This is a genomic window from Corynebacterium sp. KPL4035 (genome assembly GCF_037908325.1).
Lineage (GTDB): Bacteria > Actinomycetota > Actinomycetes > Mycobacteriales > Mycobacteriaceae > Corynebacterium > Corynebacterium kefirresidentii.
This window is the reverse complement of the sequence record NZ_JBBMGF010000003.1, coordinates 112,695-169,322: the sequence shown is the minus strand read 5'-3', so window position 1 is coordinate 169,322 and position 56,628 is coordinate 112,695. Positions and strand designations below refer to the sequence as shown.

General features: G+C 59.6%; 54 protein-coding genes (2 of these 54 running past the window's edge). 30 read left to right on the top strand and 24 right to left on the bottom strand.

Annotated elements, in window-relative coordinates:
- From WMP96_RS04405 to WMP96_RS04395, 3 genes are all read left to right on the top strand, one after another.
- Window positions 1-1,045: the 3' portion of a 5-oxoprolinase subunit B/C family protein gene (locus tag WMP96_RS04405; RefSeq protein WP_301716077.1), read on the top strand. Its footprint begins 530 nt before the window's first position; only the last 1,045 of its 1,575 coding nucleotides appear in the window; the start codon falls outside the window, past its left edge; the stop codon is at window positions 1,043-1,045.
- Window positions 1,035-2,816, top strand: a complete 1,782-nt coding sequence (locus tag WMP96_RS04400; RefSeq protein ID WP_023020731.1) for an acetyl/propionyl/methylcrotonyl-CoA carboxylase subunit alpha — start codon at window positions 1,035-1,037, stop codon at window positions 2,814-2,816. The genes WMP96_RS04405 and WMP96_RS04400 overlap by 11 nt, the downstream gene beginning before the upstream one ends.
- 68 nt (window positions 2,817-2,884) lie before the next feature.
- Complete coding sequence (locus WMP96_RS04395; RefSeq protein ID WP_301716078.1) at window positions 2,885-3,505, top strand: GntR family transcriptional regulator; 621 nt, start codon at window positions 2,885-2,887, stop codon at window positions 3,503-3,505.
- Here the strand turns inward: WMP96_RS04395 and WMP96_RS04390 are convergent.
- From WMP96_RS04390 to WMP96_RS04380, 3 genes are all read right to left on the bottom strand, one after another.
- Window positions 3,502-4,281, bottom strand: coding sequence for a putative hydro-lyase (locus WMP96_RS04390; RefSeq protein WP_198010446.1), 780 nt, complete (start codon window positions 4,279-4,281; stop codon window positions 3,502-3,504). The genes WMP96_RS04395 and WMP96_RS04390 overlap by 4 nt on opposite strands.
- A complete protein-coding gene (locus WMP96_RS04385; protein ID WP_340432249.1) occupies window positions 4,272-5,435 on the bottom strand; it encodes an NRAMP family divalent metal transporter in 1,164 nt (387 codons plus the stop codon). The genes WMP96_RS04390 and WMP96_RS04385 overlap by 10 nt, the downstream gene beginning before the upstream one ends.
- Before the next feature lie 188 nt (window positions 5,436-5,623).
- A complete protein-coding gene (locus WMP96_RS04380) occupies window positions 5,624-6,526 on the bottom strand; it encodes an endonuclease domain-containing protein (RefSeq protein WP_023020727.1) in 903 nt (300 codons plus the stop codon).
- A 252-nt stretch (window positions 6,527-6,778) separates the two neighbouring features.
- Here WMP96_RS04380 and WMP96_RS04375 point away from each other — a divergent pair, with 252 nt between their 5' ends.
- Window positions 6,779-7,822 (top strand): RNase H family protein, encoded by a 1,044-nt coding sequence (locus tag WMP96_RS04375; RefSeq protein ID WP_301716080.1) that lies wholly within the window; start codon window positions 6,779-6,781, stop codon window positions 7,820-7,822.
- A gap of 160 nt (window positions 7,823-7,982) precedes the next feature.
- Here WMP96_RS04375 and galK read toward each other — a convergent pair whose 3' ends face one another.
- From galK to WMP96_RS04345, 6 genes are all read right to left on the bottom strand, one after another.
- Window positions 7,983-9,182, bottom strand: a complete 1,200-nt coding sequence (gene galK / locus WMP96_RS04370) for a galactokinase (protein WP_301716081.1) — start codon at window positions 9,180-9,182, stop codon at window positions 7,983-7,985.
- Complete coding sequence (gene galT, locus WMP96_RS04365) at window positions 9,175-10,269, bottom strand: galactose-1-phosphate uridylyltransferase (protein ID WP_301716082.1); 1,095 nt, start codon at window positions 10,267-10,269, stop codon at window positions 9,175-9,177. The genes galK and galT overlap by 8 nt, the downstream gene beginning before the upstream one ends.
- Complete coding sequence (locus WMP96_RS04360) at window positions 10,269-10,511, bottom strand: hypothetical protein (RefSeq protein WP_023020723.1); 243 nt, start codon at window positions 10,509-10,511, stop codon at window positions 10,269-10,271. The genes galT and WMP96_RS04360 overlap by 1 nt, the downstream gene beginning before the upstream one ends.
- A gap of 10 nt (window positions 10,512-10,521) precedes the next feature.
- Entirely contained in the window at window positions 10,522-12,171 is a 1,650-nt protein-coding gene (locus WMP96_RS04355) for a sodium:solute symporter family protein (protein ID WP_200288142.1), read from the bottom strand.
- Between the two features lie 11 nt (window positions 12,172-12,182).
- Window positions 12,183-13,082 (bottom strand): aldose 1-epimerase family protein, encoded by a 900-nt coding sequence (locus WMP96_RS04350; RefSeq protein WP_301716083.1) that lies wholly within the window; start codon window positions 13,080-13,082, stop codon window positions 12,183-12,185.
- Window positions 13,083-13,278: 196 nt separating this feature from the next.
- Window positions 13,279-13,722 carry a YdcF family protein gene (locus WMP96_RS04345; RefSeq protein ID WP_340432204.1) on the bottom strand — a complete coding sequence of 148 codons (444 nt, stop codon included), beginning with the start codon at window positions 13,720-13,722 and terminating at the stop codon, window positions 13,279-13,281.
- A gap of 133 nt (window positions 13,723-13,855) precedes the next feature.
- On the opposite strand from WMP96_RS04345, the gene WMP96_RS04340 reads away from it, so the two are divergent.
- Genes WMP96_RS04340 through rbsD form a run of 6 tightly spaced genes read left to right on the top strand, consistent with a single transcriptional unit; the run spans window position 13,856 to window position 19,523 of the window.
- Window positions 13,856-14,845, top strand: a complete 990-nt coding sequence (locus WMP96_RS04340; RefSeq protein ID WP_023020719.1) for a LacI family DNA-binding transcriptional regulator — start codon at window positions 13,856-13,858, stop codon at window positions 14,843-14,845.
- A complete protein-coding gene (locus WMP96_RS04335; protein ID WP_301716086.1) occupies window positions 14,842-16,386 on the top strand; it encodes a sugar ABC transporter ATP-binding protein in 1,545 nt (514 codons plus the stop codon). The genes WMP96_RS04340 and WMP96_RS04335 overlap by 4 nt, the downstream gene beginning before the upstream one ends.
- Window positions 16,383-17,324: an ABC transporter permease gene (locus tag WMP96_RS04330; protein ID WP_023027820.1), complete on the top strand. Its 942-nt coding sequence runs from the start codon at window positions 16,383-16,385 to the stop codon at window positions 17,322-17,324. Before WMP96_RS04335 ends, WMP96_RS04330 begins: the two co-directional genes overlap by 4 nt.
- Window positions 17,325-17,336: 12 nt before the next feature.
- Window positions 17,337-18,251 carry a substrate-binding domain-containing protein gene (locus WMP96_RS04325; protein WP_301716087.1) on the top strand — a complete coding sequence of 305 codons (915 nt, stop codon included), beginning with the start codon at window positions 17,337-17,339 and terminating at the stop codon, window positions 18,249-18,251.
- Window positions 18,248-19,156 (top strand): ribokinase, encoded by a 909-nt coding sequence (locus WMP96_RS04320; protein WP_301716088.1) that lies wholly within the window; start codon window positions 18,248-18,250, stop codon window positions 19,154-19,156. The genes WMP96_RS04325 and WMP96_RS04320 overlap by 4 nt, the downstream gene beginning before the upstream one ends.
- Window positions 19,149-19,523, top strand: coding sequence for a D-ribose pyranase (gene rbsD / locus WMP96_RS04315; RefSeq protein WP_301716089.1), 375 nt, complete (start codon window positions 19,149-19,151; stop codon window positions 19,521-19,523). The genes WMP96_RS04320 and rbsD overlap by 8 nt, the downstream gene beginning before the upstream one ends.
- Window positions 19,524-19,622: 99 nt before the next feature.
- Here the strand turns inward: rbsD and purE are convergent, their stop codons facing one another.
- Together purE and WMP96_RS04305 are read right to left on the bottom strand one after the other, a co-directional pair.
- Complete coding sequence (gene purE, locus WMP96_RS04310) at window positions 19,623-20,123, bottom strand: 5-(carboxyamino)imidazole ribonucleotide mutase (protein ID WP_301716090.1); 501 nt, start codon at window positions 20,121-20,123, stop codon at window positions 19,623-19,625.
- Window positions 20,124-20,147: 24 nt separating this feature from the next.
- Entirely contained in the window at window positions 20,148-21,263 is a 1,116-nt protein-coding gene (locus WMP96_RS04305; protein ID WP_340432247.1) for a 5-(carboxyamino)imidazole ribonucleotide synthase, read from the bottom strand.
- A gap of 79 nt (window positions 21,264-21,342) precedes the next feature.
- Here WMP96_RS04305 and budA point away from each other — a divergent pair, with 79 nt between their 5' ends.
- The gene (gene budA / locus WMP96_RS04300; protein ID WP_023020711.1) at window positions 21,343-22,074 is read left to right on the top strand and encodes an acetolactate decarboxylase; all 732 of its coding nucleotides are present in this window, start codon (window positions 21,343-21,345) and stop codon (window positions 22,072-22,074) included.
- Here budA and WMP96_RS04295 read toward each other — a convergent pair.
- Window positions 22,052-22,492, bottom strand: coding sequence for a hypothetical protein (locus WMP96_RS04295; RefSeq protein ID WP_023020710.1), 441 nt, complete (start codon window positions 22,490-22,492; stop codon window positions 22,052-22,054). The two genes, budA and WMP96_RS04295, sit on opposite strands and share 23 nt — an antisense overlap.
- Window positions 22,493-22,528: 36 nt before the next feature.
- On the bottom strand, window positions 22,529-23,413 hold the full coding sequence (locus tag WMP96_RS04290) for a biotin--[acetyl-CoA-carboxylase] ligase (RefSeq protein WP_301716091.1): 885 nt from the start codon (window positions 23,411-23,413) through the stop codon (window positions 22,529-22,531).
- Between the two features lie 44 nt (window positions 23,414-23,457).
- On the opposite strand from WMP96_RS04290, the gene WMP96_RS04285 reads away from it, so the two are divergent.
- From WMP96_RS04285 to WMP96_RS04265, 5 genes are all read left to right on the top strand, one after another.
- Window positions 23,458-24,450 (top strand): ABC transporter ATP-binding protein, encoded by a 993-nt coding sequence (locus tag WMP96_RS04285; RefSeq protein WP_200288156.1) that lies wholly within the window; start codon window positions 23,458-23,460, stop codon window positions 24,448-24,450.
- Between the two features lie 162 nt (window positions 24,451-24,612).
- Window positions 24,613-25,863: an ABC transporter substrate-binding protein gene (locus WMP96_RS04280; protein WP_301716092.1), complete on the top strand. Its 1,251-nt coding sequence runs from the start codon at window positions 24,613-24,615 to the stop codon at window positions 25,861-25,863.
- Window positions 25,864-25,985: 122 nt separating this feature from the next.
- On the top strand, window positions 25,986-26,990 hold the full coding sequence (locus WMP96_RS04275; RefSeq protein WP_023020706.1) for a carbohydrate ABC transporter permease: 1,005 nt from the start codon (window positions 25,986-25,988) through the stop codon (window positions 26,988-26,990).
- On the top strand, window positions 26,990-27,811 hold the full coding sequence (locus tag WMP96_RS04270) for a carbohydrate ABC transporter permease (RefSeq protein ID WP_023020705.1): 822 nt from the start codon (window positions 26,990-26,992) through the stop codon (window positions 27,809-27,811). Before WMP96_RS04275 ends, WMP96_RS04270 begins: the two co-directional genes overlap by 1 nt.
- Window positions 27,812-27,992: 181 nt before the next feature.
- The gene (locus WMP96_RS04265; protein WP_340432203.1) at window positions 27,993-29,483 is read left to right on the top strand and encodes an alpha-amylase family protein; all 1,491 of its coding nucleotides are present in this window, start codon (window positions 27,993-27,995) and stop codon (window positions 29,481-29,483) included.
- Window positions 29,484-29,583: 100 nt separating this feature from the next.
- On the opposite strand, the gene WMP96_RS04260 is transcribed toward WMP96_RS04265, so the two are convergent.
- The 3 genes from WMP96_RS04260 to WMP96_RS04250 are packed head-to-tail and all read right to left on the bottom strand — an operon-like array spanning window position 29,584 to window position 32,038.
- A complete protein-coding gene (locus WMP96_RS04260) occupies window positions 29,584-30,162 on the bottom strand; it encodes a hypothetical protein (RefSeq protein WP_340432202.1) in 579 nt (192 codons plus the stop codon).
- 2 nt (window positions 30,163-30,164) lie between these two features.
- Complete coding sequence (locus WMP96_RS04255; RefSeq protein ID WP_301716094.1) at window positions 30,165-30,737, bottom strand: hypothetical protein; 573 nt, start codon at window positions 30,735-30,737, stop codon at window positions 30,165-30,167.
- Between the two features lie 32 nt (window positions 30,738-30,769).
- Window positions 30,770-32,038: a hypothetical protein gene (locus WMP96_RS04250; protein WP_023020700.1), complete on the bottom strand. Its 1,269-nt coding sequence runs from the start codon at window positions 32,036-32,038 to the stop codon at window positions 30,770-30,772.
- Between the two features lie 350 nt (window positions 32,039-32,388).
- Between WMP96_RS04250 and WMP96_RS04245 the strand changes: the two genes are divergently transcribed.
- Genes WMP96_RS04245 through WMP96_RS04225 form a run of 5 tightly spaced genes read left to right on the top strand, consistent with a single transcriptional unit; the run spans window position 32,389 to window position 35,858 of the window.
- The gene (locus WMP96_RS04245; protein WP_301716095.1) at window positions 32,389-33,849 is read left to right on the top strand and encodes an acyl-CoA carboxylase subunit beta; all 1,461 of its coding nucleotides are present in this window, start codon (window positions 32,389-32,391) and stop codon (window positions 33,847-33,849) included.
- Window positions 33,850-33,857: 8 nt separating this feature from the next.
- Window positions 33,858-34,067 carry an acyl-CoA carboxylase subunit epsilon gene (locus WMP96_RS04240; RefSeq protein ID WP_301716096.1) on the top strand — a complete coding sequence of 70 codons (210 nt, stop codon included), beginning with the start codon at window positions 33,858-33,860 and terminating at the stop codon, window positions 34,065-34,067.
- Window positions 34,067-34,654: a Maf family protein gene (locus WMP96_RS04235; protein WP_023020697.1), complete on the top strand. Its 588-nt coding sequence runs from the start codon at window positions 34,067-34,069 to the stop codon at window positions 34,652-34,654. Before WMP96_RS04240 ends, WMP96_RS04235 begins: the two co-directional genes overlap by 1 nt.
- A 31-nt stretch (window positions 34,655-34,685) precedes the next feature.
- A complete protein-coding gene (locus WMP96_RS04230) occupies window positions 34,686-35,102 on the top strand; it encodes a DUF3151 domain-containing protein (protein WP_340432201.1) in 417 nt (138 codons plus the stop codon).
- A 15-nt stretch (window positions 35,103-35,117) separates the two neighbouring features.
- Window positions 35,118-35,858 (top strand): hypothetical protein, encoded by a 741-nt coding sequence (locus WMP96_RS04225; protein ID WP_301716098.1) that lies wholly within the window; start codon window positions 35,118-35,120, stop codon window positions 35,856-35,858.
- 123 nt (window positions 35,859-35,981) lie between these two features.
- Here the strand turns inward: WMP96_RS04225 and WMP96_RS04220 are convergent, their stop codons facing one another.
- Window positions 35,982-36,905, bottom strand: a complete 924-nt coding sequence (locus WMP96_RS04220) for a DUF4282 domain-containing protein (RefSeq protein ID WP_301716099.1) — start codon at window positions 36,903-36,905, stop codon at window positions 35,982-35,984.
- Window positions 36,906-36,989: 84 nt separating this feature from the next.
- Entirely contained in the window at window positions 36,990-38,051 is a 1,062-nt protein-coding gene (locus WMP96_RS04215; RefSeq protein ID WP_023020693.1) for a Cj0069 family protein, read from the bottom strand.
- Between the two features lie 247 nt (window positions 38,052-38,298).
- On the opposite strand from WMP96_RS04215, the gene WMP96_RS04210 reads away from it, so the two are divergent.
- The 5 genes from WMP96_RS04210 (at window position 38,299) to WMP96_RS04190 (ending at window position 43,189) form a co-directional block, all read left to right on the top strand.
- Window positions 38,299-39,162 carry a sulfurtransferase gene (locus WMP96_RS04210; protein WP_301716100.1) on the top strand — a complete coding sequence of 288 codons (864 nt, stop codon included), beginning with the start codon at window positions 38,299-38,301 and terminating at the stop codon, window positions 39,160-39,162.
- A 154-nt stretch (window positions 39,163-39,316) separates the two neighbouring features.
- Window positions 39,317-41,080 carry an acetyl/propionyl/methylcrotonyl-CoA carboxylase subunit alpha gene (locus WMP96_RS04205; RefSeq protein WP_049383646.1) on the top strand — a complete coding sequence of 588 codons (1,764 nt, stop codon included), beginning with the start codon at window positions 39,317-39,319 and terminating at the stop codon, window positions 41,078-41,080.
- Window positions 41,081-41,103: 23 nt separating this feature from the next.
- Window positions 41,104-41,547, top strand: a complete 444-nt coding sequence (locus tag WMP96_RS04200; protein WP_340432200.1) for a hypothetical protein — start codon at window positions 41,104-41,106, stop codon at window positions 41,545-41,547.
- A 41-nt stretch (window positions 41,548-41,588) separates the two neighbouring features.
- A complete protein-coding gene (locus tag WMP96_RS04195; RefSeq protein WP_301716102.1) occupies window positions 41,589-42,170 on the top strand; it encodes an ABC transporter ATP-binding protein in 582 nt (193 codons plus the stop codon).
- Window positions 42,167-43,189 (top strand): ABC transporter permease, encoded by a 1,023-nt coding sequence (locus WMP96_RS04190; RefSeq protein ID WP_301716103.1) that lies wholly within the window; start codon window positions 42,167-42,169, stop codon window positions 43,187-43,189. Before WMP96_RS04195 ends, WMP96_RS04190 begins: the two co-directional genes overlap by 4 nt.
- A 251-nt stretch (window positions 43,190-43,440) precedes the next feature.
- Here WMP96_RS04190 and WMP96_RS04185 read toward each other — a convergent pair whose 3' ends face one another.
- Window positions 43,441-46,872 (bottom strand): pyruvate carboxylase, encoded by a 3,432-nt coding sequence (locus tag WMP96_RS04185; RefSeq protein WP_340432199.1) that lies wholly within the window; start codon window positions 46,870-46,872, stop codon window positions 43,441-43,443.
- A gap of 377 nt (window positions 46,873-47,249) precedes the next feature.
- Between WMP96_RS04185 and WMP96_RS04180 the strand changes: the two genes are divergently transcribed.
- From WMP96_RS04180 to WMP96_RS04170, 3 genes are read left to right on the top strand one after another with little or no spacing between them, the layout of a single operon-like run.
- Window positions 47,250-47,618, top strand: a complete 369-nt coding sequence (locus WMP96_RS04180) for a GntR family transcriptional regulator (protein ID WP_301716105.1) — start codon at window positions 47,250-47,252, stop codon at window positions 47,616-47,618.
- Complete coding sequence (locus WMP96_RS04175; protein WP_340432198.1) at window positions 47,605-48,459, top strand: ATP-binding cassette domain-containing protein; 855 nt, start codon at window positions 47,605-47,607, stop codon at window positions 48,457-48,459. The genes WMP96_RS04180 and WMP96_RS04175 overlap by 14 nt, the downstream gene beginning before the upstream one ends.
- A 2-nt stretch (window positions 48,460-48,461) precedes the next feature.
- Entirely contained in the window at window positions 48,462-49,142 is a 681-nt protein-coding gene (locus tag WMP96_RS04170; RefSeq protein ID WP_301716107.1) for a transglycosylase, read from the top strand.
- A gap of 85 nt (window positions 49,143-49,227) precedes the next feature.
- Here WMP96_RS04170 and WMP96_RS04165 read toward each other — a convergent pair whose 3' ends face one another.
- Genes WMP96_RS04165 through prpD form a run of 3 tightly spaced genes read right to left on the bottom strand, consistent with a single transcriptional unit; the run spans window position 49,228 to window position 52,843 of the window.
- The gene (locus WMP96_RS04165; RefSeq protein ID WP_301716108.1) at window positions 49,228-50,385 is read right to left on the bottom strand and encodes a bifunctional 2-methylcitrate synthase/citrate synthase; all 1,158 of its coding nucleotides are present in this window, start codon (window positions 50,383-50,385) and stop codon (window positions 49,228-49,230) included.
- 14 nt (window positions 50,386-50,399) lie between these two features.
- Window positions 50,400-51,332, bottom strand: coding sequence for a methylisocitrate lyase (prpB, locus tag WMP96_RS04160; protein ID WP_301716109.1), 933 nt, complete (start codon window positions 51,330-51,332; stop codon window positions 50,400-50,402).
- Window positions 51,332-52,843 carry a 2-methylcitrate dehydratase PrpD gene (gene prpD / locus WMP96_RS04155; RefSeq protein WP_284835928.1) on the bottom strand — a complete coding sequence of 504 codons (1,512 nt, stop codon included), beginning with the start codon at window positions 52,841-52,843 and terminating at the stop codon, window positions 51,332-51,334. Before prpD ends, prpB begins: the two co-directional genes overlap by 1 nt.
- 167 nt (window positions 52,844-53,010) lie before the next feature.
- Here prpD and WMP96_RS04150 point away from each other — a divergent pair, with 167 nt between their 5' ends.
- On the top strand, window positions 53,011-54,324 hold the full coding sequence (locus WMP96_RS04150; RefSeq protein ID WP_284835927.1) for a short-chain fatty acyl-CoA regulator family protein: 1,314 nt from the start codon (window positions 53,011-53,013) through the stop codon (window positions 54,322-54,324).
- Between the two features lie 72 nt (window positions 54,325-54,396).
- Here the strand turns inward: WMP96_RS04150 and WMP96_RS04145 are convergent, their stop codons facing one another.
- Both WMP96_RS04145 and WMP96_RS04140 read right to left on the bottom strand, forming a co-directional pair.
- Window positions 54,397-55,809 (bottom strand): NAD(P)H-quinone dehydrogenase, encoded by a 1,413-nt coding sequence (locus WMP96_RS04145; protein WP_340432197.1) that lies wholly within the window; start codon window positions 55,807-55,809, stop codon window positions 54,397-54,399.
- Between the two features lie 70 nt (window positions 55,810-55,879).
- Window positions 55,880-56,628, bottom strand: the 3' portion of a protein-coding gene (locus WMP96_RS04140) for a M20 family metallopeptidase (protein WP_049378010.1). The gene runs 442 nt beyond the window's last position; the window shows 749 of its 1,191 coding nt (coding positions 443-1,191); the start codon falls outside the window, past its right edge; it ends in the stop codon at window positions 55,880-55,882.

Genomic DNA, 56,628 nt, shown 5'->3' with positions numbered 1-56,628 from the left:
CAATACGCCGATGTGGGATTCCAATGCCAACCCGCCAGCCTTGGTGCAGCCGGGCGACCGCGTGCGCTACCGCAGCGTGGATAAGCTACCGGAGCTCGTCGATCACTCTGCGCGCTCTAAACGCGCTCCTGCCCGCCTGCCGCGCATGGAGGTAATCGATGCCGGCCTACTCACTCTCTACCAAGACTTGGGGCGCCCAGGCGTGGGCGACCTCGGCGTGACCCCATCGGGTGCTGCGGACCGCGCCGCCGCCGCGACCGCCAATGTGGCCGTGGGCAACCCGCGCGGAGCAACCGTGCTGGAAAATATTGGCGGCATTAAGCTCCACGCGCTCACCGATACCGTCATTTGCGTCACCGGTGCGACCGCCCGTGTCCGCCTTGGTGAGATGCCGGTTCACCTCGCCCGTCCTGTCCTGGTCACGGCCGGGCAAACCGTCACGGTGGATCCCGCAACGGTAGGCATGCGCAACTACGTCGCTATTCGCGGCGGCATCATCGCCGAATCCGAGCTTGGCTCCGCAGCCACCGACGTCCTGTCGGGCCTCGGCCCAGACCCCGTCACCACCGGCGATGTCATCGGTGTGCTGCCTCGCTCTACCGGCATGACCGATGCCCAGCTTTCTAACCCACTACGAGTACGCGAAAGCTCCGATGGCAAGACCCGCGCTACCTTGCGCTGCGTGCTCGGTCCCCGCGATGACTGGTTTGGCGATAATGTCTCCGCCTTCCTGGATGCTGAATGGACCGTCACCTCAGATTCCAACCGCGTGGGCCTACGCCTCGATGGCGATGAGCCGATTGAGCGCGTTAAAGACGGCGAACTTCCGTCCGAGGGCATGGTCGCCGGATCCATCCAAATCCCGCCCAATGGCAAACCCGTAGTCTTCCTGCGCGATCACGCTGTGACCGGTGGCTACCCCGTCATCGCCACCGTTTTGGAAGAAGATATTGATATTGCCGCGCAGCTGCCGCCCGGCGCACGCGTGAATTTTGAACTCGTAGCACCTCAAGCCTTGAACACTGGAGATAAAAATGCAGATTAAAACCGTCCTCATTGCTAACCGCGGCGAAATTGCCGTGCGTATCGCCCGCGTCGCCCGCGACCTAGGCATTAAGTCCATCGCCATTTACTCCGAAGCAGATGCGGGTGCTTTGCATACCCAGGTAGCAGATGAAGCTTATGCGCTGCCGGGCAATACGGCTGCCGATACCTACATGAACGTACCCGCGCTGCTTGATATCGCGGTGCGTGCCGGTGCAGATGCTATTCACCCAGGCTATGGCTTTTTGTCCGAAAACGCCGACTTTGCCCGCACGGTGACTGAAGCCGGAATGATTTGGATTGGCCCTTCGCCCGAGCATATTGAGTTACTCGGTGACAAGATTGCTGCCCGCCGCGTGGCCGAAGAGGTCGGCGCACCACTGGCACCTGGTACTTCTGATCCCATCGATGATTGGCAAGAAGCCCGCACCTTTGCCGAAGAGCACGGTCTGCCCATTGCCATCAAGGCCGCTTATGGCGGCGGCGGACGCGGCTTGAAGGTCGTAGACAATATGGAAGAAATCGAGGGCGCGTTCAACTCCGCTGGCCGCGAGGCCATGGAGGCTTTCGGCCGCGCGGAGTGCTACGTAGAAAAGTTCCTCACCCACCCGCGCCACGTCGAGGCCCAGGTGCTGGCCGATACGCACGGCAATGTGCGCGTGCTCGGCACCCGCGATTGCTCTACCCAGCGCCGCTTCCAAAAACTCATTGAGGAAGCCCCAGCACCCGCGCTTTCCGACGCCCAACGCAACGGCATCATCGAAGGCGCCCGCTCCATTTGCGCCAAGGTGGGCTATGTCGGTGCCGGCACTGTCGAGTACATCGTCTCCGAAGACGGCACCATATCCTTCCTCGAGGTCAATACCCGTGTGCAGGTCGAGCACCCCGTTACCGAGGCGGTCACCGGTACCGATATCATCGCTGAGCAATTCCGCATCGCGGCCGGCGAGCCGCTGTCCTTCGATGAGGATCCACAATCCCACGGCCATGCTTTTGAGTTCCGCATCAACGCCGAAGACATCCTCAATGGCTTCGCTCCGTGCCCTGGCACCATTGTCTCCTTCGAGCCGCCGACCGGCCCGGGCATCCGCGTTGATTCCGCGGTACGCTCTGGCTCCATCATCCCGCCCTACTATGATTCGCTGATTGCCAAGCTGGTGGTATGGGGCCCGACCCGCGAGATCGCCTTGGCCCGCGCCCGCTTTGCCCTGCGCGAATTCACCGTCACCGGCGTGCGCACCGTGCTGCCGTTCCACCGCGACATGATGGATGAGCCCGCGCTCATCGGTACCGCTGCTCCGGCAGAGGATGCCGCTGCCGCGGGGGCTTCCGAGATTGGTGTCTTTACTGACTGGGTTGACCACAACTACCGCCCATCTGCCGCCAACCAGGTGGAAAAGGTCGAAGCCATCTACACCCAGCGTCGCAATGTTGCCGTGGAGATCGATGGCAAGCTGGTCAACGTTGGCGTTCCAGTAGATTTCCTTGCCGCACCGGGCGCCGCCTCGGCCGGCGGCTCTGCATCCACGGCACCATCTTCGGCTGGTGCGCAGTCCACCGATGACAACGCAGTCACCTCCCCATTCGAGGCCAACCTTGTGGCGTGGAACGTCGCGGACGGCGATACCGTAGCCGAAGGCGATGCCATCGCCACCGTAGAGGCCATGAAGATGGAATCTGCTATTAAGGCGCCGCGCGGCGGCACCATCAAGCTCTTGGCTGCTGAGGGAGACCGTCTGGATTCCTCGAAGGTTATTGCGACCATCGATTAATGCTCGTGTAGGGGTTGTACACCTCATATTCAATGTGAGGTGCACAACTTTTTAGTACAGTTGTGAGCATGCTTTCCCAGTCTGTCGCCTCCGCGTTGCGCGAAGCCATTTCCGCAGGCGAATTCCAGCCCGGCGAGCGCCTCAGCGAGGTCAAGGCAGCCGAACGCTTCAACTGCTCGCGCAATACCCTGCGTGAGTCCTTCACGAGGCTCGCCGCGGAGCGCATTGTCGAGCGCATCCCTAACCGGGGTGTCTTCCTCGCAATGCCAGATGCAGACTATATCCGTGATCTCTTCGCCGCCCGCGCAGCCATTGAACCGGCCGCGGTACGTTGGGGCGCTTTTCCCGACGCCCCCTCACTCGTCACCCTCACTTCCTCCGCCTTCGACTACGCGGCGCGCGGCGAGCACCAGGAAGTCTCCGCCATCAATCAGCGTTTCCACCGCACGCTGGTGGCCGCGCTTGGCTCCCCCACCCTGAATGAGCAGATGGATAATCTACTCGCCCGCATGCGGCTTACCTTCCTCTTGGCCATCCCGCGCTACCCGCAACTACATGCGGACCATATTCAAGGAAATATCACCTTGGCCACGCTCATCGCAGATGGAAAACGGGATGAGGCTGCCACGCTTACGCATGACAGCCTCATGAATACGTGCGGCAAGATCCTCGCCGTGCTCGAGGATTAAGGAATGAGAAAATCTTGATCGCGGGCATTTGTCACTAACATTTGCCCCGGCGCGTGCGTGATAGCCAGGCGCGGCTTGGATTCCATCACGATGGCTTGTGGGGTGACACCACAGGCCCAAAAGACCGGTAGGCAGCCGTCTGGTACTTCTACCGGCTCGCCAAAGTCTGGACACGAGAGATCCGCAATGCCGATGGCCGCTGGGTCACCTACGTGCACTGGGGCGCCATGAACCGAGGGGTAGCGGGAGGTAATGCGCACGGCATCGGAGACTTGTGCGGCCGGAATCGGCCGCATGGACACCACCATGGGACCGGAAAAGACCCCGGCCGGGGTGGTAGGAATCGAGGTCTTGAACATCGGCACATTGCGCTGCTGGGCAATGTGCGCGACCTCTATGCCGTTATCCTGCAGGGCAGTTTCAAAGGTAAAGGAGCAGCCGATAAGGAAGCTGACCATGTCTGGGGTGTAGTACGAGGTGGCGTCGCCAAGCGTGGCACTGTGCTCACCGTTTTCAAAGACGCGGTAGGCGGGGATATCGGTGCGGATATCTCCACCTGGAAGTAGCTCGGAGGTGTACTGCCCCGCCTCTAGCACGCCCACAATTGGGCACGGCTTGGGGTTGCGCTGGGCAAAAAGCAAGAAATCGAAGGCGTATTCCTGCGGCACCGCCAGCAGATTAGCCTGCATAAAGCCACGGGCATGGCCAGCGGTGGTGGCCATTTCATGGGTGCGCGCATACTCGCGCACCTGCTCCGGGGTCCGCATTAAGCCCATAGTTCGGTGATGCCGGAAAAGGCCTTGAAACCAATAAAGATGGTCAGTACCCACGCCAAGGCGCCAATGACCAGAAGCCACTTGGGGTACTTATAACCATGCAAAAGGTCGCGGCGGCGCCAGGCCACCCACATCACGAGGGCAAAGCCAATGGGCAGGATAAGGCCGTTGATGGCACCAGCGAAGATGAGCAGCTTCTGCGGAGCGGAGTTAATGGCCACGAAGACCACCGTGCACACCACAATGAAGACGATGGTGAGGATATTACGGGTGCGCGTCGAGGTCTCCTGGGAGGTCACAAAGGACACCGAGGTATAGGCCGCACCGATAACGGAGGACAAACCGGCAGCGAAGAGGACTACGCCGAAGGCACGCAGGCCGAACTCGCCAGCGGCATGGTAGAACGCATCGGCCGCGGTGTTGTCATCGGAAAGCGCCACCCCAGTGGCTACCACGCCGAGCACCGCCAAGAAGAGGAGCATGCGCATGATGCCGGTTACCACGATGCCGCTGACCGAGGTATAGGTAATGTTCTTGACGTTTTCCACGCCGGTGTGGCCAGAATCAATGAGTCGGTGCGCGCCGGCAAAAGTGATATAGCCGCCCACGGTGCCACCGATGATGGTGGTAATGACGAAGAAGTCAATCTCGCCTGGCGCGACGGTATTCTTTAGTGCCTCGCCCACCGGTGGTTGGCTGACCACCGCGACGTAGAGCATGAGCAGGACCATGACCGCACCGAGGACGGCAACAAGGCGGTCAAGTGCCATGCCGGCTTTGCGGGAGAGGAAGATAAAGACGGCGATAGCTGCGGCGATGACGCCGCCGATGCGCGCATCGATGCCCAGCATCGCGTTGATACCGAGGCCCGAACCGGCGATATTGCCAATATTGAAGACCGCGCCGCCGATAAAGACGAATACGGCGAGGACCCAGCCCAGGCCGGGGAGAACGGTATTACCCAAGGTATTTGCGCGCATACCGCTTACACACAGCACTCGCCACACATTGAGCTGGATGGCAATGTCAACGAGGATGGACAGCATAATCGCAAACGCGAAAGAAGCCCCCATCTGCACGGTAAAGACCGAGGTCTGGGTCAAAAATCCCGGACCGATGGCGGAGGTGGCCATGAGGAACATGGCACCGGCCATGGCGCCGAGGCCCTTTGGCGGGGTCTTATCCTCCGCCCGCGCCGGAGTGGCGTGTGATGTCTCAGCACTCACTAGATTTTACCTTTCGTGATGCAGGTCGCATTAAATTTGTGATGCGCATCATCTTAAGGGTTGCTATGCCTTTTGTTCAACAACTTTTATGCTTTGTGGGGTGGCGCGGGGGTGATCTAGGCTACTTTCCTGCCGCGTTTTCCCAAGTGGCTAGCGATTATCCGCAATGCCTCGTCCGACGCTTTCACCTCGCTGGAACCAAAGCGCAGCACCACGTATCCGCGGTTTTCTAGCGCTCGCTGCCTTTTTATCTGCTGCTTGACCACGTGGACGGGCTCCTTGCCGTAGGTACCGTCATATTTGGCATCGCCATCGACCTCGACCACCAGCCAGCCATCGAGACAGAGATCCGCCCGATACTTCCCGAGCAGCGGTTTCTGCGGCTCAATTTTCACCTGCGGGAAACGCTCGATAATGAGGGCTCGCAGATAGGACTCATAGGGCGATTCCGATCCGCCATACGCGTGCTCGATAACCTTACGCATGGCTGCTTGTCCCCTAGTGCGCTGCATTCTTGCCAGTTCTTCGCGCAAGTCATAGGTGGTGACGCCGTGTTGCCTGAGAGCAGAATCGGTAGCTACCAGGCCATCTGGGAAGCCGTGTAGCCGGGCGATTTCGAGGCAGGTGCGGGCGGGATGCGTGGTGCGCACACCTGCTACCGTCACCGTGGATTCCTGGAGGGACTTTACCCGGCGGTACCGATAGCCCTTCGCGGTGAGCCTGCGTGGGGGAACGCTTCCCGAAGGCACCGCTAACTCCACCTCCTCCCCTTTCCTGGAAATTACCCACATTCCCCACAGCCGCGCGGCCGATTTACTGATGAGGACGGCGCGGTGGGTGCTCCACCCGGCAGCGACTACTTTGGCGAATTGTTGTTTATGGCGCACCCATTGCCTCCAGGTGGCCGTGGGAACGGCGACCCAGGGCGCTATCTGGGTGAGCTCACCGCACTGGAGGGCTAAGTGGTGCGGACTTTCGGCTCCGGCGTAACGAAGGTTGATGAAGTGATCTGTAATCATGGTTTCATCTTCACTACTGGAGGGGCGGAGCACGCGTCATGGGGCTCAGGAAGGTGAACTTCCGAGAACCTTCAGTGAGAGGCGGAACTTTAGGTCCAAGGTAATCGGGCCGAATTGAGAGCGTTGAGGCTGAGTTGAGGGCGGGTTGTGCTCAGATCGGCTCGATCACATTCGACCTAAGGGGAAGTAGTTCAATGCGGTGGTGTGCGGGGATAATTCAGCAGCGCGGTTAACCGTGCTTTACTAGAGATAATGGAACCCATCGAGCTCTCAGAACTTACCGGTACGCAATCGCGCACCTACGGTACCCGCAAGATCACCTCGGGCATGGTCTCGGCACCAATCCATGTTGCGGTCGCGCTCTGGGACGAGTGTTGGGATTCCGCCCCCAACGGCACCATCGAAGGCTGGGTCATCGCGGTCAATACTAAGCAGACGCGTTTTGTGCGCCGCGGCCAGACTAAGAAGGGCGATATCGTCGATATCGCCGTACGGGAGGTCAAACGCGCACTCAAGGGACTCGACGGACGGGTGTGGATTGTCACTGGTCGCAGGCAGAATGCGTTGCGAGCGGCACTCACGGCAGACGGTTTCACGGTGACGGGAAGCTTTGCGGAAGAAAATAGGGCTTCGAAGAGCGCGAGCTCCGTGCGCCGAAAACAAGCCGGCCTTACTGCACGGAAGGCGCGCAAGATGGGTGAGGCACCGAAAAAGAAGCAAGCGGCACAGGTAGAGACGCCGAAAGCACACTGGTGGCCGAACTTCTCGCGCGCCTCCTCATGGTCCAAGGGCGACGTGGTTCGCATAGCCACCGACGCTTCCTCGGATACCGTATTCAAGGGGTCGATGTGCTTCGTTGCGGGCAACGGCGACTACCGGTTACGAACTCGAGAAACCAAGGCGAGCACGGATGAGCTTGAGCTCGAAGCACTGACGCTCGCGCTGAAATACCTGCTCAAGGTGGGTGCGCGCAAGGCGGTTATTGAGTCCGATTCCGTAGCCGCTTTGGAGGCGGTCGAGCAGATTGTGCATAAGCGCGGCTCTAAAGCATCGCGGCCGGGGCGCACGTGGCGAGGGGTGTCTTCGGGTGCGCGGTCCCGATTCCAGCAAGCTTGGGGCGATATCCAAGGCCAATGCGAGGTCGACATTCGCCGTGTACTTGGGCATGCGGGTGATCCGCTGAATCGGGCGGCCGACCAGATTGCGTACATGGGGTTGCGCGCGATTGCGCATCCGATGAAGCAGTCTCGCGAGACTCTGCGCGAGGGGATCCAGAAAGCTCTCTTGGCCTTGTGACCCGAACGCTTAGGGCTTTGGGGCTGATCTGATCAAGCCGAATTGAGGGAATTAAGGCCGATCTGAGGCGGCCCGGCCTTCAGATCAGCCTGATCAGTATGGACCCAACGACAAGAGGCGCGCTGGGAGGGTCGCGGCTAAGCCGAGCCGGGCCGCGGAGTCAGACCAAGCGCCTGGCGCCTTCACCCGGACGCGCAACCAAGAAGGTAGGTTCCGGAAAGCCGCGCGAAACCGCAGCATCATAAATGGCTTGGGCGGTGGACTCGACGGAGGAGTGCGGGATGAGCGCGATAACCGCGCCGCCGAAACCACCACCGGTCATGCGAGCGCCCAGCTCGCCGGCCGCGGTAAAAGCGGAGTCGAGCTCCGGAGTGGTGACCTCATAAAGGTCGCGCAGAGAGATGTGGCTCTCGCGCATAAGACGCCGGAATGTATCTAGATCGGAAGATGCCAGCGCGGTAGCGGCATCTAGGGTCCGGTTGGTTTCTTCCACCACGTGGTGCACGCGGCGGCGATAGAGTTCCGCCTCGGCGGGATTGACGGTGGCGGCAAAGTCCACGGCATTCGAGATCTCGCGGATGGAGCAACCGGCGGCAGATTGGACGGCGTCGATGATGCCGCGGCGGGAGGCGTATTGGCCGTCGGAAAGCGTGTGCGGGGCATTGGTGTCCGCGATGAGCAGCACCATGTCTTGGGCCTCGATATTGAAAGGCACGCGCTCGACGGCGCCAGTGGAAAAGTCCAAAAAGAGGGCCTTGCCGCGCTGGCCAAAGAGACTGGCGTTTTGGTCCAATCCACCGGTAGAGGCGCCGACCACCTCGTTTTCGGCGCGAATGCAGGCTTGCGCCAGCTGGCTGCGGGCAGCGTCATCGGGAGAATGCCCGTGCGCGAGCTCATACGCGGCCACGGCCGTGGAGCACTCGAGGGCGGCAGAGCTAGACAGGCCAGAGCCGACGGGGACGTCGGAGACAATAGTGATATCAAGGCCCGTGCATGACAGCGTGCCCGCCGCGGTAGCGGCCCACACGGTGCCAGCAACGTAGCCGGACCAATCGGCGGGGTGGCCCGAACGAACATCGGCGAGCGGAACCTCCGCATGGGCGATGGAGCCGTCGAACTCGGAAGCTATGCGGATAAGCCCATCGCTGCGAGGCGCGACAGCAACGGCGGTATTTTGCTCCAGCGCAAAGGGAATGGAGGCGCCGCCAGCGTAATCGATATGCTCGCCGATGAGGTTCACGCGGCCGGGAGCGGCCCACACGCCGGCGGGCTCGGGCGAATCCGGGAAGGCAGAGGCGAAGAGGGCGCGCGCAGCGGCAGCGAGCTCCTCATCGGTACGGGTCTCAATCCAGTTAAGCATCCCAGATCTCCTTGAACCGGGCGGCAATGCGCTCCGGGGTGGTGTCATTAATCCACACCGCCTGCGAAGACTCGGAGCCAGCGAGGTATTTCATGCGTCCGGGCGAACGCATGAGGGAGAAAAGCTGCAGGTGCATGCGGATGCCGGGGCGCAGTGCCTTATCCACCGGCGCCTGGGTCCAGCCGGCGATATAGGGGGTCTTGTCCACGCCATCAAAGAAGCGGTCCACTGCGGAGTACAGCTTCTTAAGCAAGGGTGCGAGGTCGGCACGTTGGGCGTCGCTAAGCGCGGCGAAGTCAGGGACTTGTTCATTGGGCAAGACCATAGCTTCCAACGGCCATTTGGCGGCGGCGGGAACGAAGACGGTGAAGTGCTCGGTCTCAGCAATGATGCGGGTGCCGGCGGCGCGCTCACGATCGAGGAGATCCTGAAAGAGGTCGCCGTCGTAGGCCCGGGCGGAATCCACGATGGAGCGCAGGCGCGGCGAGAGGAATGGATAGGAATAAATCTGGCCGTGCGGGTGCTGGAGGGTCACGCCGATTTCTTCACCACGGTTTTCGAAGGGGAAAACCTGCTGCACACCGTCAATCTGGGACAACGCGGCGGTGCGGTGAGCCCAAGCCTCAATAACGGTGCGAATGCGGGATTCGGGCAAATCCTTAAAAGAAAGGGCGGGATTCTCGGTAAAACAGACCACCTCACAGCGGGCGCGCGCAGGAAGGCGCGGCACCATGCCAAGCAGGTTATCCTCCTCGGGGTGCTCGATGTCGGCCGCGGTAGCAAAAGACGGGAAGCGGTTTTCAAAGACCACCACGTCATAGCTAGGGCTGGGGATCTCCGTGGGCAGCTGGCCTTCGCGCGTGGGCGCTAGCGGGTTCTCATTGGCAGGTGGCAGGAAGGTTCGGTTCATTCGGTGGGCGGCAAAGGCCACCCAGTCTCCTGTCAGGGGATCCCGGCGCATCTCGGAAGCAGGGGCGACGGTAGGGATATCGCGGGAATCAACGAGCACGCGGTCAGGGTGGGGCTGGTCGTCGAAGTAGAGGATCTCGCGGCCGTCGGCAAGCGTGGCGGAGGTAATCTCAACCATTAGTCTTCTCCTGGGATGGTGATGGGCTTCAGGCGTGCCCACAGCACAAAGGCGGCGGCCACGGCCAGCAAAGCAAGGCTTGCCCATAGGTTATCGCTGACGTTTTTGGCCTGCCCGGTATCGGGGTTAATGCCTGGGTCAAGGAAGAAATAACAGCCGAGCAAGATGAGGCCGTAGAGGCCGAGGAGTGCGGCGATGACGTTGCGCAGGTCGAATGCGCCCGCGCGCTTTTTCTCAGACATGTTGGGCTCCTTAGGCAAAGATGACGTTCAGTGCTACGGCCATAACTAGGCAGATAATGCCCAGCGGGACGGTCTGTTGGTACCACGGCAAGGACTTTTCGGTGTAGTCCTCAAAGTGGTCCTTGGGGGTTACGGAGGAAACGAAGCCGACCAGCTCGGCATCCGGCTTGGGCTGGGTAAACAAGGTAACCACGATGGAGACCACGATATCCACGGCGAAGGCCACGCCGGCCGCGACGAAGGCGGTGCCCTGGCCTGGAAGATTAATCATGTCCGTGAAAGAAGCGACGTACCAGAAAACGATGGCGGAACCAGTACCGGCCACCAGTCCGGACCAACCAGCGTGCGGGGTCATGCGCTTCCAGAACATACCCAAGATGAAGGTGGCAAATAGCGGCGCATTAAAGAAACCAAACAGGGTCTGCAGGTAGTCCATGATATTGCCAAAGTTCTGTGCCAAAAGCGCGGTGAAGATGGCAATAGCGGTGGCGATAACCGTAGCGATGCGGCCGAACTTCAAATAGTAGTCATCCTCGCGGTCCTTGACCACGTAGGTCTGCCAGATGTCATAGGAAATGACGGTATTAAAAGCCGAGATATTTGCCGCCATGCCGGCCATGAAGGAAGCGAGCAAGCCAGCAATTGCCACGCCTAATAAGCCATTGGGTAGCAGGTCGCGCATGAGCAGCAGGATGGCGTCGTTCGGCTCGGCGCGCTCCTCCATCAAGTCAGCCACGGACACGGAAGCAACCATGCCCGGAATAACCACCAGGAAAGGCACGAACATCTTGGGGAAAGCACCGATGATTGGGGTCTTGCGGGCCGCGGAAATAGAATCCGAGGCCATGGCGCGCTGGACTTCTACGAAGTTAGTGGTCCAGTAGCCGAAGGAGAGCACGAAGCCTAGGCCCAGGACGATGCCGATGACGGACCACACCGGGTTTTCGAAGCCGGAGATGTCCGTGCCCGGCCAGGTGTGGAAGTGAGAGTCATTGGCCACGGCGTCTTTTAACCCGCTCCAGCCGCCCACGCGGTTCAACCCAATGATGGTTAGTGGGGCAAGCGCGGCGATAATGACGAAGAACTGCAGCACCTCGTTATAGATGGCGGCCGAAAGGCCACCCAGGGTGATATAGGACAGCACAATAAACCCGGCAACCAAGAGCGATACCCACATCTGCCAGCCCAATAGGGCTTCTACGATGGTGGCCAGCAGGTACAGGTTCACTCCTGCAATGAGCAGCTGGGCTACGGCAAAAGAAATCGCGTTGACCAAGTGCGCGGCATTGCCAAAACGTTTGCGCATAAATTCCGGCACCGAGCGGACCTTGGAGCCGTAGTAGAACGGCATCATCACAATGCCCAAAAAGACCATGGCGGGGATGGCACCAATCCAGAAGTAGTGCATGGTTTGGAAGCCATACTCCACGCCATTGGCGGACATACCGATGATTTCCACCGCGCCTAGGTTAGCCGAGACGAAGGCCAGTCCGGTCACCCAGGCGGGCAAGCCTCGACCGGAGAGGAAGAAGTCGATGGAACTGGACACCCTGGCCTTGGCGGCCCAGCCGATACCTAGAACGAAGAGGAAGTAGATGGCTACCAATAAGTAATCCACCCAAGAGGCATCGAGCCTCAATACGGATTCAGCAGTCTCCATGGCTGACCTTTCTAGTTATTATTTTCTGCTGCCAGCAGCAGCGCATAAGTCTGTGGATTTTGAGCACTCAAGCGCGCGAGATCTTCCCCGCTACGCAGCGCATTCGGCGGCGCGCTCATGGGCTCTACCGCAAGCGCCTTGCCTGGGCCTTGTTCCCGCGGGAAATCGGCCGGGGTGAACATTTGCACCCAGTTCAGGCCCTCGCCGATCTCCAGCCGCACGCCTTTTCCACCGGCTGTATATATGGCCGTCAGCGGCCCCTCACCGTGGAAGCAATCGTCCCAATCCACCTCGGCGATGGGTTGGTTGACAATGCGCACCTGCTCCGTCTTGCCCGTAGGCAGGTTGCGCGCGTCTAGCACGTGGCGCTTGCCGACGTCCACGCTCAGCACCGCTTCCTCCGCCCCAGCTCCCTGCGGGGAGAGGTAGAGGTGGAGCCCATAGGCGAAAGGAACCTCGCCGGGGTCCGCGGTGCGGGCGGTGAGCTGGTGGTGCAATCCTTGCTCATCGAGAGCATAGGTAGCCTCCAGCTGAATGGCCCATGGCCAACCGTGCCGCGGCTCAATGTCAAAAGCGAGGATCACTCGGTTTTCTGTGCGTTCTTTTATCCGCCACCAGTCCACCGCGAAGCCGTGGATGGCGTTATTGCGCTCCGGTTCCGTAATTTCTAGCTGGTGGGCGCTCCCCTGCCATTCAAACCGGCCATCTTCGGTGCGATTGGGCCACGGCGCCAGCACCACCCCGGCCATGAGCGGTGGTTTACCGTCGTAGCTTTCTACCAAAGGTGCACCGCGATAGGTCAGCGCCTTGATTGCACCGCCGAACAGAGCAATTTCGGCCGCGTAATCGCCATGGGAAATGGCGACGCTGGGGTATTCAGCGTCAGAGCCAGCCGCTCCTCCACTGGTCATAACAAAGACCTTTCTGGCTATAACTTTCGTTGGATTTAGCCTAGGAGCACGGCAAAGCGTCGGTCAATCGTTTGCATAACCACCAGCGAATACCCACCGTTTCAGCAGGTTACGGACCTAGAGTTAACCGCTTGTTAACCTCTTTCGGGGCTGGAGGCCCGCGGACAGAAAGGGGGCTACCTTATAAAGAGAAGCGCTATCCGCGAATCCGCCGCCACGCTATTCGCGCTGCGGAGTGCGGGGTAGCTAGAACTTCACGCAGATAGTTACGCGGCATTAACCGCCACGGGGTGCGCGCGGGATGCACGCGCACAGCAATACCTAGGTGCCGCGCCCACAGCGTTGTGCGCAGGACATGAAAATCATTGGTCACCACCTGCAAAACGGCGTGCGGGGCCAAGCGGTGTGCATTTTCCAGGTTCTCATTGGTACTCGTGGCGTCTGGCTCCACCACTACTCGCTCAGCAGGTACGCCGCGCTCAATAAGATAAGTGGCCATCGGACCTGCCTCGCCGCGACCAGAGACAATAATCTGCTGGCCATGATAAAGGGCCAGCGCTTTAGCCAGACGCGAACGCAACATAGCGCCGGGATAGCCGTGGGTTACGCGGGAACCCAACACGAGGAGCGGGTCAGACATGGATACCAGCATAGACTCGCCACACCTTGACAGAAAGATAGAAAAGGCCTTAGGTTTAACTCGAGCATGCAATCGATTGCACCCCGTAGGGCCAGACGATGGCTCATACGCCTTAAAACCCAAGGAGGTCAGCATGGCCGGAACCACCCTTAAAGACGTGGCCGCTGCTGCTGGAGTATCCATTTCTACCGCGTCCCGCTCACTCTCGGGCAACCCTGCTATCTCTGAATCCACGCGCCAACGCGTGAAGGACACGGCCGTCAAGCTGAACTATAGGCCCAACGCCCAGGCCCGCGCCTTGCGTAGCTCTCGGTCGAATGCCATCGGCCTAGTCATCCCCAGCCTGGATAATGCCTATTTCGCCGCGATGGCGGCAGCCGTTGAAGAGGCCGCCGATAAACAGGGTCTAGCCACAATGATTACCAGTTGCGGCGAGGAACCACAGCGGCTAGTCAAGGCCCTCGATGCCCTCATGGAACGCCAGGTGGACGGAATTATCGCCGTACCGCTCGAAGGTGCCGAAGAAGCGCTCGAGCAGGCGCGCACCTACCGGCCGCTCGTGCTCATTGACCGGACCCTGAGCCAGATTCCCGCAGTGCTATCAGATCCACACAAGGGAATCGAACAGGCCGTGGAACAGCTCAAGGAGAAGGGGCACACGCATATCGGCTACCTGTCCGGCCCGCAGGAAACCTCCACCGGCCGGCAGCGACTCGAAGCATTCAAGGCCGCCACGCGTGGGATGCCTACCCACATCCACCACGGCAGCTACCGCCACCGCGAAGGTTATAAGGGAGCCATCGCGCTCCTGCAGGAGGGCGTCACCGCGCTTATTGCCGGCGATTCCATGATGACTGCCGGTGCACTAGAGGCCTGCCATAATGCGGGTAAGCGCATCGGAGAAGAGATCGCGCTCGTGGGCTTCGATGATTTTATCTACCTGCGCTTTCAGCCCTCCCCCATCTCGGTAGTGGACCAGGATGTTGCACGGATGGGCGAGACCGCCACGGCTAAGCTCATCGCGGCCATTAACGAAAAGCGCCAGCCAGAAGGCGAAGTGCTAGACACCCGCTACATCCCACGCATGTCCACCGCCCACCACCTCAATGAGGCCACGCCATGAGTGACCACGTATTGCGCTTAGAAAGCGTAACCAAATCCTTTGGCCAGGTAGAAGTCATTAAAGGCGTGGATCTCACCGTCCGCCGGGGTCAGGTCCAAGCCTTGCTGGGTGAAAACGGCGCCGGAAAATCCACGCTCATCAAGATGATTGCCGGTGTCCACCAACCAGATTCCGGCCGCATTGTGGTGGATGGCGCAGAGGTTAAAATCCCCGACACCAAGGCCTCCGAGGCGCTGGGCATCGCCACCATCCACCAAGAGCTCAACCTCGTTCCCACCATGTCGGTGGCCGAGAACATCATGCTCGGGCGCACCCCGCGCCGCTTCGGGTTGGTCAACCACAAACACCTCAAGGCACAGGCCCAAGCCGCGCTGCATCTCATCGGCTTGGACGTGGACCTGGATATGCCGGTGGGTGAGCTCGGCGTCGCCAAGCAGCAGCTCGTAGAAATCGCAAAGGCGCTGTCCATGAATGCGCGAATTCTTATCCTGGATGAGCCCACGGCCGCGCTCACCGGTAAGGAGGTCGATGCCCTCTTTGCCGTGCTTGAGGAGCTCAAGGCCAAGGGCGTGGCCATGATTTTTATCAGCCATCACTTGGAGGAACTAGCGCGAATTGCAGAGACCATTAGCGTGCTGCGCGATGGTTCTTTCATTGCCGAAGTCCCTGCCGATACGGACGAGGACGAGCTGGTCCGGCTCATGGTCGGCCGCGAGATTGAAAATCAATACCCGCGCAAGGTTCCCCCTGAACACGGAGAGGCCCTACTAGAAGTCTCCGAGCTGACTTCCGACGGCGCCTTTCACGACGTCACCTTCTCCGTCCATGCCGGCGAAGTCGTCGGCCTAGCCGGACTCGTGGGTGCTGGCCGTACCGAGGTCATTCGCGCCATCGCAGGCGCCGATCCTTACGATTCCGGCTCCATCCGCGTTGGCGGCACGCAGCTGCGCAGCGGCGATATACGCGCCGCCATCCGCGCCGGCGTGGGCCATATCCCGGAAGACCGCAAGTCCCAGGCGCTCGTCCTTGACGCCTCCGTGGGCGATAACCTGGGGTTTGCTACCCTCTACCCCACTGCCAAGGCAGGGCTTGCAGACCGCAGCGGCCAACGCCGCCGCGCCGGTGCGGTAGCGGAAAAGCTGCGCATCCGTATGGCCGATCTCTCGCAGCCCATCCGGAACTTATCCGGTGGCAACCAACAAAAGGCCGTCTTCGGCCGCTGGGTACTGGCCGGTTCCAAGGTCCTCCTGCTCGATGAACCCACCCGCGGCGTCGACGTCGGCGCCAAGGTGGAGATTTACAACATCATCAATGAGGTCACCGCTGCCGGCGGCGCCGTGCTCATGGCCTCCTCCGATCTACCCGAGGTGCTCGGCATGTCCGATCGCATCCTCGTCATGTCTGGTGGTCAACTCGCCGGCCAACTCCCCAAGGACTCCACCCAAGACGAGGTCATGGCCTTCGCCGTATCCAATGTGACCTCCGCTACTTCCGCCGCTGCTGCCGCACCTGCCGGAACTGACCCCAAGGATGAAGCTTGACCAAGAATCGAGTAGTTAACTGGGCGATGAATAATGGCGCACTCGTTGGCCTTATTGCCCTGTGCATCGCGCTGTTTATCGCCACCCCGTACTTTCTTACCGTGGCGAACCTGCTCAATATCGGCATCCAGGCCGCCACGGTGGCAATCTTGGCCTTCGGCATGACCTTTGTCATCGTCACCGCTGGCATCGACCTTTCGGTAGGTTCGGTCGCCGCGCTGGGTGCCATGGTCTCGGCCTATATGTTCTCCACCGCTGGTCTACCTGGCTGGCTCACGTTGCTCATCGGCCTTATCGTAGGAGCGCTGGCCGGCGCCATCTGCGGCATGGCCACCGCGTGGGGCAAGATTCCGTCCTTCATCGCAACGCTGGCCATGATGTCCATCGCCCGCGGACTTACCCTGGTCATCTCCCAAGGCTCGCCCATTGAAACCGCCCCAGCCGTCAACGCCTTTGGCGGCGATATCGCGGGCTTCCCAGTGCCAATCATCATGATGGTCATCGCCGGGCTCATGTGCTGGTTCATCCTAGAGCGCACGGTACTCGGCCGTTCCATGTACGCCATCGGCGGCAACCTCGAGGCCGCCCGTCTCTCGGGCCTGCCGGTCAAGCGCATCCAGATCGCCGTCTTCGCACTCTCCGGTTTCTTTGCCGCCTGGGCCGGCATGGTCATGGCAGGCCGCCTCGAATCTGCGCAACCTCAGGCCGGCACCGGCTATGAATTGGATGCCATCGCGGCCGTCGTCATCGGCGGCGCCTCGCTCTCCGGCGGCCAGGGCAAGGCCACCGGCACGCTGGTCGGCGCAATTCTTTTGGCCGTTATCCGCAACGGTCTGAATCTGCTCAATGTCTCCTCTTTCTGGCAGCAGATCGTCATTGGTTTGGTCATTGCGCTGGCCGTCGGCTTCGACGTTATCCGTAATAAGACGGCCAGCTAAGGAGCACCCACCATGAAAAAGCTCATCGCCACCCTTCTCGTGCCCGCCCTCGCGCTTGGCCTTGCCTCCTGCAATCGTTCGGAAGAAGACCGCAACCGCATCACGCTAGCGCTGTCGACACAGACCAACCCCTTCTTCGTTGAGCTGCGCCACGGCGCACAAGATAAGGCCAAGGAGCTCGGCGTTCCGCTGGATATCCAAGACGCCTCCGATGACCCCGCCCAACAGGTCAATCAACTGGGCAATGCCACGTCAATGGGAGCCAAGGTCGTCGTGGTTAACCCCACCGATTCCGATGCCGTCGCCCCGGCCGTGCGCGGCATCAAGGATGACGGCGTACCGGTTATCGGCGTGGACCGCGACGTCAACGGCGTAGAACTGGATTCCATGGTGGCCTCCGATAACGTCGCCGGCGGCGCACAGGCGGCGAATACACTCGCGCATTCCATCGGGGAAAAGGGAGAGATACTTATCCTGCAGGGCACCGCCGGTACCTCCGCCTCGCGCGAGCGCGGCAAAGGCTTTGCAGAGCAGATTGCGAAGTACGGGGATATTCGGGTCGTCGGCAAGCAATCGGCGAATTTTGACCGTACGGAGGGCCTCAACGTTGCCACCAACCTGCTGCAAGCCAACCCCGATATCAAGGCGATCTTTGCAGAAAACGATGAAATGGCGCTCGGCGCGGTCGAAGCCTTGGGCTCGCGCGCCGGTACTGAGGTCAAGGTGGTGGCTTTTGACGGCACCTTCGATGGCCTCAAGGCAGTCAAAGATGGCAAGCTGGAAGCTACCATCGCCCAGCAGCCCGCAGAGCTCGGTGCCCGCGCCATCGAACAAGCCGCAGCGCTCCTGCACGGTGGCACGGCGGAGAAGAACGTCCCCGTCGAGGTCATCACCGTCACCCGCGACAATGTAGAGGATTTCCAATGAGCAAGCTAACCGTCGTCGGATCCATCAATGCCGATCTCATCGTCCACGCCGAGCGCCACCCGCAGCCCGGCGAAACCCTGCTGGGCTCCGGCGGCGAGATTTTAGCTGGAGGCAAGGGCGCCAATCAGGCCGTTGCGGCGGCGCAGCTGGGCGCCAACGTGGCTTTTGTGGGCGCGGTGGGCTCCGATCCTTATGCTGAGCCCGCCATGTACTATATGCGCACCTCCGGAATCGATCTCGGCACGGTGGAGCAGGCCGATACCAATACGGGCCTCGCCGTCATTACCGTCTCGGCCGATGGCGAGAACACCATCGTCATCTCCCCCGGCGCCAATGCGCTTGTCGACGCCCCCTTTGTCACCGCCCGCGCCTCCACCATCGCCGATGCCGACGTGGTTCTCCTCCAAGGCGAGATCCCTGCCTCTGGTTTTCAGGCGGCAGTCGACGCTGCGCAAGGTCGCGTGGTGGTTAACCTCGCTCCGGTAGTCGAGGTCGACCGTGACTCGCTTCTGCAGGCCGATCCCCTGCTGGCCAACGAACACGAAGCGGGGCTCATCTTGGACCAGCTCGGCCTGCCAGCTGAAGGCGCCCCGCGCGAGCTCGCCCACCGCCTGGTAGAGGCCGGTTTCCGTTCCGTCGTGCTGACCCTTGGCGCCCACGGCGCCTACGTTGCTAACCCGGAAGGCGGCGCGGATATCCCCACCCCGCGCGTGACCGCCGTGGATACCACCGGCGCCGGCGATGCCTTCGCAGGTGCCTTTTGCGCCCAGCTCCTCGCTGGAGCCTCGCTTGTCGATGCCGCCACCTTCGCCGCCCGCGTCGGCGCCTTCGCCGCCACCGGTAACGGCGCGCAGCCCTCCTACCCCACGACCGCATCCACTTTGCCGGAGGTCACCAATGCGTAAGTCCGGTCTCCTTAATCCCGCGCTCGCCGGTGCCGTTGCGCGCCTTGGCCACACTGATACCTTTGTCATCGCTGATTGCGGCCTGCCCATTCCTCACGATGTTTCAGTCATCGACCTCACGCTTACCTTCGGCATCCCCACCTTTGCCGATACGCTGGCCGCCCTCCTCGACGAAGTCGTAGTCGAAGCCGCCACCATCGCCGATTCCATCCCGACCGAGGTGCGTTCCTTGCTTCCCGCAGTACCCCTCACCGAGGTCTCCCATGACGACCTCAAACGCGAAGTTGCCCGCGCCTCCTTTGTCGTGCGCACCGGTTCCACCACGCCGTTTGCCAATGTCATCTTGCGCTCCGGCGTGCCCTTCTAGCGTTCGTCGACGTCACCGCGCAGAAGACAAGCACGCTTTGCCGAAACCTCCGCGGTTGTGGCTAAACGTGCTTGTTTTATTTACTTCTTTTCCTAAGAGCTACTCTCCCAGCAGCTTGTCGCGCAGGTTCTTATCCTTCTGCTCGACTTCCTCGGCCATCTGCTTTTGGTAATCCACCATCTTGTCCTGTATAGCGGGGTCACCTGCCCCGAGAATGCGCGCAGCAAGCAGGCCGGCGTTTTTTGCACCGCCGATAGAAACGGTGGCGACCGGCACACCACCGGGCATCTGCACGATGGAAAGAAGAGAGTCGAGGCCATCGAGCTCCTTCAAAGCGCGCGGGATGCCGATGACTGGCAGCGGCGTGGCCGCTGCAACCATGCCGGGCAAGTGCGCGGCGCCACCGGCACAGGCGATAATCGCTTTCAGGCCGCGGGTATGGGCTTCTTTTGCGTATGCGAGCATCTTTTCTGGGGTGCGGTGAGCGCTGACCACGCCAACTTCGAAGGGGATGCCAAAGTCTGCGAGGACCTGGGCGGCGGGTTCAACGGTGGGCCAATCAGAATCAGAACCCATGATGATGCCTACGTGTGGTTGCATGCTGTCCTTTCTACAAGCAGAGTTTTATGCCCATTCGGCGTGCACGAGGTAGTGCGCTGCCTGGCGGGCGATGGTCAGGGTCTCGTCGGTGTCCTCACCGGTAACGTTGACGTGGCCAATCTTGCGGCCAGGGCGGTGGTCCTTGCCGTAGAGGTGAATCTTGGCCTGCGGGTAACGCTTCATTACTTCACGAACGCGCTCCGGCATGGGCATGGCAGGATCTTCGTCGGTTCCCAAGACATTGGCCATGACGGTGACGGGGGCAAGCGCATCGACCGCACCTAGCGGGAGGTCGAGCACGGCGCGCAGGTGCTGCTCAAACTGGGAAGTAACACAGCCGTCCTGAGTCCAGTGACCGGTGTTATGCGGACGCATGGCCAGTTCATTGACGGAGATGTCCTCGCCCTCGGGGCCGTCAAAGGCAAAGAGTTCTACGGCGAGCACGCCGGTCACGCCCAAGGACTCGGCAATAGACAGTCCCAGCTCGGAAGCGCGCTGGGAAAGTTCCGGGGTAAGGCCGGGGGCGGGCGCGATGGCCTCGGCACAGATGCCGTTTTCCTGGCGGGATTGGGTAATCGGCCACACCTTGACCTCACCGGAGGGGCGGCGGGCAACGAGGATGGAAAGCTCGCGGGTCAGGTCCACCTTTTCCTCAGCCATGAGAGGGGTACCGGCCTCGAGCAGCTCGGAAACCAGCTCAAAGCAATTATCGGCGGTGGGGAACCACACGCCCTTGCCGTCGTAGCCACCGCGGCGGGCCTTGAGGCAGACGCGACCATCGACGGCGTCGAAGAAGGCGCGGGCATCGGCCACCGAATCGATTGCAGCAAAGCGCGGCACGGGTGCTCCGAATGCGGCGAGCTTTTCGCGCATCTTTAGCTTGTCCTGCGCGTAAATGAGGGCGGTGGGCTGGGGCTGGACGTTAAATCCGGCGTCGATAAGCGCGGTGGAGTGTTCATTGGGCACGTGCTCGTGCTCGAAAGTGATGGCATCCGCGCCCTCGGCCACGCCGCGTAGCTCCTCCAGGGAGGTATAGTCCCCCAGCACCACGTCCGGGGTGACCTGCGCCGCGGAAGAATCCGGCTTGCTGGCTAGAATCCGCAGGTGAATATCGAGCTCCGCGGCGGCCGGCTGCATCATGCGGGCCAGCTGGCCGTCGCCACAAACAGTTACAATAGGCTTTAAGTCACTCACGTCCCCCAATACTAGCCTGGATACTATGTTCACTCGTCATACCATCTTCCAAAATTCACTCATGACCGCTTTGCTTGATGGCATTTATGACGGCGAAATGACCATTTCAGAGCTGCTAGGTAAGGGAAACTTCGGCTTGGGCACCTTCGATGGCCTCGACGGTGAGATGATCATTTTGGACGGCACCTGCTACCAACTGCGGGGCGATGGTTCCGCACAGATTGCAGATTTGGATCAGCGCACCCCCTATGCGGTAGCCACCAATTTTGTTCCTCGCATTACTGCCGACGCCCCCGCGGGCCTGCGCCGCGATCAGCTCTCCGCCTTTATCGATAGGCTCGAGCCTTCCGCCAACTACATGTATGCGGTGCGCATCGTGGGCACTTTTAAGGAGGTCACCACCCGCACGGTGGTCAAGCAGGAAAAGCCCTACCCACCGATGTCAGAGGCCGTCGGCGGAGATAAAGAGCTGCACTTTCAGAACGTCGAAGGAGTCATCGGCGGCTTCCGCACCCCCGTTTATGAAAAAGGAATTTCGGTGCCAGGCTGTCACGTGCACTTTATCGACGCCGCCCGCACCTCCGGTGGGCACGTTTTGGACTACGTAGTAGATAAGGCAACGGTTGAGCTTTGCCCCGCCTCTGATTTAGAGCTGCGCCTGCCGCTGACGCAGGAATTTAGCCGCGCCAACCTCTCGCCGGAGGACCTGGATAGCCAGCTGCACACCACTGAGGTTAAAACCAAGGGCGATCATTAATAATCTCAGCCACGCGCTTGGGCTTAGCAACATTAGGGAAATACATGGCGCGGTCCCAACCATGGATGGCTAGAGACACTCCGCCGCGTCGTTTTCGAGCACCGCGAATATCCTGCAGCGGAATCGAATCGATAGTGCGCCCCTCGCGCGCGATGACGCGCCGGTTGGTCACTATGAAGCGCTTGCGACGGGCCTTATAAAGCGGGATGACAAAGCGCCAGATTCCCAACAGCGCCCACACCGCGACCAGTCCATTGCGCAGCATCGGGTCTACTGCTTGGACATCGCACCAACCGATGGCAATCCACAGTAGACCGGTAATGAGGATGAGCTCGAGAAAAGGGAAAATCAATGCGCGAAAAGGCGCGGAGACATCTGCGCGCTTGATCTCGCCTTGGCCCATCTTCATTAATCCCATAGCTATGGATGCTACCTCCCGTGTCTCTTGTGCGGTCTACTGCTGTGGGCGCAGATGCGTGACATCGCCCGCGGAATAGTACTCACCAGCGACCATGATGCGGCCGTCCTCGCCGATTTCATCCACGTGCCCAATAACATCGCCGGATGGAGTTTCTAGGCGCACCTGTTGTCCCAGTGAGGAACACACCGCACGGTAATCGCGCAGGAGCTGCGGATCGTGGTTCTCCCACTGCACAATACGACGGCGCAGGTTCTTCAGCACGTTAATGGCTAGCTCGGTACGGTCGGTATCGCGGCCTTCGAGCGCGAGCGAAGTGGCCTTTTCAATCGGCAGGTCCTCGCGGGTCAAAGTGACATTGATGCCCATGCCTACGACGACGCGCGCGGAAGGTGAGGCACTGCCTACGGCTTTATTGAGCTCCGCCTTATTGACTTCGGTTTTATTTACTTCCGCCTTGTTGACCTCAGCCTTATTAAGTTCAGCCTTGCCCACTTCCACCTTGGTGAGCTCGGTCTTTGGCGCGGTCTTGAAAGCCTGGCCCACGGGTCCGGCCTCAGCGAGGATGCCGCACAGCTTATTGCCATCGATATGCACATCATTCGGCCACTTGAGCACGGTGCCCTCGATGGAACCGGTGACCGCCAAGCCCGCGGCCAGAGGTAGGGTGCCCAAGTGATCGAGAGATTCCGGCAGCAAAAGCACAGAGAAAATGACTTGCGAACCGGCCGGCGCGGTCCAGGAGCGGCCAAGACGTCCCTTGCCGGAAAGTTGTTCGTCGGCAAGCAGCACGGTGCCATCCGCAACGTTGGTGGCCTGCATCAAGTCGGTATTGGTGGAGCCGGTCTTTTCCACGAAATCGATGGTGGTGAAATCATCGGCCAATGCGGTGCGAATGCGTTCCAAATCAAGTGCAGTCATAAGCTTTAAGGATACCGGCCATCAATGGTGCTAGTGTGTTGCGCATGGCAAAGGTCACTTTTGAAAAGGTCAATATCACCTACCCTGGCGCGAGCGCGCCCACGGTAAAGGACTTGGACCTCGAAATCGCGGACGGCGAGTTTCTGGTGCTCGTTGGTCCTTCGGGCTGCGGTAAATCCACGACGCTGCGCGCACTGGCGGGATTAGAGCCGACATCGAGCGGCCGCATCACCATTGATGGCAAGGACGTGACCAACTTAGAGCCAGGCGATCGCGATATCGCCATGGTCTTCCAGAATTATGCGCTTTACCCACACCTGACAGTAGAACAAAACATGGGCTTTGCTTTGAAGCTGGCAAAGTTGCCCAAGGCCGACATCAAGTCCAAGGTACACGCAGCTGCGGAGACACTCGGTCTGACCGATTACCTCAAGCGCAAGCCCAAGGACCTTTCCGGTGGCCAGCGCCAGCGCGTGGCCATGGGCCGCGCCATTGTGCGCGAGCCGAAGGCCTTCCTCATGGATGAGCCACTATCCAACCTGGATGCCAAGCTGCGCGTTCAGACCCGCGCCGAGTTGGCCAGCCTGCAGCAGCGACTGGGTACGACGACGATATACGTCACCCACGACCAGGTAGAGGCGATGACCATGGGTGACCGTGTGGCGGTGCTCAAGGACGGCGAGCTGCAGCAAGTTGCCCCGCCGCGCGAGCTTTATGACGCCCCCGCAAACGAATTCGTCGCCGGTTTCATCGGATCGCCAGCCATGAATATCTTTGACTACAACGGCGGCCGCGTAGGTGTACGCCCAGAAAAGATGTTTATCAACAAGGGTCCAGTGGGTTTCCAAGGCGTGGTGGACATTGTGGAAGAGCTGGGCGCCGAGTCCTATGTCTACGTCACCGAGGGCGAAAACCGCTTTGTTGCTCGCGCCGAAGGTACCCCACCACAGCGCGGCGAAGATGTCGTACTGACATTCAACCCGCGCGAAGCACTCCGCTTTGACCCAGAAACGGGGCGCCGTATCTCACAGGATTAGCCCCACGGCGGACACTGGGCCACAGTGCCGCAGGTACGTAGTCCAACCTCCCGCCGCCCCCTTTACTACCCCCATTTAGAGTTAAATAGGTCAAAATTATCCACCTTTCGATTTCCGTATTTTAGGTTTAAAGAACCGAAAGTTTTCCGAAAGGTGAATTCCATGAAGAGATTCCTGCTTCGCACCACCGTTGCGACTACTGCAGTTCTGGCTCTGGCCGGCTGCTCTTCGTCCTCCTCCGATTCCGCTGCGGGCGGTTCCTCCGAAGGCGGGGCGGATGCGCACGGCCCCATCACTTTTGCCATGGGCAAAAATGACACGGACAAGGTGACCCCCATCATCGAAAAGTGGAACGAGCAGCACCCAGACGAGAAGGTCACGCTCAAGGAGCTGGCCGGCGAGGCTGACGCCCAGCGCGAGACCCTCGTGCAGTCCCTGCAGGCGGGCAGCGATGACTACGATGTCATGGCGCTGGACGTCGTGTGGACCGCGGAGTTCGCTGCCAACCAGTGGCTCCAGCCGCTCAATGGTGATTTTGAAACCAATACGGATGAGCTACTGCCGGCCACCGTAGAGTCCGCCACCTATAACGACGTCCTCTACGCGCTGCCGCAAAACACCAATGGTCAGCTGCTTTTCCGCAATACCAAGCTCGCGGATAAGGCTCCCGAGAAGTTCGCAGATCTCAAATCTGCATGTAAGGCGCTGGAAGACGGCAAGAACTGTCTGACCACCCAGCTCAAGCAGTATGAAGGCCTTGCGCTCAATACCGCTGACTTCATGGAAGGCTGGGGCGGCTCTGTCTTGGATAAGGACGGCAATGTCACCGTGGATTCCAAGGAAGCCAAGGACGGTCTTCAGGCCATGGTGGATGCGTACAAGGATAAGACCATCTCCAAGGACTCCACCGCCGCCACCGAGGAAGAAACCAATATGGCCTTCACTGAAGGAAAGACCGCCTTCGCCGTGAACTGGCCATATATGTACTCCAATGCGGTTGATGCCGGCGTCGACGTCGAGGTCCAGGCCCCACTGGGCAAGGACGGCGTAGGCGTTTCCACGCTGGGTGGCTACAACAACGGTATCAATATCAACTCCAAGAATAAGGGCACTGCGCTCGACTTTATGAAGTTCATCATCAACGAGGACAACCAGAAGTCCTTCGCGGAGCAGTCCTTCCCACCGGTCTTGGCCTCCATCTACGATGACCCGCAGCTACAGCAGGAGTTCCCATACCTGCCGGCGCTCAAGGAGTCCTTGGAGAACGCGGCACCGCGCCCGGTTTCCCCGTTCTACTCGGCGATTTCTAAGGCCATCCAGGACAATGCCTACGCTGCATTGACGGATGACAAGTCGGTCGATGATGCCACCGCCGATATGAAGGCGGCCATCGAATCGGCTTCCCAGGGTTAAATTCCCAATCCGGGTGAGGTAGGCGGGCATACCGCCGCCTCACCCTTTGTGGTTTTCACTCCCCTATTGGGGATAGAATCTAGCCAATAGACAGCATTTCTTTAACAGAAAGGCGGACCAGCGTGGCTATAGCTTCGCCGACTGCGTCCAAGGGGACGCCGAAAGGGGCGTCGGCAAGAGCGCCGAAACCCCAGCGCAAAAATTACGGGCGCGTGGCCGGGCTGATTGCTCCGGCGCTCATCGTGCTCGCCGTCATCATCGGCTACCCCATCATCCGCGCCATCTTCCTGTCCTTCCAAGGCAATAGGCACCTCAACCCGCAGACGGGACTTTTTGAGGAAGGCGGTTTTGCCGGATTGGAAAATTACCTGTACTGGATCAATAACCGATGCGTTTCCGGTACCGGCCAGATTTCCACCTGCCCACCGGGGGTTATCGCCACAGATTTCTGGCCCGCAGTCAAGATTACGCTCTTTTTCACCGTCGTTACCGTGCTGCTGGAGACCATCCTGGGTATGCTGATGGCGCTCATCATGAACGGTGAGTACCGCGGCCGTGGCCTAGTTCGTGCGGCGGTACTTATCCCCTGGGCCATTCCAACGGCCGTCACGGCCAAGCTATGGCAGTTCATGTTTGCCCCGGATGGCATCGTCAACTCGCTGCTTGGTGCACAGATCGCCTGGACCACGGACCCGTTCTACGCCCGCCTGGCCGTCATCATCGCGGATGTGTGGAAGACCGCCCCGTTTATGGCACTGCTTATCCTGGCGGGCCTGCAGATGATTCCTAAGGACGTCTACGACGCCGCCCGCGTGGACGGCGCCAATCGTATCCAGACGTTCTTCCGGATCACCCTCCCGCTGGTGCGCCCGGCGCTCATGGTGGCCGTACTCTTCCGCACCCTGGACGCACTGCGCATGTATGACCTGCCGGTCATCATGATTTCTAGCTCCTCCAACTCCCCTACCGCGACCATCTCGCAGCTGGTGGTGGAGGATATGCGCCAAGGCAACTTCAATTCCGCCTCCGCGCTCTCCACCCTCATTTTCCTTCTTATCTTCGTCGTCGCCTTTATCCTCATTCGCTTCCTTGGTGCGGATGTCTCCGGCAGGAAGGCAGCTAAATAATGCGTAAATTCGGACACTTCGCCGGCATCATTTTCATCATGTTCTGGGGCCTCGCTCCCTTCTACTGGATGCTGGTAACCGCGCTGCGGGATCAGCGATTCACCTTTGATACCACGCCATGGCCTACCCATGTCACGCTGGATAATTTCCGCGATGCCTTGGCTACCGATAAGGGAAATGACTTCCTTGCCGCGCTCGGTAACTCGCTTCTCATCTCACTGATTACCACCGCGGTGGCCGTGCTCATCGGCGTCTTTACCGCCTATGCACTCTCCCGCTATGACTTTCCGGGCAAGGGAATCGTGACCGGCATTATCCTGGCTGCCTCCATGTTCCCGGCCATTGCCTTGGTCACCCCGCTCTTCCAGCTCTTTGGCAACTTGGAATGGATTGGCACCTACCGTGCGATGATCATCCCTAATATTTCTTTCGCGCTTCCGCTCACGGTCTATACGCTGCTGAGCTTCTTCCGCCAGCTTCCCTGGGAATTGGAAGAAGCAGCCCGGGTAGATGGAGCCTCGCGTTCTCAAGCTTTCCGTTTGGTGCTATTGCCACTGGCGGCGCCAGCGCTGTTTACCACCGCGATCATCGCCTTTATCACCACGTGGAATGAGTTCATGCTGGCCAAGCAGCTCTCCACCACCGATACTGAGCCGGTGACCGTGGCCATTGCACGCTTCTCCGGCCCCTCGGCCTTTGAGTACCCCTATGCCGCGACCATGGCCGCTGGCGCGCTGGTTACCATCCCACTGGTCATCATGGTGCTTATCTTCCAGCACCGCATCGTCGCTGGCCTGACCGCAGGTGGTGTCAAGGCCTAATGCGCAGGGCCATGCTGTGGGATACCGCGCTGGGCTTCCTTGGTTTCTTCAGCATCCTCGCGGTTATTCAGGCCATCATCAACCTCTTTCACGACTCCCCCGCCATCTGGCCCGGTCTCGTGGCCGGAGTACTGTGCCTTCTTACCTACCTAACCTGGCGGGCCAAAAGAAAGGACCTTTCATGAGCTGGTACCACAATGCAGTCTTCTACCAGGCCCTCGTCGGCTCGTTTAAGGCCGATGGTGATAAGGAGGTAGGAACGCTGCGCGGGGTCATCGATAAGCTGGACTACCTTCAATGGCTCGGCGTGGACTGCCTGTGGCTTTCGCCGTTTGATGCCAGCCCCTTGCGCGATGATGGCTACGATATTGCGGACTACTACTCCATCCACCCAGATTATGGCACGATGGAGGATTTTGAAGAGCTCATTGCGGAGCTGCACCGCCGCGGCATGCGCATTATGACGGACTTGGCGCTCAACCACACCAGCTCCGATCACCCATGGTTCCAGGCCTCCCGCACGGATCCCACAGGCCCCTATGGCGATTTCTACGTCTGGGGCGATGACCCGGAGCGCTACCCCGAAATCCGCGTCATTTTCACTGACGTGGAGACTTCCAACTGGACTTGGGATGACAAGCGCGGCCAGTACTACTTCCACCGCTTTTATTCCCACCAGCCGGATTTGAACTACGATAACCCGGCCGTGCAGGAGGAAGTATTCAAAATTTTGTCTTTCTGGATGGACAAGGGCTTGGACGGTCTGCGCCTCGATGCTATTGCTTATCTCTTTGAACGCGATGGTATAGGCGGCGAATCCTTGCCGGAGACCATCGAGTTTGTGGAAAAGATTCGCTCCTTCATGGACGCGCACTACCCGGATGCCGTGCTCATCGCGGAGGCCAACCAGCCGCCGGCCGAAACCATGCAATTCTACGGCCAGGGCGAGCGCTTCCACATGGTCTTCAACTTCCCGGTCATGCCGCGGTTGTATCAGGCTTTGGCGCTTGGCGACGCCACCCCGGTCTACTCCATCCTCGACGAACTGCCTTCCCTACCGGAAGGCTGCCAGTGGGGTACCTTCCTGCGCAACCACGATGAGCTCACCTTGGAAATGGTGGACGATACCGTGCGAGATCTGATGTACCAGGAGTACCTGCCAGAAGACAGTATGCGCGCGCACGTGGGTATTGCCCGCAGGCTTATGCCACTGATGAACGGCGACCGCCGCAAGGTGGAGCTGATGTTTTCCCTATTGATGACCCTGCCGGGCGCACCGTTTATCTACTACGGCGATGAGATTGGCATGCTCGATGACACGACACTTCCGGACCGCTATGCGGTCCGCACCCCCATGCAGTGGGACGATTCCGAACACGCCGGTTTCAGCATCAATGCGCCGTCCCGGCTGCCGGTTGTAGGCGGAACGTCTGTGGCCGCCCAGATTGAAGACGCCGCCTCGTTGCTCAATACTGTGCGCTCCATGATCGCCGAGCGCCATGCCCACTCTGATCTCGGTACCGCGCCGTGTGAGCCGGTTGAGACCGGCGAAGAGGCCGTCCTTGGTTACCAACGCGGCGATCTGCTGTGCCTGCACAATTTCAGCGATCGCTCCATCGATCTCGGACCGGTGGAGCTTGGCCCTTATGGCTACGCTTGGCTACCTGCCTAACCCCTGTCCTCTCGACTCAAGCTTCCGAAAGCGCCTAGCCGAAAGAAAAGCGCCTCGCCAGTCCTTTCAGATTGGCGAGGCGCTTCCTTAACGGGGTGGATTAGTTCCGCTCAGGGGCGTCTTCCAAGCGCAGCTCAGAGTAGCGCGCTTCTGGCACGGAGGCCGAGTACGGCTTGCCCTGGGCTTCCCACTGCTGGTCAGAGTTGCAACGAACGTCCTGACCGTCAGTATCGAGCATGGTAAAGCCCCACACCAGCTTGCCCTGCGAATTCGCTGGCAGGGTGTACGGACCAACCACCTGGTTTAGCTTCCAGTGCTGCTCACTGACGTAGTTGAAGCCATAGGTCTTGGTCAACACCTTGGCCAGATCACCGGTACCCTCAACGGAGCCGGAGACCTCGATGGTCTGGGTGCGGGCCTTGGTGACGGTGTGCTTGACCGGCACTTCTTCGTCGTTGCGGTTGGCCACGCTGGTGGCATCAGTCTGTTTGAACCAGCGGCGCTTTGCGGTGACGTAGGTGCCGTTTTCACCCGGTGTCGAGCAATGCGTGCCCGGCTTATAATCGTCGTTCCAGCGCTGGGGCAGCTCGAAGTCCCCACCGAAATCAGCGGCGTGGGCAACAGGAGCGGCCACCAGGCTCAGCGCCGCAAGGGCGCTGGCGATGGACGTCTTGCTCATGTTTAGCCCCAATCGTTGTTATCGCGAGTGGAAACCTCGACGTGGCGTTCCTTCGGCAGAGAAGCCGTGAAGGTGCCGCCATTAGCCTGCCACTTGTGGTCGGAGCCACACACGGTCTTCTGACCTTCGAAATCAGAAACAAGCCAACCGGCGCGCAGCACGGCAGTCTTGCCCGGAGCAATGTCGTACGGACCAACCTGTTCGCCTACCTCGTAGGACTGGCTATCGGTGTAGCTGGAAGAGAAGGTGAAATTAATGAGATCCAACAGCTTGAAATCGACGCCAGCAGACACGTTCCAAGTCTTTGTCTTGGTCTCCTTGATTGAACGGGTGACAGGCAATGGCTCATCGTTGTAGTTGGACACAGTCCAGGAACCGGCGGAGCCATCAAAATAGGTGCGCTTGATCTTTACGGTCTGGCCGGTGTCACCTGGGTTGGAGCAGCGCTCGCCGATGGTGGTCGGGTTAGCTGGGGTTAGGTCGCGCTGTGGTAGGGCGTTAGCGGCCGGAGCGAAGATCAGGCCGGAGGCAACGGCGAGAGCCGCGGTGGTAGAAGCAATCTTGGACTTGAACATGGAACTTTCTCCTTGTGTAGGTGTGGTGGGGTTTAGTAGATGGTCTGGGTCGGAACCGGCAGGTCGCGGAATTCGTCCGGAGTGACGTCCTCAGTACGGGTATTGCCGGCCTTATCGGTGATCTTGGCCTCTGCCCAGAACCCACTCGGGGCGGAGGTCTGCTTGTAGTTAGAGGTGAGGTCGTAGTTTCCGCTCTTGCCGCAGTGAATCTCGCGGTAGTTGATGCGGGTCATGGTGGTGCCATACTCCACGCGCACGCGCTCGCCTGGCTTGAGGTCAACGTGCTTGAGCTCGGTGCCGACCGGCATGTAGGCGCGCTTTACGGCACCGACGGACTCCAGCCAGCCCTTCGGAATATCGCCGCGGTTGCCCTGCCAGTTGGTGTACGGGGCGTGCTCGGCGCCAACGACGAAGTCAGTCACTGGGGCGAATTCATAATCGCCCTTGGACCAGTTGAGGAAGTCGGTGGAGTAGCCGGCCTTGCGGTAGGTCGGCTTTACAGCGGTGATGTCCAGCGGGTACCAGGAGGTATCGCCAGCTTCACACTTATCGCCTTCCTTTGGCCAGGATGGATCGCGCTGCAGTTCCGCGGCCGGCTGCATGATCTCATCCTTTTTAGGATCGGCAATCTTTTCTAGGCTCGGGCCGGATACGGAGGTGTAGTTACCCTCGATCGGCTTGGAGTTTGCCCCCGGAGAGCGGGAAGGAATTTCCATGGCCAGATCGGACACGGAGCCATCTGCCTTAATGATGTAGGCAAAGGCGTAACGCTCGGCCGGGCCCTTACCGCGGATGACGTTGGCACCCGGGATGTTTTCCAGGCGGTCATCATTGCAGCCCACGAACATGGAGATGAAGTCCTTTTCGATGACCCCGTACTCGACGCGGAAGGACTCACCCGGCTTCAGCTTCACTGGGCCGAAAGTTTCTTTATCGCGCCAACCATTGGTCATCTTCAGACCAATATCGGACTTGGCGGTGGTGTCCCAACCAGAAGGCAGCTTGGCCTTAGAATTGGCATCAATCTCGTGATTGGTACCGGTTTCTACCTCGGCGGTGTAGGGCACTTCTTGATTGGTGGTGTTTTTGAACTGCAGGGTGCCATCGCTCATGTAGCGGCGGCCGGTTTCTGCAAAGCGCCATTCGCGCTCGACATTGTCGCCAGCGGCACTGCAGCTCTTATAGAGGTTGGAAATGGGATATGCCTGCGGCATCGGGGGAATATCTCCCGCGTGCGCCACTGGCGTGAAGAGAGTCGCTACGGCGAGCGGTGCGAGCAAGCGCAGTCCCTTTTTAATCACCAGAAGACCGTCCTTAATAGATCGTTAAAAAACAGGGGAAACATTCATGAAGACTCATATAATAATAAGGGATTACAAGACTCACATCAATAGTTGAATGAAAACTTTTCTAATCTTTTTACCTCCCTTGAGATGCAACAATTAGCACTCACCTGCCCAGCGCCCTAAAATGTTTACACTGGACACCACCCCCACAATAGGGTAAGCGAGCGGGGTGCCATTCAAGGAATTCCCAGGTTTAATGCTTAGTCCACGGTGCGGTGGCAAGTACCACATAAACGATTTTCACTCCTCGCTCTTGCTGCCTTTCATTCCGCATTGACCGGGGTGCGCTAGTAGTGTGGGGGCCTATGACTGACCTGAAAACCACCGCCGGCAAGATCGAGGACCTGGACGCCAAGCTTGCCGAGTCCCGCGCGCCGCTGGGAGAAGGCGAGCCGGCCGCCCGCACCCGCGTGACGCAGCTGCTCGATGAGGGATCCTTCGTGGAAACGGACGCGCTGGCCCGCCACCGCTCCACCGATTTCGGCCGCGAGCATGACCGCCCCTATACCGATGGCGTGGTCACCGGCTACGGCACTATCGACGGCCGCCGCGTGTGCGTCTTTAGCCAAGACAGAGAAATCTTCGATGGCACGATGGGGGAGGTTTATGCCGAAAAGCTCACCAAGGTATATGACCTCGCCATCAAGACCGGTGTTCCCGTTATCGGCATTTATGAATCCACCGGCCCGCGTGTAGAAGAAGGCATCGTCACCATGGCTGGATACGCCCGCCTCATGGCGCGTGTCTCCCAAGCCTCGGGCCTCATTCCGCAGATCTCCGTTATCGCGGGCAATACCAGCGGCATTGCGGCGTTCGCGCCGACGTTTGCTGATGTCCTCATAGTCACCCAAGGCACCGCCCTCCACCAGGCTGCCAGCCACGTGGCCGGCGCGTCGCCAGAGACCTTTGGCGGCGCCGCAGCCCACGCAGAGTCCGGCACCGCTCACCTGGTGGCCAGCGACGACAAGCAGGCTTTGTCCCTCGTGCGCGACGTTTTGGCTTACTTCCCCGCCAATAACCGCGCAGAGGCGCCGCGTGTGGATGCCGGTAGCGTCGCGGACTTTGATCTCAATAGCGTCATTCCGGATACCGCCGCGCAGGCCTATGACATAAACGATGTCATTAAGGCTGTAGTCGATGAGGGGTCATTCTTCGAACTCTCTGCAGGAGCGGCCCAAAATATCGTCACTGGCTTTGCCTACATCGATGGCCGCACCGTCGGCATCGTTGCCAACCAGCCGCTAGCATTGGCCGGTGCACTGGATTCCGCCGCCGCAGAAAAAGCCGCGCGCTTCGTGCGCACGTGCGATGCCTTCAATACTCCCATCGTGGAATTCGTGGACTCCCCAGGCTTTGTGCCTACCCCGGAAGAGGAAAAGGCAGGCCTGCTTCGCAGGGCGTCGAAGTTTGCCTATGCGCAGGCCGAAGCGAGCGTCGGCAAGCTCACTGTAATTACCCGCAAGGCTATTGGCCCGGCCTACGTATTTATGGGTGCAAAAGACCTGGGGGCGGACCTGGTCTACGCGTGGCCCACCGCAGAAATTGCCGTCACCCAAGCCTCCCAGGCTTCCCTGGCCATCTATGGCTCTGAGGAAAAGGAAGAAGAGATGGACGAGCTCTTCTTGCACCCGTATGCCGCTGCGGAGCGCGGGCTGGCCGATAATGTCATCGAGCCTTCCGCCACCCGCCACTACCTGGTGGAAGGCCTGCGTCTGCTAGAGCGCAAGGCCGTGGCGCAGGTACCCAAGAAGCACGGAACTGTTTAGGAGGCGAGATGTCTACGCCTGAAATCAAGGTAGTAAAGGGCAATCCCACTGAAGACGAGCTCGCGGCCCTGCGCACGGTGTTGGCGCAGATGAGTGCAAAGCACTCGGGTGCTACCGGCGAGCGCAATGAATGGGGCACCCCGGCTGAGCGCTTCGAGCGCTTTGGGTCGCAGCGCATTTATAATCCCTCCGCTTTCCATACAGTGCGGTACTTCTAATGCGGCTCATCCTCGCCTCCCAATCGCCCTCGCGTGCGTCCATCTTGCGCGGCGCGGGCGTAGAACCTGTCTTGGAACCGGCCGACATTGATGAACGCTCCCTTGAAGCCTCGCTCGCCGGCCGCCCACCGGCCGATATCGTGGCGGCCCTAGCGACAGCCAAGGCCGAAAAGGTGGCCGAGCGCTACCCCACCGAGCCCGTCATCGGCGGCGATTCTATGCTGTTGCTCGGCGGCGAGTTACAAGGCAAACCGCACACCGAGGAAGCCACCATCGAACGCTGGCACCAGCAAGCCGGCCGCACGGCCGAGCTGCTTACCGGCCACTGCCTCCTCTTTGGCGATAGGCGCCATGTGGAAACATCTACCACCACGGTTCACTTTGCCCACGCCAGCGAAGCCGATATCGCAGCGTATGCCCGATCCGGTGAGCCACTCCAGTGCGCCGGTGCTTTTACTTTGGAGGCAATGGGCGGCTGGTTCATTGACCGCATCGAAGGCGATCCTTCCTCCGTTATTGGGCTTTCCCTGCCGGTGGTGCGCCGCGCGCTGTATTCATTTGACCTTAACGTCTCCGATTTCTGGTAGCTGCGCGCCGGCGTCGCTACAGTGGGGTGGCATGGAAATGAAAGACATGCTTGCCCCGAAACCCATTGAGCTGCCTGCCGATCCCGGTGCGGACTCCACCTCGGATCTCGCCGCCGGCATCGTTGCCCATCCGGATTCTCCGCTGCTGTGGGCCTTGCTTGCTGAGCAAAAGCTTAAGCAGCAGGAGGGCGCTGAGCCAGCCGCTTTCATCACCGCCTACGCCTACGCGCGCACGGGCTACCACCGTAGCCTGGACCGCCTGCGCGGGAATGGGTGGAAGGGCTGGGGACCGGTCCCCTTCTCCCACGAACCGAACCAGGGCGTGCTGCGCGCCATCGCCGCCCTCGGCCATGCCGCTAAGGCCATCGGCGAGGACGATGAGTACGACCGCATTCGCCATATGCTTTCCGACGCCGACCCGGACAGCGTCGCCAAGCTCCTCGACTAGAGTTGGAGAGCCGCCATGCCTGCCGTGCCACCTCGCCGCTTGCGGCGATTCTCTGCTGCCCTACTACTTGCGACCTCCCTGCCACTAGCGCTTAGCGCCTGCGGTTCCCAAGAGGATTCTTCTTCCTCCGAACAGCCAGTCTTTTCCAACCAAGCGCCGGCCGAGACTGAAGCGTCCGGAGCGGACGACGCCGCTTCTACTAAGGCGTCATCCCAGTCAGACTCCACCGACAAAGGCGAAAAGGCCACCACGCAGCAACAGGAAAAGGGCAAAGACCGCGAATGCGCGGAACTGCCCAACGACCCGCGCAAGGTTTATGCTTCTGGCACCGCACCTGGGCGCATGCCCGCTGACGATGGCAGCGATTTCAACTTTTGGATCGGCGATATCGAGAACGCCTACGACCCCTGCGCCACGATTAGCTGGATCATTTTCCGCGGTTCATTGGGCGATGTGGAAGGTCCGGCAGGCACCGGCGCTTCAATGGTTGATGGACTCGCCCTCTATGTCAACGGCGCTCCGGCCAAGGACATGTCCGTCTTCGAAAAGGTAGAAAGCGTCACCCCAGTCTCCGACAACCAAGTCGATTTCACCTGGGGAGAGCGCAGTCGCTCCACCGCGGAGGGCATTACCGCGCACCACACCGTGCGCCTACAGGCACAAGGCGACACCGTTGAACCAATTTCTGGTGAAGTCGAGGAATTCAACAAGATGTGGGTTGATCTTCCCAGTTACCAGCTTGGAACTTACGACTAGCCTTTAGCCAGCCCGCAAAAGGCCTAGGACTCTACGCCAAACGCCCCAGCGCAATCTGCTGGGGCGTTCCTCATTTCTCGCATTGCCACTCGCTTTGTTCAGCGAGCCACTCATCACAAAAGATTAGTCCATTTTGTCGAGGATATCGCCGGTGTTTTGGGCGATCCTCACGTTTGCCACCATGGCTTCTAGAAACAGCCTGATAGCCACCATAAAAGCGTAGAAGATGATGGTGCTCAGGACCGCTAGGAAGATGAAAGCAAAAATGCTTCCGAAGATGGCGGACGCGGAGTCCTCCTGGATGCCATAAATGCCCATGCCGGTAGCGAATAAGAAGGCACCGAGAAGGTGCAGAATCCACATGATTCCACCAAGAATCATGGCGACCTTATAGATCTCCTTCACGTGGGTGATGGTCAAGAAGTGCTTGAACTCGAATTCAAAAAGTCCGCCCAAGAGCCCATCCTTTTTGGCCAAGCCCTTGAGAGCACCGCTCATGCGACTGTTCTTATTACCCAGATCTTGGCCAGAATCGGCAGGAGCAGCGCTAACCGAAGGGAACTCTCCGAATCCTTGGCCCGTGCTCTGCTGTTGAGCGTAACCGCCAAAAGCCGGTTGCTCGTTCGTGGACTGGACGGAACCGAATTGGTTGCCGTTCGCAGCAGCGTCCGTTGATGCCGAATCCGTGAATGGGTTATGCGCACGGGAGGCAGCGCCCTGACCTGCGGCGGAGGACTGCATGGCCCAGAAATCGGAGTTGCCGGTACTTGGAGATGCCGCAGAAGCAGTCGAACTGTCCTCCTCGGCTGGCTTCTGAGAGGAAAGATCCCGCGAGTTTCCAGAATCACCAAACTTATCAGTGTGACCAAATGACTTCGTTTCATTTACATCGAAAGAGCCAAACTCCTTGGTCTCATTCACCTCGGCAGCGCTGGCTCCCTCAGCGTTTTTCGCAGCATCCCCAGCGCGGTGGTGCGGAGTTTCGGAAAAATCGCGCGGGGAAAAATCCTTCGGGAAACCGTCGGAATTGAAGTCATTATCAGCCATTATGCGGTCCTCAAAATGTTTTAGGGATGGTAGGAAAATGCCCCACGGTCTCCCGTGGGGCTACTTGGCAGGATACAGCTAGCGCTAGGCGTTCGCGTCCTGAACGCGTCGAATTGCCTCGGCGGCAACCTTTTCTTGGATGCCCATGTCCAGCTCAGAAGTGAAGCCAACGCAGGAGCAGTTGATCTCGCCGAGGACGTAGGTGTCGGTGCCATCGGGGGCGTCGTCAAGCATGAAGTCCGCTGTCCAAATCAGCGGAACATCCTTGGTATCGCCGAGCTTCTCTGCGATAACAGGACGCGCCTTATCGAACATCTCCAGCAGCTCCGGCCACGATTCCGGCTTATCGTAGGTGTACTTGGCACCGGAGAAGAGCGTAGCGGAGAAGTTATCGCCGCCCTCCGCCGGCTTCTTGTGCACGATAAATACCGGCTCATTGCCCACGAGCAGGATGCGGATTTCGCCCTCTACAATGCGCGGCATAAAGCGCATATCCACCAGCATGCCGTTATCGCCCACAATGTACTGGTCACAGAAGTCCATGAAAGCGCCCAGCTTGTAGTCATGGGTCTGGTTATCCACTGCCTCAGTGCACTTCAAAGCGGTATCGAGCGGAAGTGCGGTCCCCGGTTCAACGGACTGGGCAAGATCCTGGTCCGCGAGGCGCACGCGCCAGATGCCTTCACCCGTGGAACCGCGGTTTTGCTTGAGCACGCGCTCGCCATAGGACAAGGAGGTGGGGAAGGTATTATGCAGCTCTTCCACCTCGTAGTACGCCGCAGTATCGTCCGGCACTAGCGGGGTGTCATTGAGCTTGACCAGTGCGTCCTTGGCGCCATAGGCCATCATGTCCGCCGGAGTGGACATACCTACCAGGCCGGCATCTGCCAGCTTGCTCAGCAATTCGAAGTAGCCCTTCTCACCGCCGGGGATATTGCCGGGGTTGACGCGGGAGATATAGGCATCAAAGTTTTCAGAAACCTGAGTGTAGATCTCTTCAGACTTGTCCGGATGGAAGTAGATTACCTCTGCCTCCCAGCCTTGTTCCTTGATCGCATTGACGATTGGCATGGTGTCCTTGCGGTGGCCATCTGCGCCTTTATCCGAGCCGCCTTCTACCTCAAATACAACAATTGCCTTGTGCACTTGCAGTTCCCTTCATAGGTGGTGTTCATAGCACGTTGTCGCACCATATCCCGAGTTTATCCCAGCTCTTCTTCCTCCGCGCGCCCAACTGCCCCCTCCCTTTAACCCCGCCGGCCGGCGGCCCCAATCACCGGTTAAAACCTGTATCTCAGGCCACAGGAATAATGCCCGAGTGATCATCACGGGAAAAATCGGGTTAAAGTGGTGGGAGCGAATTATTAACCCTTATAGGAAAGGCAGGCGGACAGTGGCTGACGTTGATCCCTATCCCCCATTCCAGGAATACACACATCCCGAGCGCCTCGTGTCTGCACCGTGGCTGTCCGCACGCCTAGGCATCAAAGGCCTGCGCGTTATTGAGGTGGATGAAGACTCGCTCCTCTATGACATTGGCCATATCCCCACTGCCACCCGCATTAACTTCCGCACGGAACTACTTAGCCCACTTACCCGTGATTTCATCGACGGAGAAGAATTCACTTCCCTAATGCGAGAGAAGGGCATTAACGCCGACGATACGATTGTTCTTTACGGCGACAAGTCCAATTGGTGGGCTGCCTACGCCCTGTGGGTATTTACCCTCTTCGGGCACAAGGACGTTCGCCTGCTCGATGGCGGCCGCAATGCGTGGATGGCCGAGGAACGCGATACCTCTTTCATGGTTCCAGACTTCCCAGCATCCGAATATCCCGAAGTAAGCCGCGATGACTCTATGCTGCGCGCCTTCGTAGATCAGGTGCGCGAGACCGAAGGCACGCTCGTAGACACCCGCAGCCCAGAAGAGTTTGCGGGCGAGGCCACCGAACACGATCCCAATGGCGATTCCGCCTACGGCACCACCATGCGCCACGGCCATATCCCTAGCGCGATCAACCTCGAGTGGGATCGTTCCACCTACCCCAACTCCTGCTTCCGCTCGGCCGAAGAGCTTCAGGTCAATTACGGAATGTTGGAGCCTGAATCTGCCACAATCCTCTATTCCCACGTGGGCGCCCAAGCCGCGCATACGTGGTTTGTGCTCACGCATCTTTTGGGATTCACAAAGGCGCAGGTCTACGATGGTTCGTGGTCTGAGTGGGGCAATATGGTGAAAATGCCGATTGAGCGTTAGTTTTTCGGTTTAGCCGTATAAGCCCATGTCCACACTGGATGTGGGTTTATTTTTGTTCAAAAATGTCCCCCTTGCGTGCGTGAAAATTAACTCATGCTTTTGTGTGCAAGAATAGATTGCGTATTCAACCTAATGTGTTCAGGAGGTTGCTGCCGTGGCAGTAGAAACCAAAAAGATCTCAAAGGTTCTCGTAGCGAACCGCGGTGAGATCGCCGTTCGCGTGATCCGCGCGGCCCGCGACGCTGGCATTGCTTCCGTCGCCGTCTACGCCGAGCCAGACGCCCAGGCACCCTTTGCCTCGCTTGCCGACGAAGCCTTTGCACTCGGGGGCACCACTTCTGCCGAGTCCTACCTCGTCTTTGACAAGATTCTGGAGGCCGCAGAAAAATCCGGCGCGGATGCCATCCACCCAGGCTACGGTTTCCTATCCGAAAACGCCGACTTTGCTCAGGCCGTCATTGATGCCGGATTGACCTGGATTGGCCCCTCTCCTGAGTCCATCCGCAACTTGGGCGATAAGGTAACCGCGCGGCACATCGCCGAGCGCGCCGAAGCCCCTATGGCCCCGGGTACTAAGGATCCGGTGGCTGGCGCCGATGAGGTGCAGTCCTTCGCCATGGAATACGGCCTTCCCGTTGCCATCAAGGCTGCCTTTGGCGGCGGCGGCCGCGGCATGAAGGTAGCCTACTCCGCAGAGGAAATCCCCGAGCTCTTTGAATCCGCTACCCGTGAGGCAACCTCCGCCTTCGGCCGCGGCGAGTGCTTCGTAGAGCGCTACCTGGATCGGGCCCGCCACGTCGAGGCCCAGGTGCTGGCAGATAAGCACGGAAACGTAGTGGTCGTCGGCACGCGCGATTGCTCCCTGCAGCGCCGCTTCCAAAAGCTAGTCGAGGAAGCCCCCGCGCCTTTCCTTACCGATGAGCAACGCACCTCCATCCACGAGTCCGCCAAGCGCATCTGCCGCGAGGCCGGCTACTACGGCGCCGGCACCGTTGAGTACCTGGTGGGCGCCGATGGCCTCATTTCCTTCCTGGAGGTCAATACTCGCCTGCAGGTGGAGCACCCCGTATCCGAGGAAACTACCGGCCTCGATCTCGTGCGCGAGCAGTTCCGTATCGCTGAGGGCCACGAGCTCTCCCTGCAGGAAGACCCCACCCCGCGCGGCCATGCCTTCGAGTTCCGCATCAACGGTGAGGATGCCGCCGCAAACTTCATGCCAGCCCCCGGCACCATCGTGAAGTACTCCGAACCAGCTGGTCCGGGCGTGCGCGTAGATTCCGGCGTCGTCCAGGGGTCCGTCATTGGTGGACAGTTCGATTCCATGCTGGCCAAGCTCATCGTCTGGGGGCCAGACCGCGAGACCGCACTGCGTCGCTCCGCCCGCGCCCTATCCGAGTACACGGTTGAGGGCCTGCCCACCGTTATCCCGTTTGACCAGGCTATCGTTGCTGACCCAGCTTTCACTGCAGTAGATGGCAACTTCGGCGTCTACACCAAGTGGATCGAAGAGGAATGGGATAACCAGCTTCCCGCCCACGATGATTCCACTGATGCCGAAGCCGCCGAGGCAGAACCTTCCCAGGTACACACCGTGGAGATCGACGGCCGACGTATCGAGGTAGCCCTCCCCGCGTCCTTCAGTGCCAACGGCACCCCACGTAAAAAGAAAAAGCGCAAGGGTTCCGGCGCCAAGGCCGCCGTTTCCGGCGATGCGGTTACCTCCCCAATGCAGGGCACGGTCATCAAGGTCAATGTGGAAGAGGGCCAGGAGGTCGCCGAAGGTGAGGTCCTCCTCGTTCTCGAGGCCATGAAGATGGAAAATCCCGTCAAGGCGCATAAGGCCGGCACCGTTACCGGTCTGGCAGTAGAAGCAGGCGCTTCTACCACCAAGGGCAGCGTGCTGCTGGAAATCAAGTAGCCTACCCCGCTAGCCTTGGAAGAATGACTGCTTCTTCCCTCGGCGTACGCTTGGCCAAGGAAGAGGATCGTGATTATCTCGCGGTCCTCTTCCCTTCTTATATCTCTGAGTGGTCCCCCATCGTGGACGGCGGTGTCCTCGCCTTGCCCATGTCCGCGAACGAGGATCCCATCACTGCTCCCCGCGGCGCCGCGCTTTTGCGCTACTACCCCGCCGCTGACAAAGGCCCAGCTTTCTTGGGCGATCCCTTAGCCCACCCGCTTGACGACGCCGCCTGGCTCATCCCCTTCGATCCCGAGGAAATCCCCGAGCTCGTCGTCGCCACCGACGATCCAGCCGCCCGCACCCTGCTCATTAGCAACGCCATCGACCTCGCGGCCGAGCAGACCGCTCCTGGTATCTCGTCGGCCACGCCCCTACCTGGTTTCGAGGAGCTTGCCCCAGGTAAATTCTTCCGCCGCTTTTAGCCCCCCCAGGGTCCAGCCGCCTGTCTGCTAACCTGGCAACAATGTTGACAATAGATGCAGACTACGGACATTCCGCCGCCTTGGGGCACCTAAATCGCAGCTTTGATGTCGGTCGCGTATACGGCCTAAAAGGCCCGAATGGTGCGGGTAAATCTACGCTGCTGCAGACGTTGAGCGGCGAGATTGCCCCACTAAATGGCACCGTTTTCATCGACGGTGCCGCACTCGGTAGCGCGGAGGCGGCCGGTTCCGTCATCGCAGTCGCGGACCCGGTCTTTTTGCCGGACCTCACCGTCGGCGAGCACTTTGCACTCCTTGGGCGCCGCACCGGCGTGGACTTTGCCGAAGTCCATGAGCTCTGGGTCATCGACGACGCCATCCGGAACTCCGCGGTCAGCGACCTTTCTTCGGGCCAACGCCAGCACGTCTACCTTGCGGCCCAGCTCTATCAGCCGGCCAAGGCCCTGCTTATCGACGAACCCGAGCGCCACCTTGACCACACCTGGACCGCCTTCTTGGCCAAGGAGCTGCGCCACCTCGCTGCCGATGGCCGTTGTGTGGTGCTGGCCTCTCATTCTCCGGCTATCTTCGATGCCTGCGACGAAGTGGTGGAGATTTCATGAAGATTTTATCTCAAGCCTCTTCAACCCTCTATTACGCCTTCATCGCGGCGCTTATCGCGAGCGTCAGTGTCTACGCTTGGCAGAATGCCGCCGAGGTTTTGCCCTCGCTCGTGCAGCGCACAGCCGCTTCTCTACCTGCCACCGCGACCATTGGCGCTGCGTTCGGCTCCCTCGCGCTCATCGTTCTCCTTGAAACGCTCTATCCACTGCGCAGCCTTTCCCTCGGGCGTTGGGTCTATGCGGATAGGCCGCGGGGGCGTATGCGGGGCGTCGATAAGCTGTCCATTGCCCAGCTCGCCGGCGTGAGCCTCCTCGGCCTGGCCCTGTGTACATCGCTGCACCTTCCGCCCTATGCGGCGATGGCCCTCCCCTTGCTGCGCATAGCGCTCGGCTGGCGGTCCTTCGATCTCGCCTCGCTCCTCCGCGCGGGCCGCACCCGTGCCGTCGGCTCGTCCTCCTTAGGGCTTTTGGATTCTGAGGTTTCTGCCGATGCCATCGCCTCCCAGTGCGCGCGCCTGCGCCCGCGCTCGCGTTCCACGGCATCGCCCGGTCTCCTCTTTTTCCGGCGCTTGTACCGCCGCTGGTACATCCCGCTCGGTGCGGTCGCCGTCATCGGCCTCACTCTGGGCCTTGCCCCACAACTCGGCAGCCTGGCGCTCATAGGATTCGCTACCGCATGGACCATCGTAGGCGCCGCCACCGGCCGCGCCGCATCTTTTGGCCGCATCATCGATGGCGCTTGGCCCGACTGGGGACTTCCCCTGACCGCGACAGCCGGTGCCGCCGTTCTCGGTACCGCCTTCATCGCCGTCGTGTGGAAGCTGCCGATACTCGTACTCGCCGCGTGCTGTTTAGGACTTACTTATGCCTCCTTTAAGCGCTCCCGCCCCGCACGCGTGACCACTATGAGCATCATCGACACCGGTGGCTTCGGCGCTTCATTCTCCCCCGAGATCTTCGGTTACTTCCTGCGCGGCGGATACGGTATTGCGGCCATAGCTGTGGTCCTCTTTTTCTAGTCGCCCTACACTTTCCCCAGGTACGCCACTTCAATAAGTTGCACATACCTGGGGATTTCTTTTGAGGTTTTCAGCTGAAAATTTTGACCTTCAGGCTAGATCACGATTTTTGTCCATCTAAACCAACGATTTCGTCGACGGTTTTGGTCATTTGGATGGACGAAATCGTTGATTTTTACCACAGCTAGATACCACAGCGCCCCGCTTCCTGGAGGATTGAGCGAAGGAAGCGGGGCGCTGGTGTGCGTCAGTTAGTTGATGACGGCGATAAGGTCGCCGCCTTCAACCTTGGTGGCCTGGCCGATGGCCACGCGTTCGACCACGCCATCCTTAGTGGCGGAGATGGAAGCTTCCATCTTCATCGCCTCAATGACGGCAATTTGGTCGCCGGCCTTTACCTCGTCGCCAGGCTTGGCGGTCGGGTTGACCACGCCGGCGAATGGTGCGGCGACGTGGCCCTCGTTGGAGGGGTCAGCCTTTTCTACGGTAGCGACCGTAGATTCGGCGTTCTCGTCGCGCACCTTCATTGGGCGGATCTGGCCGTTGACGTTGAGAACCACGTTACGCATGCCCTTTTCGTCCGGCTCACCCACGGCGTCGAGGCGCACCACGACCTGCTTGAGGTCGGCGCGATCGGTGGAGTCCTCTGGGAAGTAGTGGACGACCTTTTCTTCGCCTTCGGTAAGGCCGTAGAAGAAGGTGGTATCCGTCAGTGCCTCAGTGTTGCCGTACTTGCGGCGGAACTCGTTGAATTCCTCGAACTGCTTCGGGAATAGCAGACGGTTCAGGCTGGCGCGGCGCTCATCCGAGTTATCGGATTCCAGATGCGGCTGTTCTTCCGCAGGAACCTCGCTCACCTTGGCGCCGGTTTCCTCGCGGCCATCGAGGACCTTATCGCGCAGCTCCGGCCAACCGCCCGGAGGAGTACCGAGCTGGCCGCGGAGGAACTGGTTGACCGAGTCCGGAATATCGAACTTCGTCGGATTAGCGGCGAAGTCTGCAGGATCGACGCCGGCGCCAACAAGGTGCAGGGCAAGATCGCCCACCACCTTGGAGGACGGGGTGACCTTGGTCGGACGGCCCAGCATCTTATTGACTGCTGCATAGGTGTCCTCGATGACCTCGAAGCGGTCCGCCAAGCCAAGGGCAGCGGCTTGGGCACGCAGGTTAGACAGCTGACCGCCTGGAATCTCGTGCTTGTAGACGCGGCCGGTCGGGCCAGGAATACCGTTCTCAAACGGGGCGTAGAGCTGGCGTACAGCCTCCCAGTAGGGCTCGAGATCCGATACGGCCTGCAGGTCGATACCGGTATCGCGCTTGGACTGGGAGAACGCTGCAATAAGGGCGGACAGCGACGGCTGCGAGGTGGTACCGGCCAACGGCGCGGAGGCGCCGTCGACAATGTCTGCGCCCGAGAGGGCGGCAGAGTAATAGGTAGCCATCTGGCCACCCGCGGTATCGTGCGTGTGCACGTGCACCGGCAGGTCGAATTCCTTGCGCAGCGCCATAACCAGCTTGGAAGCGGCCTCTGGGCGTAGCAGACCGGCCATATCCTTGATGGCAAGGATATGGGCTCCCGACTCTACAATCTGCTCAGCCAGCTGGAGGTAGTAATCCAGCGTGTACAGGTTCTCCTTCGGCGACGAAAGGTCACCGGAGTACGCCATGGCCACCTCAGCAACGGTGGTATTGGTCTCGAGGACGGCATCGATGGCGGGGCGCATCTGGGAGACGTCGTTAAGAGCATCAAAGATACGGAAGACGTCCACGCCGGACTTGGCTGCTTCCTGGACGAAGCCGCGGCAGACCGAATCCGGGTACGGGGTATAGCCCACAGTATTGCGGCCGCGCAGGAGCATCTGGATGTTCTGGTTTGGCATAGCCTCGCGCAGCATGTCTAGACGCACCCAGGGGTCCTCGTGGAGGAAGCGCATGGCGACGTCATAGGTAGCACCACCCCATGCCTCCACGGAGAAGAGATTCGGAGTCATGCGCGCAACGGCCTCGGCCGCAGAAACCAAGGCGGTACTACGCACGCGGGTGGCCAGCAGGGACTGGTGGGCGTCACGGAAGGTGGTGTCCGTAACCATGAGTGCGTGCTGCTTACGGATCTTTTCTGCCCACTTCTGCGGACCAAACTCCAGCAGATCATCGCGGGAACCGCGCGGTAGCGGCTCAGAAAAGTCCAGCTCGGGGAGCTTATCAAAGGGACGCAGTGCCGTCGGGCGCTTGCCGTTGGGTTTATTAACGGTGGTCTCCGCGATGTACTCGAGGATGCGACCAGATTCGTCGACTGCCGGTGGAGCCTTGAGCAGGTGCGGGTGTGCGTTGATAAATCCGGTGTCCACGCGGGTCTGAGTAAAGTCCGGCTCGCGCAAAAGGGCGCGCAAGAAGCCGATATTGGTGGCCACACCGGAGACGTGGAACTCGTTGAGCGCACGGCGGGCGCGCTGCACGGCCTGCTCGAAATTGACGCCGCGGCAGGTCATCTTTACCAGCAAGGAGTCGAAGTTGGGCGAAACCTCTGCACCCACGGACGTTGCACCGTCTAGGCGCACGCCGGCGCCGCCCGGCGAACGATACGCGGTCAGCGTGCCGGTATCCGGGCGGAAGCCGTTATTTGGGTCCTCGGTGGTGATGCGGCACTGCAGAGCAGAACCGGTGATGGAAATTTTGTCTTGGGCGAGGTGAATATCTTCCAGCGATGCGCCGGCCGCGATATTCATCTGGGCCTTGACGATGTCTACGCCGGTGATTTCCTCGGTCACGGTGTGCTCCACCTGCACACGCGGGTTCATCTCAATGAAGACGTGATTACCACGCTCATCCACGAGGAATTCCACGGTACCCGCACCCTCGTAGTTAATGTGCTCACAGAACTTCATTGCGTCAGCACAGATGCGGTCACGCAATTCCGGATCCAGTGACGGTGCTGGAGCGATTTCCACGACCTTTTGGTGGCGGCGCTGGACGGAGCAGTCACGCTCAAAGAGGTGAATGACGTTGCCCTGACTATCGCCCAGAATCTGGACCTCAATGTGTTGTGGCTTAATGACCGCGGTCTCGAGATACACACTGCCATCACCGAAGGCTGCCTCTGCCTCACGAGAAGCCTCAGCAGCCTTCTCGCGCAGCTGATCTTCGGATTCGACGAAGCGCATTCCGCGCCCGCCGCCACCGGCAACGGCCTTAACGAATACCGGGAAGTTGAAATCCTTGGAGTATTCCACCAGCTTATCGACGTCCGTCGATGGCTCCGAATCCTGCAACGTCGGCAGCCCAGCTTCCTTCGCCGCGCTTACCGCTGCAGCCTTATCACCAGTCAAATCCAGTGTGGATGGGGTCGGGCCAATGAACTTGATTCCATTGTCCTCACAGGCACGAGCAAGATCCGCCCGCTCCGAAAGGAAACCGTAGCCGGGGTAAATAGCATCCGCTTCCGCTTTCTTCGCGGCGCGAATGATTTCATCGATATCGAGATAAGCCTTTACCGGCTGCCCCTCGGTACCAATACGGACGGCCTCATCCGCAAAGGCACGATGGAAGGAGTTACGGTCTTCACGAGGGTAGACCGCTACGGTCTTTGCCCCAGTTTCAAAGGCAGCGCGGAATGCACGCACGGCGATTTCGCCGCGGTTGGCTACCAGAATCTTTTTGAACGATGGAAGCGCGGGATTAGCCACTTCTGTGTTCCTTTCAGCTCGGAAGACGCCGCGATGCAACGCCTCCTGTTGGGTGATCCGCATCTCAGTTTAGAGGGCTCCCCCTCAAATGTCTGCCCTTTTCTGCGCCGAATTCGCCACACTTACCAGCAGCGCACTGATGTCCGAGGGGATTTCTGCAGGTCGACCAGTAATAACAAGATTAGCGATTCTGTAAATGTTGCCAACTTTTAATTCAACAACTTACGCAACGGGGACACCCACTATTACACCGCAACCCCATCCCACCTCACGTTCACCGTTGACCGCGGGCACATTAGGCTATATGGTTACCCACATAGGTGGTAAACCCATACACCAGAAAGGGAGTTATATGCCACGAATCAGAGGGCCGCAACATGAGTGACACCCGGCCTATTTATCAGCAACTGGCGGGAGGAATCAGGGACATGATTGTCAGCGGCAAGCTGTCAGAGGGCGAACGCGCCCCCAGCACCAACGAGCTTTCCGCGTTCCACTCCGTCAATCCGACTACCTCTGCCAAGGCCCTCACCGTCCTCTTCGAGGAAGGGGTACTGGAAAAACGCCGCGGCTTGGGCATGTTTGTACGCGAAGGCGCGCGCGAGAAGGTTCGCCATCAACGCCAAGAATCACTTAGGGAAGACTTCATCGTTCCCCTCCTAAAAGAAGGGGCCGCGCTGGGATTAAGCGCTAGTGACATCGCTGACCTCATCGAAGCCGAAGGAGACCATCATGACGCACCTTAAGTTGCAGAACGTTACCTGCAAGCGCCGCCTGCACGTGCCGCACCTCGATCTCAACGCCGGCATGTACGGGCTGATCGGCCCCAATGGCGCCGGCAAGACTACGTTTTTGCGCACGGTAGCGGGGTTCCTGCCTGCCAGGGGCAGCATCGATACCCCACAGGTAGCGATCGCGCGCACCGGAGCCGATATCTTGCTTTCCGGTTCAACTGTAGCCCAGCACCTGCGGGCCGCAGAGCACGTCCGCGGGAGATTCGACGTGGGGTATGCGGAGGAGCTCTTGGATAGTTTGGGCGTCGACAAGCGCAGCAAGAATCGCTCTCTCAGCACCGGCCAGCGCCAGCTGGTTGCCTGTTCTACTGCCCTGGCAGCGCGCACTCCGGTCACTCTGCTCGATGAGCCTTTCAATGGCCTGGACGCACCGACGCGTACGCGCCTCCGGGAGCTCATCATCGCCCATGCCGCCACTACTCCGGATTGGCTGCTCGTGCTTTCTTCGCACCGCGCGGAAGACCTCGTAGGTTTGGTTGACCAGGTCATTACCGTGCACGACGGCACGGTAAATAAACCCACCGATCTTGAGTCCCAGCGGCCGCACTACCCCGTACTTACCGGCAGCGCAAAGGACGTTGAGCAAGCACTCGCGCTTGCCGACGCCCTCCCCCTCCACCAATCCTCCCTTGGCTCGACCACCAAAGTTAATGCTTGGTCCCCGGTACCGTTTCCGGACGATACCGTGAACGCCGCTCAAATCACCGTCTCCTACCTTGACCACGGCGAACTCATTGATTCCCTTGTCTCCCGCGCCCATGAATCCACCCGCACCTCACAAGAGGAGTCCTAGTCATGAAGCTATTGAAGACCTTCAACCTCAATGCCAAAAAATCGCTAATCTCCGTGAGCATTATCATCGTTCTGCTCTGGACTGTTCCGTATTTTCTACCTTCCGATCCTGAGACAATCATCAACCCTGCGGGGTGGGGTTTCTTCGCCGTATTCATTTGGGGAATTTATTGCGCCTTTGCAGCTACTGAGTACCGCCCGCTTCGTGGCTTAGGGCTTCCCTCAGCAAAGTGGCTAACCAGTATGCACGCAACGCTTTGGGTAGCTGCACTGGTTTTCGGAGCAATAGCTTGGCTGACTTACTATGCTGCCCTACGCGCCGGCGTAGCTATGTATTCTTCGTGGGTCATTGCCCCTGGAAATATTGATGCCGCTCCCATTTTCGCTCGCATCGCGACCTTCGGCAGCTTCACTTGTGGTCACCTCATGACCGGTTATATCGGTACGCTCATAGGCCTCATATTCAGCTCTGCTTCTTCTCATTCCTGGGCTTCACGCCTGCTCATAATTGCTGGAATCATCGCGGGCATTGTTCTAGTAGACTTCGCACTCACTCTAATTTTCCAGTACGTCGGCGCCCCAGAAATTGATGCCCCGTGGCCGGGATTGTTCTTTTTTACAGGACTCAGCATTATTGTCTGCTCCATAGTCGCTTACCTACTGGCGCGACGTATCCAGCCATAACCCGCCTGCAGAAAAACCACGACAATGTCGGCTCCCCCGCTCCGGCCAACTTGACGGTGCCGGAATTTGGGGGAGCTGACGCGTTTTAGAAGGACTTTGGCGGGACCGAACGCTGCTCCTCGCCGTTATAGGCGGAAAGCGGACGGATAAGCGAGTTATTCTCGTTCTGCTCTACGATGTGCGCAGTCCAGCCGGTAATGCGGGCCATGACAAAGATTGGCGTGAAGAATTCAATGTCAAAGCCCAGGATGTGATAGGCAGGTCCAGCCGGGAAGTCGAGGTTCGGTTTGATCTTGATGGAGGTGTTTTCCTCCATCGTCTTGGCCATGATGTCATACATCTCAACCCACTGGGTCTGGTCGTGCTGTTCGGCCAGCTCCTTAAACGCTGCCTCCATTGTTGGCACGCGGGAGTCGCCGTTTTTGTAGACACGGTGACCAAATCCCATGACCAATTCCTTGTTCGCCAGCTTCTTCTTGGTCCACTCTTCTGCCTTGGCAGGATCGGCAATCTCCAGGAAGTTTTTCATCACGGCCTCGTTGGCGCCGCCATGCAGGGGCCCCTTGAGCGCGCCGATGGCCGCGACGATGGCGGAATAAGTATCGGACATGGTCGAGGTCACCACGCGGGCTGCGAAGGTGGAGGCGTTAAAGGAGTGCTCCGCATAGAGGATGAGGGACTTATCAAAGGCCTCGATATCGGCTCGGTTGGTAGCTGGGGAGCCTTCCTCATCACCGAAGACCATCCAAAGGAAGTTCTCCGCAAAGCCCTTCTTGCGGGAGGGTTGGATGTAGCCTTCGCCGCGGCGACGTCGAATATCAAGCGCAATGATGGTGGGAATCTTGGCCATAAGCTCCAGCGCGGTGCGGCGGATATGCTCGGAATCCTTGGTGTATTCTTCTGGGTCTTGGGAACCGATATAGGAAATGGCGGTACGCAGTACATCCATCGGGTGGCACGATAGCGGCATGGACATGATGAGGTCGATGACGTGGCGCTCCAAGTGGCGCAGGGCCTTCTCGCGGGCGGAGAATCGGATAAGCGATTCTTGGCCTGGTAGTTTGCCGTTCCACAGCAGGTAGGCCACTTCCTCAAAGGAGCAGTAGCGAGCCAGCTCCTGGACGGGATAGCCGCGGTAAGTCAATGAGTTGGTCTCGGGAACGACCTTGGAAACGGCAGTTTCATCGACGACGACGCCGTATAGGCCCTTGCGGATTTCGGGGGTGTGGTTCTTATCAGACATGGTGGGAAATCTCCTTAGCTTTCAAAAGTGGGCTGGTAGGTGTCTTTGGAGTAGGTGAATACGGATTTATCGAAGTCGTTGTATTCCTCGTAGCGCACCAGTTCATAAAGGCGGGAGCGGTGTTGCATGCGCTCAAGCCAATCGGTTTGAATCCCGGTTTCTTGCATATCGCGCAGGAAGTCTTCGGTCGCCCCCATAGCCACGCGAAAAGAGGAAACGGGCCAAATAACCGCGTTATAGCCGAGGTCTTCTAGCTGTTGCGCCGAGAGCAGCTCGGTTTTGCCAAACTCGGTCATATTTGCCAGCAGTGGGGTATCTACCGCGGCGCGGAATTTCTCAAAATCTTCCGGCCGGTACAACGCCTCGGTGAAGATGAGGTCTGCTCCAGCATCGGCGTAGGCCTTGGCCCGGTCGATGGCATCATCGATGCCGTTTACTCCTGCGGCATCGGTGCGGGCGCAGATAATGAAATTCGGGTCGCGCCGCTCGTTAACCGCTGCGCTAATGCGGCGGACCATGATGTCTTTGTCTACCACTTCTTTGCCATCAAGATGCCCGCAGCGCTTCGGATTAACTTGGTCCTCAAGGTGGCAGCCGGCAAGACCAGCGTCCTCAAGTGCGGCGATGGTGCGGGCGGCGGACATGGGTTCGCCGAAGCCAGTGTCGGCGTCGACAAGCACAGGCAAATCCGTCGCACGAGCAATCTGCCCAGTGCGCTGTGCCACCTCGGTCAAGGTGGTCAGGCCAATATCGGGAAGGCCCAAATCATTAGCCAGTACCGCGCCGGAGACATAAACGCCACCGAAACCACCAATATCTTGGATTAGGCGCGCGGTTAGGGGATTAAACGCGCCCGGCAAGCGGGTGATGGTGCCGGATTCAAGGTCAGCGCGGAAGTGCTGGCGCTTTTCCGCGGCAGTTTTTATAGAGCCAAATAGTCCTGCCATTAGAAGATTCCTTCCGGTTTCTTAGGCGCGCTGGCCACGTGAGCATCAGTCACCCGAACGTTGAGCTCGGTCAGGTCGGTGAGGTTTTCCAAGTTCTGGACCGCATTGAGGAAACGTTCTTGTTCGGCCTCCTCCACGATGCCGGCCGCAAGCTTGGTGAATTTCTCTATGTACTGCTCGCGGGCAAATGGGCGCGCGCCCAGCGGATGGGCATCAGCAACTGCGCGTTCATCTTCTACCACGGTGCCGTCTTTGAATGTGATAACCGCCTTGCCGCCGAAGGCCTTTTCAGACAGGTCGTTGGAGTGATAGCGGCGGGTCCACTCGGGGTCTTCGACAGTGGAAATCTTGTGCCACAGCTCGATAGTCTCCGGGCGGTTGGCGCGCTCGGGCGCGTAGGAAGCCTCGTGGTCCCACTCGCCATCCTCGAGGGCTACGGCAAAGATGTACATGATGGAGTGATCCAGCGTCTCGCGAGAAGCAGAGGGATCCATCTTTTGTGGATCGTTGGCACCGGTACCGATGACATAGTGCGTATGGTGCGAGGTGTGCAGAACAATGGACTCGATGTCCGCAGTCTGCAGGCCCTTTTCTGCCAAGGTTTTCTTAAGCGCAAAGGCCATATCGATGGGCGCTTGGGCCTGGTATTCAGCCGAGTGTTCCTTGGTATAGGTATCCAAGATGGCGCGCTTTTCCTCGCCAGGTTCTGGCAAGGGGACCGTGTAGGTGCGCTCCGGCGAATGCAGCATCCACGCGATGAATCCATCCTCGCCTTCCCAGATGGGCGCCGGCGCACCTTCTCCGCGCATCGCCCGGTCAACGGCTTCAATAGCCATCTTTCCCGCGAAGGCTGGGGCGTAGGCTTTCCAAGAGGAAATCAAGCCCTTACGGGATTGCCGAGTGGCGGTAGTGGTGTGCAGTGCCTGGCCCACCGCCTGGTAGATGGTGTCCTTATCTAGTCCAAGCATGGTGCCGATACCGGCGGCTACAGAAGGGCCAAGATGTGCCACGTGGTCAATCTTGTGCTCGTGCAGGCACATGCCTTTCACGAGGTTGACCTGGATTTCATAGCCGGTAGCGATGCCCCGGATAAGGTCTCGGCCGCTCAGCCCCTTATGCTGGGCGGTAGCAAGCAGCGGTGGGATATTATCCCCGGGGTGCGAGTATTCAGCAGCCAGGAAAGTGTCGTGGTAATCCAGCTCGCGGACTGCAGTGCCATTGGCAAGCGCGGCCCATTCGGCCGAGTAAGTACCATCCACACCAAATACCGTGGAGCCTCCCTTAGTTACTGGGTGTGCCTGAGCCATGACGCGGGCAGAGGTTACCGGGCCACGCGCTACGGACGCCATGCCCACGGCCGCATTATCAATAATGCGGTTGATGATCATATCGGTGGTCTCGGCGGGAACCTCTACCGGATCCGCGGCTACTTCTGCCACCTTGTACGCCAGGTGCTCCTCATAGGGGAAATCCTCAGCGGATTTATGGGTTCTTACCTCGTGGTTCTTCACTAGATGGATCCTCCTCCACTCTGTAAATGCGTTGTGGATCACACTAAATGCTTGAATGTGCTGCGCGCTATAAGTATGGTGTGTGTAATCTAGCGGAATGAGTCAGTGAAATCTGCAAAGTTTGTGGTTTCAACTGCTCATGGCGGTGAAAGGCGGCATAGCAACCGATGACCAAGCATTATGCGGGGGCACGAATCCATGCACTGCGCAAGCAACGGGGACTCACACAGGTAGCGATGGCCAAACAATTGGGGCTGTCCACCAGCTACCTCAACCAGCTCGAAAACGACCAGCGCCCGCTTACCGTCACCGTGCTTATGCAATTAGCCCAGCGTTTTAACCTGGACCCCGGCTATTTTGCGAACGACCGCGATGCACGCACCATTACCGACCTGCGCCGGATCTTCCCCGAGGCCACCGAAGATTCCTTGGCCGACCTCGCCTCGCGCTTTCCGGAGCTCATGCCACGCTTCGTCGATGTCGCCACCCGCGCTCCGGCGCGCGAGCGCTCCCCCTTTGAGCTCGTGCGAGATTTTTTCTACGACGCCCATAACTACATTCACGAGCTCGATGTGCTGGCAGAAGAGCTCGCCGGCCAGCTCGGTGACCGGGTGCTACGCCGTGGCCGCCTAGCTTCCCGCATGCACGAGGACCTTGGCGTTACCGTCCGCTTTTCCCGGCCGGGCCCACGCCGCAGCTTCAACCCTGACACCCGAGAGCTTGCGCTTCGCGACGGCCTCTCCGAAGCCCAGCTAGTCTTTGAAATGGCGCTCCAATATTGCCTGCTTGCCTACCGCGATGTCTGCGATAACCTCGTCTCCGAACTTCCGGCAGGCGAAGCCCAAGAATTAGCTACTTTAGGTCTCGCGCAATACTTCGCTGCTGCGGTCACCATGCCCTATCAACCGTTCCTCTCGATGGCTGAGGAAACCCGCTACGATATCGACCTTTTGTGCAACTACTTTGGCACCGGTTTCGAAACCACCGCGCAACGCTTGGCTACTCTCCAGCGCCCAGGCCTTAACGGCGTTCCCTTTTCCTTCATCCGCACTGACCGCGCTGGGAATATCTCCAAGCGCCAATCCTCCACCGCCTTCCACTTCGCCCGCTCAGGAGGCTCTTGCCCGCTGTGGGTAGTCCACCGCGCCTTTGAAACGCCCAACCGCATCACTCGCCAGGTAGCCGCCATGCCAGATGGCCATGCCTACCTGTGGATAGGCCGCTTTGTGCAAGGAACCGCAAAATCCTGGGGCACCCCACGCAAGGAATTCGCCGTGGGCTTAGGCTGCGATATCTCTGAGGCCGACCGCATTGTCTACGCCGATGCTCTTAATCTAGATGTATCCGCCGCCACCCCTATCGGCCCTGGTTGCACCGCGTGCCCGCGTGAACATTGTCCCCAGCGTGCCCTTCCACAAGCAGATCGCCCCATCCAGGTTTCGCTCAATCGCACCGCCGAGCATTCCTACTCCACCTTCTAGCAACGCATGCAAAAGCGCCCGCCCTAGGCTGGTTACCAAGGCGGGCGCAAAAGAAAGGAACCGAAAGAAACTTTACTCCAGATCGTCGTGAGCCACGAGGCGTCGCGCGGCCTCGGTAATGGTGCCGGACAGAGACGGGTAAACGGCGAAGGAATCGGCCAGCTGATTTACGGTGAGCTGGTTGGTCACAGCCATGGCGATGGGCAGAATGAGCTCGGAGGCGGTCGGTGCAACGATGACGCCACCGATAACGCGGCCGGAGGTCGCGCGGCAGAAGAGCTTGACAAAGCCGTGCTGGAGCGAGCGCATCTTGGCGCGCGGGTTGGTATTCAGCGGCATGGTGATGGTGCGGGCGGCTACCTCACCGGCCTCGATTTCTGCCTGGGTGAAGCCTACAGCGGCAATCTCTGGGCGGGTAAAGACGGCGTTAGCCACGGTCTTTAGACGCAGAGGGGACACACCCTCACCGAGGGCGTGATACATAGCTACGCGGCCCTGCATTGCAGCAACGGAAGCCAACGGGAAGAGGTCAGAGCAGTCGCCAGCGGCGTAGATGCCCGCGATATTAGTGCGGGAGACGCGGTCAACCTGAATGTGGCCAGACTTGGCGGTTTCCACGCCAACGTTCTCCAGCTTCAAGTCCTTGGTATTCGGGATGGAGCCGATAGACATGATGACATGGGAACCGGTAATTTCGCGGCCGTCTTGAGTGGTCACCAGCACATTGCCGTCCTCGGTGCGATTGACGGTTTCCACGCGGCAGTTCTTTTCCAGCTCAACGCCGCGCTCGCTAAGCACGGTCTCGAGGACGTCGTCATGCGGCAAAATGCGGTCGCGGGAGGCAACCATGGTGACCTTAACGCCCAGCTCCGCAAAGGCGGAGACGAACTCGGCACCGGTGACGCCGGAACCGACGACGATGAGGTGCTCCGGCAGCTCGGTGAGGTTATAAACCTGCTGCCAGGTAAGGATGCGTTCGCCATCCGGCTGCGCACCAGGTAGCACGCGCGGGGTGGCGCCGGTAGCTACCAAGACGAGATCTGCGTTAATGGTTTCCTCGTGGCCATCCTCATTGAATACGGCAGTGACCTTATGGCCGCCGAAGGCATCGGCTTCCTGATCCTCTGGGAAATAGCCGCGGCCATCGATAACGCGTGCGCCCAGGGACTCCACAGTGGCGCGGATATCGGAGGACTGCTTGCTTGCCAGATCCTGCACGCGCTTATTCAGTGCGGTCAAGGAAAGATGGGCCTGACCAATGCCCTGGTTAAGTTCCATATCCTCGGCACGGCGCAGGTCGGTCTTGATATTGGCACCAGCGATGAAGGACTTGGAAGGAACACAGTCCAAGATAACGCTGTTGCCGCCCATGCCCTGGTCTTCAATAATGGTGATTTCTGCACCATATTTAGCACCTGCCAACGCGGCCTCATAGCCGGCTGGGCCGCCGCCGATGATGACGATTCGCTTGGTCTGGTTCAACACGCACTTGCTCCTTTATCGGCTCCACTTTAAAAGTCGCTTACGAGTCTAACGTGTGGGACCTTAAAGCGCGTTAGTCTGTCTCCGCATTCTCCCCTATGAACTGCTCAACCACGGCGCCGAAGAGTTTGATGCCCACGCCGATGGCTCGCTCGTCCACGATGAGATCGCCCATGTGCAGGTCATGCTGTTCGCCTTCGCCGGACCAGCAGCCCAGCCGCGCCATGGAACCGGGGACCTTTTCCAGATACCAGGAAAAGTCCTCGCCACCGGAGGACTGCGGGGCTTGGACCACGGCCTGCGGATCGATGGATTGGGCTGCGGAGGCAAGCAGGGCGGTTGCGACGTCGTCGTTAAGCACCGGCGGAACGCCGCGGTTATAGGTCAGCTCATGTTCTACGCCTACCGGCGCAAGGATTTGATCCACCAGCTCGGTAAAGAGGCTTTGCATATCGCGCCAGATGCCAATATCCGCCGTGCGCATGGTGCCGGTCAAGCTGCCGGTCTCCGGAATAGCATTGGGCGCATAGCCGGAATTGACCTGGCCAAAGACCAAAACGGTGCCGGTGCGTGGGTCAACGCGGCGCGAAAGCAGCGCGGGCAGTTCGGTGATGACCTTGCCAAGGGCATAGACGACATCGGCGGAAAGATGTGGCCGGGAGGTATGCCCACCCGGGCCCTTGATATTGAGCTCCACGACGTCAGTGGCGGAGGTAATCGCCCCAGCGCGAATACCAATTCGCCCCACGCGCAGCTTGGGCTCGGCGTGGATGGCAAAAATAGAATGCACGCCTTCCAGCGCGCCCCATTCAATAACGTCGG

What these genes read in the sequence shown, in the direction of transcription:
- WMP96_RS04400 (WP_023020731.1), top strand. Translation starts at nt 1,035, where the DNA reads ATGCAGATTAAAACCGTCCTCATTGCTAACCGCGGCGAAATTGCCGTG.
- WMP96_RS04395 (WP_301716078.1), top strand. Translation starts at nt 2,885, where the DNA reads ATGCTTTCCCAGTCTGTCGCCTCCGCGTTGCGCGAAGCCATTTCCGCA.
- WMP96_RS04390 (WP_198010446.1), bottom strand. Translation starts at nt 4,281, where the DNA reads ATGGGCTTAATGCGGACCCCGGAGCAGGTGCGCGAGTATGCGCGCACC.
- WMP96_RS04385 (WP_340432249.1), bottom strand. Translation starts at nt 5,435, where the DNA reads ATGGCCGGTGCCATGTTCCTCATGGCCACCTCCGCCATCGGTCCGGGA.
- WMP96_RS04380 (WP_023020727.1), bottom strand. Translation starts at nt 6,526, where the DNA reads ATGATTACAGATCACTTCATCAACCTTCGTTACGCCGGAGCCGAAAGT.
- WMP96_RS04375 (WP_301716080.1), top strand. Translation starts at nt 6,779, where the DNA reads ATGGAACCCATCGAGCTCTCAGAACTTACCGGTACGCAATCGCGCACC.
- galK (WP_301716081.1), bottom strand. Translation starts at nt 9,182, where the DNA reads ATGCTTAACTGGATTGAGACCCGTACCGATGAGGAGCTCGCTGCCGCT.
- galT (WP_301716082.1), bottom strand. Translation starts at nt 10,269, where the DNA reads ATGGTTGAGATTACCTCCGCCACGCTTGCCGACGGCCGCGAGATCCTC.
- WMP96_RS04360 (WP_023020723.1), bottom strand. Translation starts at nt 10,511, where the DNA reads ATGTCTGAGAAAAAGCGCGCGGGCGCATTCGACCTGCGCAACGTCATC.
- WMP96_RS04355 (WP_200288142.1), bottom strand. Translation starts at nt 12,171, where the DNA reads ATGGAGACTGCTGAATCCGTATTGAGGCTCGATGCCTCTTGGGTGGAT.
- WMP96_RS04350 (WP_301716083.1), bottom strand. Translation starts at nt 13,082, where the DNA reads ATGACCAGTGGAGGAGCGGCTGGCTCTGACGCTGAATACCCCAGCGTC.
- WMP96_RS04345 (WP_340432204.1), bottom strand. Translation starts at nt 13,722, where the DNA reads ATGTCTGACCCGCTCCTCGTGTTGGGTTCCCGCGTAACCCACGGCTAT.
- WMP96_RS04340 (WP_023020719.1), top strand. Translation starts at nt 13,856, where the DNA reads ATGGCCGGAACCACCCTTAAAGACGTGGCCGCTGCTGCTGGAGTATCC.
- WMP96_RS04335 (WP_301716086.1), top strand. Translation starts at nt 14,842, where the DNA reads ATGAGTGACCACGTATTGCGCTTAGAAAGCGTAACCAAATCCTTTGGC.
- WMP96_RS04325 (WP_301716087.1), top strand. Translation starts at nt 17,337, where the DNA reads ATGAAAAAGCTCATCGCCACCCTTCTCGTGCCCGCCCTCGCGCTTGGC.
- WMP96_RS04320 (WP_301716088.1), top strand. Translation starts at nt 18,248, where the DNA reads ATGAGCAAGCTAACCGTCGTCGGATCCATCAATGCCGATCTCATCGTC.
- rbsD (WP_301716089.1), top strand. Translation starts at nt 19,149, where the DNA reads ATGCGTAAGTCCGGTCTCCTTAATCCCGCGCTCGCCGGTGCCGTTGCG.
- purE (WP_301716090.1), bottom strand. Translation starts at nt 20,123, where the DNA reads ATGCAACCACACGTAGGCATCATCATGGGTTCTGATTCTGATTGGCCC.
- WMP96_RS04305 (WP_340432247.1), bottom strand. Translation starts at nt 21,263, where the DNA reads ATGATGCAGCCGGCCGCCGCGGAGCTCGATATTCACCTGCGGATTCTA.
- budA (WP_023020711.1), top strand. Translation starts at nt 21,343, where the DNA reads ATGTTCACTCGTCATACCATCTTCCAAAATTCACTCATGACCGCTTTG.
- WMP96_RS04295 (WP_023020710.1), bottom strand. Translation starts at nt 22,492, where the DNA reads ATGGGATTAATGAAGATGGGCCAAGGCGAGATCAAGCGCGCAGATGTC.
- WMP96_RS04290 (WP_301716091.1), bottom strand. Translation starts at nt 23,413, where the DNA reads ATGACTGCACTTGATTTGGAACGCATTCGCACCGCATTGGCCGATGAT.
- WMP96_RS04285 (WP_200288156.1), top strand. Translation starts at nt 23,458, where the DNA reads ATGGCAAAGGTCACTTTTGAAAAGGTCAATATCACCTACCCTGGCGCG.
- WMP96_RS04280 (WP_301716092.1), top strand. Translation starts at nt 24,613, where the DNA reads ATGAAGAGATTCCTGCTTCGCACCACCGTTGCGACTACTGCAGTTCTG.
- WMP96_RS04270 (WP_023020705.1), top strand. Translation starts at nt 26,990, where the DNA reads ATGCGTAAATTCGGACACTTCGCCGGCATCATTTTCATCATGTTCTGG.
- WMP96_RS04265 (WP_340432203.1), top strand. Translation starts at nt 27,993, where the DNA reads ATGAGCTGGTACCACAATGCAGTCTTCTACCAGGCCCTCGTCGGCTCG.
- WMP96_RS04260 (WP_340432202.1), bottom strand. Translation starts at nt 30,162, where the DNA reads ATGAGCAAGACGTCCATCGCCAGCGCCCTTGCGGCGCTGAGCCTGGTG.
- WMP96_RS04255 (WP_301716094.1), bottom strand. Translation starts at nt 30,737, where the DNA reads ATGTTCAAGTCCAAGATTGCTTCTACCACCGCGGCTCTCGCCGTTGCC.
- WMP96_RS04245 (WP_301716095.1), top strand. Translation starts at nt 32,389, where the DNA reads ATGACTGACCTGAAAACCACCGCCGGCAAGATCGAGGACCTGGACGCC.
- WMP96_RS04240 (WP_301716096.1), top strand. Translation starts at nt 33,858, where the DNA reads ATGTCTACGCCTGAAATCAAGGTAGTAAAGGGCAATCCCACTGAAGAC.
- WMP96_RS04235 (WP_023020697.1), top strand. Translation starts at nt 34,067, where the DNA reads ATGCGGCTCATCCTCGCCTCCCAATCGCCCTCGCGTGCGTCCATCTTG.
- WMP96_RS04230 (WP_340432201.1), top strand. Translation starts at nt 34,686, where the DNA reads ATGGAAATGAAAGACATGCTTGCCCCGAAACCCATTGAGCTGCCTGCC.
- WMP96_RS04225 (WP_301716098.1), top strand. Translation starts at nt 35,118, where the DNA reads ATGCCTGCCGTGCCACCTCGCCGCTTGCGGCGATTCTCTGCTGCCCTA.
- WMP96_RS04220 (WP_301716099.1), bottom strand. Translation starts at nt 36,905, where the DNA reads ATGGCTGATAATGACTTCAATTCCGACGGTTTCCCGAAGGATTTTTCC.
- WMP96_RS04200 (WP_340432200.1), top strand. Translation starts at nt 41,104, where the DNA reads ATGACTGCTTCTTCCCTCGGCGTACGCTTGGCCAAGGAAGAGGATCGT.
- WMP96_RS04195 (WP_301716102.1), top strand. Translation starts at nt 41,589, where the DNA reads ATGTTGACAATAGATGCAGACTACGGACATTCCGCCGCCTTGGGGCAC.
- WMP96_RS04190 (WP_301716103.1), top strand. Translation starts at nt 42,167, where the DNA reads ATGAAGATTTTATCTCAAGCCTCTTCAACCCTCTATTACGCCTTCATC.
- WMP96_RS04180 (WP_301716105.1), top strand. Translation starts at nt 47,250, where the DNA reads ATGAGTGACACCCGGCCTATTTATCAGCAACTGGCGGGAGGAATCAGG.
- WMP96_RS04175 (WP_340432198.1), top strand. Translation starts at nt 47,605, where the DNA reads ATGACGCACCTTAAGTTGCAGAACGTTACCTGCAAGCGCCGCCTGCAC.
- WMP96_RS04170 (WP_301716107.1), top strand. Translation starts at nt 48,462, where the DNA reads ATGAAGCTATTGAAGACCTTCAACCTCAATGCCAAAAAATCGCTAATC.
- WMP96_RS04165 (WP_301716108.1), bottom strand. Translation starts at nt 50,385, where the DNA reads ATGTCTGATAAGAACCACACCCCCGAAATCCGCAAGGGCCTATACGGC.
- prpB (WP_301716109.1), bottom strand. Translation starts at nt 51,332, where the DNA reads ATGGCAGGACTATTTGGCTCTATAAAAACTGCCGCGGAAAAGCGCCAG.
- WMP96_RS04150 (WP_284835927.1), top strand. Translation starts at nt 53,011, where the DNA reads ATGACCAAGCATTATGCGGGGGCACGAATCCATGCACTGCGCAAGCAA.